The sequence below is a fragment of the Hydrogenophaga palleronii genome, assembly GCF_031457455.1.
GTDB lineage: Bacteria > Pseudomonadota > Gammaproteobacteria > Burkholderiales > Burkholderiaceae_C > Hydrogenophaga > Hydrogenophaga palleronii_A.
Genome location: NZ_JAVDWU010000013.1, coordinates 1 through 56,583 on the forward strand (window position 1 = coordinate 1; position 56,583 = coordinate 56,583).

The 56,583-nt window shown below is 64.0% G+C and carries 49 protein-coding genes (1 of these 49 only partly in view); 27 read left to right on the forward strand and 22 right to left on the reverse strand.

The genetic code is table 11. The annotated features are described in order from the left end of the window. The first annotated feature begins 183 nt into the window (after nt 1-183). Nucleotides 184-600, forward strand: a complete 417-nt coding sequence (locus J2W49_RS22980; protein WP_310321610.1) for a DUF4259 domain-containing protein — start codon at nt 184-186, stop codon at nt 598-600. 190 nt (nt 601-790) lie between these two features. Here the strand turns inward: J2W49_RS22980 and J2W49_RS22985 are convergent, their stop codons facing one another. Beyond that, nucleotides 791-1,720, reverse strand: coding sequence for a LysR family transcriptional regulator (locus J2W49_RS22985; protein WP_310321612.1), 930 nt, complete (start codon nt 1,718-1,720; stop codon nt 791-793). A gap of 101 nt (nt 1,721-1,821) precedes the next feature. Between J2W49_RS22985 and J2W49_RS22990 the strand changes: the two genes are divergently transcribed. From J2W49_RS22990 to J2W49_RS23010, 5 genes are all read left to right on the forward strand, one after another. Then, nucleotides 1,822-2,241, forward strand: a complete 420-nt coding sequence (locus J2W49_RS22990; protein ID WP_310321615.1) for a nuclear transport factor 2 family protein — start codon at nt 1,822-1,824, stop codon at nt 2,239-2,241. A gap of 228 nt (nt 2,242-2,469) precedes the next feature. After that, nucleotides 2,470-4,116 carry a hypothetical protein gene (locus tag J2W49_RS22995; protein ID WP_310321617.1) on the forward strand — a complete coding sequence of 549 codons (1,647 nt, stop codon included), beginning with the start codon at nt 2,470-2,472 and terminating at the stop codon, nt 4,114-4,116. Continuing rightward, on the forward strand, nt 4,103-4,594 hold the full coding sequence (locus tag J2W49_RS23000) for a VOC family protein (protein WP_310321620.1): 492 nt from the start codon (nt 4,103-4,105) through the stop codon (nt 4,592-4,594). Before J2W49_RS22995 ends, J2W49_RS23000 begins: the two co-directional genes overlap by 14 nt. 100 nt (nt 4,595-4,694) lie before the next feature. Beyond that, nucleotides 4,695-5,291, forward strand: a complete 597-nt coding sequence (locus tag J2W49_RS23005; RefSeq protein ID WP_310321624.1) for a DJ-1/PfpI family protein — start codon at nt 4,695-4,697, stop codon at nt 5,289-5,291. A gap of 70 nt (nt 5,292-5,361) precedes the next feature. Then, entirely contained in the window at nt 5,362-5,742 is a 381-nt protein-coding gene (locus J2W49_RS23010; protein ID WP_310321626.1) for a cupin domain-containing protein, read from the forward strand. A 542-nt stretch (nt 5,743-6,284) separates the two neighbouring features. Here J2W49_RS23010 and J2W49_RS23015 read toward each other — a convergent pair. After that, nucleotides 6,285-6,902: a YdeI/OmpD-associated family protein gene (locus tag J2W49_RS23015; RefSeq protein ID WP_310321628.1), complete on the reverse strand. Its 618-nt coding sequence runs from the start codon at nt 6,900-6,902 to the stop codon at nt 6,285-6,287. Nucleotides 6,903-7,028: 126 nt separating this feature from the next. Between J2W49_RS23015 and J2W49_RS23020 the strand changes: the two genes are divergently transcribed. The 9 genes from J2W49_RS23020 (at nt 7,029) to J2W49_RS23060 (ending at nt 15,452) form a co-directional block, all read left to right on the forward strand. Further along, nucleotides 7,029-7,391 carry a DUF1801 domain-containing protein gene (locus tag J2W49_RS23020; protein ID WP_310321630.1) on the forward strand — a complete coding sequence of 121 codons (363 nt, stop codon included), beginning with the start codon at nt 7,029-7,031 and terminating at the stop codon, nt 7,389-7,391. Between the two features lie 503 nt (nt 7,392-7,894). Continuing rightward, nucleotides 7,895-8,281, forward strand: coding sequence for a helix-turn-helix domain-containing protein (locus J2W49_RS23025; protein WP_310321632.1), 387 nt, complete (start codon nt 7,895-7,897; stop codon nt 8,279-8,281). Further along, nucleotides 8,278-9,618 (forward strand): type II toxin-antitoxin system HipA family toxin, encoded by a 1,341-nt coding sequence (locus tag J2W49_RS23030; protein ID WP_310321633.1) that lies wholly within the window; start codon nt 8,278-8,280, stop codon nt 9,616-9,618. Before J2W49_RS23025 ends, J2W49_RS23030 begins: the two co-directional genes overlap by 4 nt. A gap of 71 nt (nt 9,619-9,689) precedes the next feature. Next, the gene (locus J2W49_RS23035; RefSeq protein ID WP_310321635.1) at nt 9,690-10,316 is read left to right on the forward strand and encodes a LysE family translocator; all 627 of its coding nucleotides are present in this window, start codon (nt 9,690-9,692) and stop codon (nt 10,314-10,316) included. Nucleotides 10,317-10,824: 508 nt separating this feature from the next. Next, nucleotides 10,825-11,580, forward strand: coding sequence for a hypothetical protein (locus J2W49_RS23040; protein ID WP_310321636.1), 756 nt, complete (start codon nt 10,825-10,827; stop codon nt 11,578-11,580). A 444-nt stretch (nt 11,581-12,024) separates the two neighbouring features. After that, the gene (locus J2W49_RS23045) at nt 12,025-12,897 is read left to right on the forward strand and encodes a nucleoside triphosphate pyrophosphohydrolase family protein (RefSeq protein WP_310321638.1); all 873 of its coding nucleotides are present in this window, start codon (nt 12,025-12,027) and stop codon (nt 12,895-12,897) included. Next, a complete protein-coding gene (locus J2W49_RS23050) occupies nt 12,894-13,601 on the forward strand; it encodes a thymidylate synthase family protein (protein ID WP_310321640.1) in 708 nt (235 codons plus the stop codon). The genes J2W49_RS23045 and J2W49_RS23050 overlap by 4 nt, the downstream gene beginning before the upstream one ends. A 131-nt stretch (nt 13,602-13,732) precedes the next feature. Next, nucleotides 13,733-14,722 (forward strand): uracil-DNA glycosylase family protein, encoded by a 990-nt coding sequence (locus tag J2W49_RS23055; RefSeq protein WP_405001073.1) that lies wholly within the window; start codon nt 13,733-13,735, stop codon nt 14,720-14,722. A 25-nt stretch (nt 14,723-14,747) separates the two neighbouring features. Beyond that, the gene (locus tag J2W49_RS23060; protein ID WP_310321645.1) at nt 14,748-15,452 is read left to right on the forward strand and encodes a restriction endonuclease; all 705 of its coding nucleotides are present in this window, start codon (nt 14,748-14,750) and stop codon (nt 15,450-15,452) included. A gap of 351 nt (nt 15,453-15,803) precedes the next feature. Here J2W49_RS23060 and J2W49_RS23065 read toward each other — a convergent pair whose 3' ends face one another. Genes J2W49_RS23065 through J2W49_RS23085 form a run of 5 tightly spaced genes read right to left on the reverse strand, consistent with a single transcriptional unit; the run spans nt 15,804 to nt 30,670 of the window. Beyond that, nucleotides 15,804-17,906: a site-2 protease family protein gene (locus J2W49_RS23065; RefSeq protein WP_310321648.1), complete on the reverse strand. Its 2,103-nt coding sequence runs from the start codon at nt 17,904-17,906 to the stop codon at nt 15,804-15,806. Between the two features lie 14 nt (nt 17,907-17,920). After that, nucleotides 17,921-19,312 carry an efflux RND transporter periplasmic adaptor subunit gene (locus J2W49_RS23070; RefSeq protein ID WP_310321650.1) on the reverse strand — a complete coding sequence of 464 codons (1,392 nt, stop codon included), beginning with the start codon at nt 19,310-19,312 and terminating at the stop codon, nt 17,921-17,923. Further along, nucleotides 19,309-20,100 (reverse strand): efflux RND transporter periplasmic adaptor subunit, encoded by a 792-nt coding sequence (locus tag J2W49_RS23075; RefSeq protein WP_310321652.1) that lies wholly within the window; start codon nt 20,098-20,100, stop codon nt 19,309-19,311. Before J2W49_RS23075 ends, J2W49_RS23070 begins: the two co-directional genes overlap by 4 nt. Before the next feature lie 44 nt (nt 20,101-20,144). Next, nucleotides 20,145-22,013, reverse strand: coding sequence for a TolC family protein (locus tag J2W49_RS23080; protein ID WP_310321654.1), 1,869 nt, complete (start codon nt 22,011-22,013; stop codon nt 20,145-20,147). 47 nt (nt 22,014-22,060) lie between these two features. Beyond that, entirely contained in the window at nt 22,061-30,670 is an 8,610-nt protein-coding gene (locus J2W49_RS23085; RefSeq protein ID WP_310321656.1) for a DUF4347 domain-containing protein, read from the reverse strand. Between the two features lie 584 nt (nt 30,671-31,254). On the opposite strand from J2W49_RS23085, the gene J2W49_RS23090 reads away from it, so the two are divergent. The 6 genes from J2W49_RS23090 to J2W49_RS23115 all read left to right on the forward strand — a co-directional run bounded on the left by J2W49_RS23090 (nt 31,255) and on the right by J2W49_RS23115 (nt 35,450). Further along, nucleotides 31,255-32,037 (forward strand): helix-turn-helix transcriptional regulator, encoded by a 783-nt coding sequence (locus tag J2W49_RS23090; protein WP_310321659.1) that lies wholly within the window; start codon nt 31,255-31,257, stop codon nt 32,035-32,037. A 110-nt stretch (nt 32,038-32,147) separates the two neighbouring features. Continuing rightward, a complete protein-coding gene (locus J2W49_RS23095; protein WP_405001074.1) occupies nt 32,148-32,711 on the forward strand; it encodes a YbhB/YbcL family Raf kinase inhibitor-like protein in 564 nt (187 codons plus the stop codon). Nucleotides 32,712-32,811: 100 nt separating this feature from the next. Next, nucleotides 32,812-32,937, forward strand: coding sequence for a hypothetical protein (locus J2W49_RS23100; RefSeq protein WP_310321662.1), 126 nt, complete (start codon nt 32,812-32,814; stop codon nt 32,935-32,937). Nucleotides 32,938-33,054: 117 nt separating this feature from the next. Continuing rightward, the gene (locus J2W49_RS23105; RefSeq protein ID WP_310321664.1) at nt 33,055-33,456 is read left to right on the forward strand and encodes a GreA/GreB family elongation factor; all 402 of its coding nucleotides are present in this window, start codon (nt 33,055-33,057) and stop codon (nt 33,454-33,456) included. Nucleotides 33,457-33,654: 198 nt separating this feature from the next. Then, the gene (locus J2W49_RS23110; protein WP_310321667.1) at nt 33,655-34,656 is read left to right on the forward strand and encodes a diacylglycerol/lipid kinase family protein; all 1,002 of its coding nucleotides are present in this window, start codon (nt 33,655-33,657) and stop codon (nt 34,654-34,656) included. Next, nucleotides 34,653-35,450: a metallophosphoesterase family protein gene (locus tag J2W49_RS23115; RefSeq protein ID WP_310321670.1), complete on the forward strand. Its 798-nt coding sequence runs from the start codon at nt 34,653-34,655 to the stop codon at nt 35,448-35,450. Before J2W49_RS23110 ends, J2W49_RS23115 begins: the two co-directional genes overlap by 4 nt. Nucleotides 35,451-35,460: 10 nt before the next feature. Here J2W49_RS23115 and J2W49_RS23120 read toward each other — a convergent pair whose 3' ends face one another. From J2W49_RS23120 to J2W49_RS23135, 4 genes are all read right to left on the reverse strand, one after another. Beyond that, entirely contained in the window at nt 35,461-36,867 is a 1,407-nt protein-coding gene (locus tag J2W49_RS23120; protein ID WP_310321672.1) for an efflux transporter outer membrane subunit, read from the reverse strand. An 11-nt stretch (nt 36,868-36,878) separates the two neighbouring features. Further along, on the reverse strand, nt 36,879-40,100 hold the full coding sequence (locus J2W49_RS23125; RefSeq protein WP_310321673.1) for an efflux RND transporter permease subunit: 3,222 nt from the start codon (nt 40,098-40,100) through the stop codon (nt 36,879-36,881). A gap of 38 nt (nt 40,101-40,138) precedes the next feature. Continuing rightward, nucleotides 40,139-41,374 carry an efflux RND transporter periplasmic adaptor subunit gene (locus J2W49_RS23130; protein WP_310321675.1) on the reverse strand — a complete coding sequence of 412 codons (1,236 nt, stop codon included), beginning with the start codon at nt 41,372-41,374 and terminating at the stop codon, nt 40,139-40,141. Between the two features lie 91 nt (nt 41,375-41,465). Continuing rightward, nucleotides 41,466-42,284 (reverse strand): alpha/beta hydrolase, encoded by an 819-nt coding sequence (locus J2W49_RS23135; RefSeq protein ID WP_310321821.1) that lies wholly within the window; start codon nt 42,282-42,284, stop codon nt 41,466-41,468. Nucleotides 42,285-42,433: 149 nt separating this feature from the next. On the opposite strand from J2W49_RS23135, the gene J2W49_RS23140 reads away from it, so the two are divergent. Further along, complete coding sequence (locus J2W49_RS23140; protein ID WP_310321677.1) at nt 42,434-43,345, forward strand: LysR family transcriptional regulator; 912 nt, start codon at nt 42,434-42,436, stop codon at nt 43,343-43,345. A gap of 62 nt (nt 43,346-43,407) precedes the next feature. On the opposite strand, the gene J2W49_RS23145 is transcribed toward J2W49_RS23140, so the two are convergent. From J2W49_RS23145 to bufA2, 4 genes are all read right to left on the reverse strand, one after another. Then, nucleotides 43,408-43,962, reverse strand: a complete 555-nt coding sequence (locus J2W49_RS23145) for a hypothetical protein (RefSeq protein ID WP_310321679.1) — start codon at nt 43,960-43,962, stop codon at nt 43,408-43,410. Continuing rightward, entirely contained in the window at nt 43,959-44,201 is a 243-nt protein-coding gene (gene atpE / locus J2W49_RS23150) for a F0F1 ATP synthase subunit C (RefSeq protein WP_310321681.1), read from the reverse strand. Before atpE ends, J2W49_RS23145 begins: the two co-directional genes overlap by 4 nt. A gap of 78 nt (nt 44,202-44,279) precedes the next feature. Continuing rightward, complete coding sequence (bufB, locus tag J2W49_RS23155; protein WP_310321684.1) at nt 44,280-45,977, reverse strand: MNIO family bufferin maturase; 1,698 nt, start codon at nt 45,975-45,977, stop codon at nt 44,280-44,282. A 122-nt stretch (nt 45,978-46,099) separates the two neighbouring features. Further along, the gene (gene bufA2, locus J2W49_RS23160; RefSeq protein ID WP_310321687.1) at nt 46,100-46,387 is read right to left on the reverse strand and encodes a BufA2 family periplasmic bufferin-type metallophore; all 288 of its coding nucleotides are present in this window, start codon (nt 46,385-46,387) and stop codon (nt 46,100-46,102) included. Nucleotides 46,388-46,553: 166 nt separating this feature from the next. Between bufA2 and J2W49_RS23165 the strand changes: the two genes are divergently transcribed. Next, a complete protein-coding gene (locus J2W49_RS23165; protein WP_310321689.1) occupies nt 46,554-47,129 on the forward strand; it encodes a sigma-70 family RNA polymerase sigma factor in 576 nt (191 codons plus the stop codon). Further along, complete coding sequence (locus J2W49_RS23170) at nt 47,126-47,767, forward strand: NrsF family protein (protein WP_310321692.1); 642 nt, start codon at nt 47,126-47,128, stop codon at nt 47,765-47,767. Before J2W49_RS23165 ends, J2W49_RS23170 begins: the two co-directional genes overlap by 4 nt. 67 nt (nt 47,768-47,834) lie before the next feature. Here J2W49_RS23170 and J2W49_RS23175 read toward each other — a convergent pair whose 3' ends face one another. Beyond that, entirely contained in the window at nt 47,835-48,467 is a 633-nt protein-coding gene (locus J2W49_RS23175; protein WP_310321695.1) for an NAD(P)H-dependent oxidoreductase, read from the reverse strand. 76 nt (nt 48,468-48,543) lie between these two features. Here J2W49_RS23175 and J2W49_RS23180 point away from each other — a divergent pair, with 76 nt between their 5' ends. Continuing rightward, nucleotides 48,544-49,152 carry a TetR/AcrR family transcriptional regulator gene (locus J2W49_RS23180; RefSeq protein WP_310321824.1) on the forward strand — a complete coding sequence of 203 codons (609 nt, stop codon included), beginning with the start codon at nt 48,544-48,546 and terminating at the stop codon, nt 49,150-49,152. A gap of 441 nt (nt 49,153-49,593) precedes the next feature. Continuing rightward, complete coding sequence (locus J2W49_RS23185; RefSeq protein ID WP_310321698.1) at nt 49,594-49,911, forward strand: SHOCT domain-containing protein; 318 nt, start codon at nt 49,594-49,596, stop codon at nt 49,909-49,911. A 60-nt stretch (nt 49,912-49,971) separates the two neighbouring features. On the opposite strand, the gene J2W49_RS23190 is transcribed toward J2W49_RS23185, so the two are convergent. The 3 genes from J2W49_RS23190 to J2W49_RS23200 form a co-directional block, all read right to left on the reverse strand. Then, nucleotides 49,972-50,352 carry a hypothetical protein gene (locus tag J2W49_RS23190; protein ID WP_310321701.1) on the reverse strand — a complete coding sequence of 127 codons (381 nt, stop codon included), beginning with the start codon at nt 50,350-50,352 and terminating at the stop codon, nt 49,972-49,974. Nucleotides 50,353-50,621: 269 nt separating this feature from the next. Further along, nucleotides 50,622-51,485, reverse strand: a complete 864-nt coding sequence (locus tag J2W49_RS23195; protein WP_310321704.1) for an alpha/beta fold hydrolase — start codon at nt 51,483-51,485, stop codon at nt 50,622-50,624. Between the two features lie 45 nt (nt 51,486-51,530). After that, nucleotides 51,531-52,442, reverse strand: a complete 912-nt coding sequence (locus tag J2W49_RS23200) for a DMT family transporter (protein WP_310321706.1) — start codon at nt 52,440-52,442, stop codon at nt 51,531-51,533. 63 nt (nt 52,443-52,505) lie between these two features. Here J2W49_RS23200 and J2W49_RS23205 point away from each other — a divergent pair, with 63 nt between their 5' ends. Continuing rightward, on the forward strand, nt 52,506-53,408 hold the full coding sequence (locus J2W49_RS23205; RefSeq protein ID WP_310321709.1) for a LysR substrate-binding domain-containing protein: 903 nt from the start codon (nt 52,506-52,508) through the stop codon (nt 53,406-53,408). 55 nt (nt 53,409-53,463) lie between these two features. On the opposite strand, the gene J2W49_RS23210 is transcribed toward J2W49_RS23205, so the two are convergent. The 3 genes in view from J2W49_RS23210 to J2W49_RS23220 are tightly spaced (at most 35 nt apart) and all read right to left on the reverse strand, a layout consistent with a single transcriptional unit that may run on beyond the window. Then, entirely contained in the window at nt 53,464-54,390 is a 927-nt protein-coding gene (locus J2W49_RS23210) for a LysR family transcriptional regulator (protein ID WP_310321711.1), read from the reverse strand. A gap of 35 nt (nt 54,391-54,425) precedes the next feature. Next, a complete protein-coding gene (locus J2W49_RS23215; protein ID WP_310321713.1) occupies nt 54,426-55,265 on the reverse strand; it encodes an HpcH/HpaI aldolase/citrate lyase family protein in 840 nt (279 codons plus the stop codon). Further along, a protein-coding gene (locus J2W49_RS23220) for an MmgE/PrpD family protein (protein WP_310321716.1) crosses the window boundary here: on the reverse strand, nt 55,265-56,583 show its 3' portion. It continues 37 nt past the right edge of the window; only the last 1,319 of its 1,356 coding nucleotides appear in the window; its start codon lies beyond the right edge, outside the window; its stop codon occupies nt 55,265-55,267. The genes J2W49_RS23215 and J2W49_RS23220 overlap by 1 nt, the downstream gene beginning before the upstream one ends.

Below are 56,583 nucleotides of genomic sequence, written 5' to 3' on the forward strand. Positions count from 1 at the left end.
GACTCCTTTCGTTTGTTGAAGACCTGATCCCCACGCCAATGAAGACCAGAGCGCGAATTTCGCGCAAACAAACGGGGGAGTCCATCCCATCAATCGAGCGGATGCCGAGCCGGCTGCGCCGTCTGGCCACCGCTCATGTCAAACGCTTGGCACACCTCACTTCGTCTACCTTTGGAGCATTAAATGGGAACATGGTCACACGAACCGTTTGGCAACGATGATGCAAATGATTGGGCCTACGATCTCGAAGAAGTACAAGATTTGTCGCTTGTTGAGCAGGCTCTCGATCAGGCTCTGGATGCCGAGGAGTATTTGGAAGCTCCCGAGGGATCAAATGCCGTAGCAGCAGTTGAAGTTTTGGCGAAGTTGCTCGGCCAAGGTACGCAATCGGATGCTTACACCGAAAAAGTTGATGAATGGGTTAAATCTGCGGGCGTCAAACCAAGCACGGAGTTGCTCGAGAAGGCAAAGCGTGCGCTCGTCCGCGTTGCTGGTGAAAATTCCGAGTTGCAAGAGCTTTGGGCAGAAGCAGGGTCGGATGAGTGGATCGCTTCCATCAAGGCTCTGCAGGTGGCGATCAGTGCCCCACAATTCCGTTGAGAGGGACGGTTTGCATGCTGCGCTTGCAAATCCCCTCCGCAGCTTCGCGCCACCGGCCGCCTCTCACGTCAAACGTTGAACGACTGCTGCACATCTCGGGCGATGCCCGCTCCTGGCCGATCGCTGCCCAACGGCCGCGAAGGCCCCATGCCGGCCCATGGCAGAGATTCGTCAGTCCTGCCGGCTCGGCCTAAACCTGTCGCTCGGCCGCATCCCGCATTTGCTCTGGGACACCGGCGATCAAAGCCGCCTGTTGCCTCAACAAGGCGAACACGGGCGCAAGGACCCGACGCGACCGCATCGGCGTGAACAGATGCATCTCGTAGCGCGGAAAGGCCTCCCGAAGACGCAGGGGAACGACCTGGCCCTTCGGCGCGGCGTCCAGCAGGACTGGGTGAGGGAGAACGCCAAGCAAGTCACTGTGGGCCAGTAGATGGATCAGGCTGGCGTAGTCGGGACACGATGCGACCATGCGTGGCGGCCTCATTCGCCTAACGGCAAAGGCTTCACGCAGCACGTCCACGGGCCCACTCACGCTGGGGCCGACGCTGGCCCAGGACGCCCCCTGCAACTCCACCAGCGATTGCGCCTTGGCCAGTGGGTGGGCGCGGCGGGCGTAAGCGAGCGGTGTGATCTGGTACAGCGACTCGCAGACCAAGCCCGGCGCGCGGTAGCCGCGAGGCCGCGGTGAGATCACCAGATCGAGTTCACCGCCTTGCAAACTGGCCAACATGCGACCCTCGTCAGCGCTCGACATGTGGAGGCGTCGGCGAGAATGGCCTTGGCACCAAGCGGCGAGCAAGACCGGGCCGAAGACCAAGGCGGCGGAAGGCGTGACGCCGGCGCACAGCGTGTCGCCATGGGTCGGGGTGGCGCCGGTCGCCGTGAGCGCGTCCATCTGCTCGGCAAGACCCGTGCTCTTCAATGCCGCATGCAGCGCTGCCTCGGTGGGCAGCAGCTTGCGCCCCGAGCGAACGAACAGCGGTGTGTCGAACAGTTTCTGGAGCTGCCTCATGCCATGGCTGATCGCCGGCTGAGACACCCCGCCTGCGCTCGCCGCTGCAGCAAAGCTGCCGTGCTCGATCACCAGCCTGAGGTATTGCAGGTAGCGCAGATTCATAAACATCTCTAATGTATTTGCACTCCCCATGTCTTGTCGAACAGATCGGCTTCTGGAACGATTCAACCCGTGAATACACAGGAATCCAAAGGAAGCCAGACATGAGCCAACTTCAACTGGACACGGTGCGCGCCTACCTCCGGCACCTGCACGCGAGCGATACGGCAGGGCTGATCGCCACCTTCGAGGACGACGGCGTGGTGCACTCCCCGTTTCTGGGCACCATGAAGGCGCGCGACTTTTTTCCCAAGCTTGCGCAGGCCTCAACACAGAGCGTGATCACGCTGATCGACTTGTTCGCGTCCGTGCAACCTGCGGACGACACCGTGCGCGTGGCGGCCTACTTTCGCTACGACTGGACGCTCAATGACGGAAGGCTGGTCGACTTCACTTGCGTAGACGTGTTCGGCTTCCGGCCGGGCAGCGCCCGCATCGACAGCATGCACATCGTTTACGACACGCACCCACTGCGCGAGAGAGTGGGTGACAAGTACGCGCCAAATCCTGTGCCCAACGCCTGAGAGGCTGAGAGTCTTTTGCCATTGGCAAACGCCTCTGCGTGCAGGCCCCCATCCCAGCCTTCCCCCAGCGGGGGAAGGAGTCGAATCACATCCCTTATCATCACCGTCGCGTGCAAGACGCACCCGGGCCCGCGGGAAGGGTTGAACCCACTTGCCTTCATCTGCCTATCCACGCCTTTTGTGCAGCCGACGTTGCGGGTCTTCGGCATCTGATGCACGGAGGTGTCCATGAAGCGCATTCCCCCTCGGCCCGATCTGGGCCAATTGAAGAAGCAAGCCAAGGAGCTGCTGGCTCTCTATCGGCAAGGCGATCCCGCTGCGATGCAGCGATTTCGCGAATCCCTACCCGCCACCCACTGCAAGCCCGACGAGGCCTTGGCCTCACTGGCCCTGCGCCTGCACGACGCGCAGTCGTGCCTGGCACGCGAATACGGCTTTGCCTCCTGGTCTGAACTGCAGTTGTTCGTGCATGCGCGCCGCGCGCTGGCCGATGACCCGGCACAAGCCCAGCGTCGCTGGTTGCTCATGGTCTACGCGGGCGACGTGGCCGGCGGCAACCACAACCACCGGCCCGCCGTGGCCGCCCGGGTACTCGAAGAAAACAACACGCTGCCAGGCGACGACCCCTACCTGGCCTGCGCCATTGGCGATGAAGACGCGCTGCGGCGCGCCACCGCGCGCGACCCGGCGTGGGTTCACCGCGAAGGTGGCCCGTTGCGCCTGCCGCCCCTGGTAGCTGTGACGCATTCCGGGTTGGCGAAACTGCCGGGGTTTCGCGAGCGGCTGCGTGAATGCGCGAAGTTCCTGCTGGCTGCGGGCGCATCGCCGAACCAGTCCATCGGCAGCCGCTGGCCTCCCTCCACGCTGGCGGCGCCGTCTGCCACCGAGCGGCTGAGCGCCCTCTATGGCGCGGCGGGCAAGGCCTTTGACCCGGAACTGACGCGGCTGCTGCTGGACGCGGGCGCCGACCCCAACGACGGTGAATCGCTTTACCACTCACTAGAGGCGCCGGCCTGCGCCCAACTGCTGTTGAACGCCGGTGCACGGATCGACGGAACGAACGCGATGTACCGCGCGCTCGACCTCGAAGACGCTGGCGTGCTGCAGATGCTGCTGGACCACGGCGGTGATCCGAACGAGCCTCCGCTGGGGCCGCCCACTTCCGAGTGGGGTTCGCCCTTGTTGTGGGCCATTCGCCGCCGCCGTTCGCTCGCACACATCCAGGTGCTGCTGGCGGCCGGCGCCAGGGCGGACGCCTGCACACAGGACGGCGTGCAGGCCCGCACAATGGCGCTTCGCTTCGGGCGGCCCGAGGTTGCAGCATTACTGGGGCAGGCAAGCACGGCCGGTGAGCCGCTAGCAGCGGAAGAAGCTTTTGTGGTGGCGTGCGCGCGCGGTGATCTTGAATCGGCACGTGCGATCCAGCGAGACCACCCGGGCGTGATCGATGCGCTGGACGATGCTCGGCTGCGACTGTTGCCCGAACTCGCAGAGCAGGGCTGTAGGGACGCGGTCAAGACCATGGTGACCTGCGGCTGGTCATTGGAGATTCGTGGTGGTGACATCGACGCCACCGCCCTCAACCATGCGATCTTCCGTGGCGACGCGGACCTCACCCGCTTTCTGATGGTGCACGGCGCGGATTGGCAAACGCTGCACGGCTTCGGCGACAACGCCTGCGGCAGCTTGTCCTGGGCCTCGCTCAATGAGCCTGTGAACGGCGGTGACTGGGCCGGATGCGCCCTGGCTTTGCGCGACCACGGCCTGCCACCGGTTCGGCCCGACCCGAACGGCGCGGACATTGTGCGGATTGGCGAACGTCGCTACCAGTTCGCCGACGACGTGACCGACGTGCTGCTGGGTGTCGACCAGTGATTTGCTGGGTCAGATCAAAGCCAGAACACGCCAGAATCCTTCACCGCAAAGCTTTTTAACTTCACTTCCGGAGGTCAGATTGTCGATTTCAAAAAATGCCGGTGCCGTGGTTTTTGCCAAAGACATCGTTCGCGTGGCCAAGTTCTACGAAGAGCTGTTCTCCATCCCGGCGGTTCATTCAGAGCGAGATCACATCGTTCTTGAGTCGTCCCAATGCCAGTTGGTCCTTCACGCCATCCCAAAGAAGATCGCCGATTCAATTGAAATTACCACCCCACCAGCGCGGCGCACAGAAACACCGATCAAGCTTTTTTTCTTCGTGCCAAGCCTTGCCGAAGCCAGGGCAAAAGCCATCGCACTCGGTGGCGAACTGAATCCAGAGAAAAGTGAGTGGGAAGCACGCGGTTTTCGAGGTTGTGACGGACACGATCCGGAAGGCAATGTCGTGCAGATCCGAGAGGTTGTTAGTCCCTCCTGAGGGCGACCACCCTTTACCGACCGACCGCAGCGCCTGCGGCTTGCCAGCTCAGCCTTGAAGTGGCACCAGCGGCAACCCAGCTGCCGCGTAAAGTCGTGCAATGCACACAGCCATCCTCACATTTGACGGATTCAACGAACTGGATTCGCTGGTCGCCCTCGGCATACTGAGCCGCATCAAAAGCCCAGGCTGGCGCGTGACCCTGTGTTGCCCGACCCCGACGGTCACCTCGATGAATGGCGTCACCTTGCATGCCCAGTCCACGTTGGAGGAAGCAAACGACGCCGACGTGGTGCTCTTCGGCAGCGGAATGAAAACCCGTGAGATTGCAAACAACGAAGGCGTGATGGAGCGGTTGAAGCTGGACGCTTCCCGACAATTCATCGGCGCCCAGTGCTCAGGCACCTTGATGCTGGCCAAACTCGGTTTGCTGAACGGCGTGCCTGCATGCACCGATTTGCTCACCAAACCCTGGGTGCAGGAAGCTGGCGTTGAAGTGCTGAATCAACCGTTCTACGCCGAAGGCAACGTCGCGACTGCTGGCGGATGCTTGGCTTCGCAGTACCTGGCGGCATGGGTCATCGCCAGATTCGAAGGGCTGGAAGCGGCCAAGTCAGCCTTGCACTACGTGGCCCCGGTTGGAGAAAAGGAACCCTACGTCGATCGAGCGGTAGCAAACATCAGCCCTTACCTGTGAGCTCACGCGAAGGCTTCAAGTAAATTCAAGTCTCGTCTGCGGATTCAAGATCTACCCCCACGCACCACCCATGAAAAAGTCGCTCGACCAGATTCTTTCCACCTTGACGTATCTCCCAGACCGAAAACCGGAAATGGCCTTCACAGGTGGTGCAGAGGCAGCATTCGCAGAAGTCGCCCCGTTCCGAGATGGCGCCGTCTATGTGGGCCACTACTCAGGCAACAGTGAGTGGGAGCGCCATGCCGCAGGTGATGAGCTTGTCATGGCCCTGGAGGGAAGCACGACGGTGGTGCTTCGAATTGACTCAAAAGACGAGCGCGTGTCTTTGGGTCAACATGAGCTTGTTGTCGTTCCCGCTGGGGTCTGGCATCGCTTTGAGAACTCCCAGAATCTGAAAGTGCTCACTGTCACGCCCCAGCCAACCGACCACCAGCTGGCGCTGGATGCATAGCCTCTTGCTGGGGCACGATCACCGGCACCCCGGGGGGCGGCCGCCTTGCGCCAATCGCCAAGATGACGCGCCTCGGCGCAGCGGCGGAAACATCGCCAGATGGTTGAGGTCGATTAAAAGCGGATGGGCTTCGCGTTGATGGCCGCCACGGCCGCCGCGGGTTCTCCGTTCATGACCAGTTGCTTCGCGCGGTGCAAGCGAACCTATGGCGCGGCGCAGCCAGGCTTGCCCAACTCCACCCGTCCTCCATCACCCCTCTTTGACAGTGCTAGGCGTCACCGCCGCGAACCTTGCGGTCGACGTCGGCAATGGGCCGTTCGCCTCGCTGCGATCTGGGATCCATTCGACCCTGTTGCCCTTGCTGCGCAGGCGGTTTTGAGTTTGCCGACCGCTTGTCTTGCGGGTTTTTTTCCAGCTTGGGCGTCAGACGGTTTTGCCATGAGGTCCTCCTGATGAACTGTGACGGGTGAAGACCTGAACAAGGCGGCAAATGGCGTGCCCAGCGCTCTGTGGTAAGCGCCTGATCCGCATGAACCTCGCGGTCACGCCTTGGCACGGGGCTTGGAGGGGTGGAGGGTCTCGCCGCGCGCGAGCATCTCTACCAGTTGGGCGATGCGCTTGGCACGCGTCTCGGCCTTCACGGCCGCTTGTATGCGCCAGAGCACCGCATAGCGATTGGCCGCGTTGATCGTTGCGAAGAAGGCCTTCGCCCTCGGCTCGGCTTCCAGCGCCGCCAACAGGTCCTCCGGCACTGCGGACGTGCGCGCTCCGTCGTAGGCCCGCGCCCAGCGTCCGTCGGCCTTGGCGGCCTCGATCTGTGCGTAGCCCGGCACCTGCATGCGCCCCGCCTCGATGAGCGCCGCGACCTTGTCGACGTTGATCTTCGACCAAACGCTGCGCGCGCGCCGCGGCGTGAAGCGCTGGAGAAAGTGCTGGTCGTCAAGGCCCTTCTTCTGGCCGTCGATCCAGCCCCAGCAGAGCGCGATCTCCACCGCCTCTGGGTAGGTGACGCTGGGTTCATTCGCGCCCCGCTTGGCGATCTTGAGCCAGAGGCCGTCAGAGATGGCGTGATTCTTCTTCAGCCAGGTCTCGAAAGCCTTGGCACTGTTGAACAAGGCCAAGGTGGGGGCGGGTTGGATGGCGGATTCGGGGGTGGGCATCGTAGGGAGTGTGCCGCAAGAGCGCCAGTGCAACGCCATGTCGACCTTGAGCACGCACCCGGTCAACAATGGCTGACGATCTCTGCTTTTTTCCGCTTTCTTTAAATCCAGGTGAGGTTCCAAATCATGGCTACAAAATCCGTTCAAGCACTGCTGGATGACATTCGGCTTCTGGGTGGCGAGCAACATTCGCTGGTTGAGTCCGTTCGCACGCTCGTCAAGAAGACCGTCTCCCCCATCTCTGAGGAAGTCAAATATGGCGGCATCCTCTTTACTTCAGGCGTGCAATTCTGCGGTGTGTTTGCCTACAAGCAGCACGTCTCTGTAGAGTTTGGCCATGGCGCACTGATCGCTGACACCCTCGGTCATCTTGAAGGCGGTGGCAAAGGTCGGCGGCACATCAAACTTCATTCCGCAGAAGACATTCAGGCCAAAAATTTGGCCCACTATCTTCCCCTTGCACTGGAGGCAGCGAAAAAGGGGGCCTGACAGTGCACCCAGGCCAGCGCCGCTTCGCGGCTCGGCTGGCTTCACGCATGGTGGTGGAACGCCTGAACCTGCTGGCACAAGCCAAGAGCACGGTGGAGCTGGCGCAGTTCGCTGAAGGAGACCGCGCGCACTTCACCCCCAGCGACGGGCAAGTCAGGCACGGTATTGTGCTGCGCCTGAACAGAAAGACCGCCAGTGTGCGCACCGACGCAATACGCGCACACAAGGCGCGCTCACGGAGCGGACATGGAAGAAGTTTGGTTGTGGAGAGGGCCCGAGCATCAGGGGGAAAATTGACGGTTAGCCCTGCCGGCGGAAAAGTAGCCGCACGCTGCAACTCTCCGCAACCCTCACTGGCGAGCAGACGTACAACGCGCCACCAAACGGTCAGAATCATCCGCATAGTTTAATATCTCTTTAAACAAAAAAGAATAGTTAACTATTTAATATATACAGGATAGTTTAGTATTGCTTTAATCAGTAAAGCATGGTTAACTATCCTCATGAAAACCCTCGCTGAACTTGCACAGGTGCTTGAGAGTGCCCGCAAGCGCCAGAAGCTGTCCTACAAGGCGCTGGCCGCCCGCGTGGGCCTCACGCCGCTGGCGGTGAGGCAGGCGCTCAGTGGCAAGAGCGCCCTTCGCGCGCACAACCTGATGGCACTGGCCGACGAGCTGGGCTTGGAGCTGATGCTGCTGCCCAAGGGCGTGGCAAGGTCATTCCAGCCGGGTGGCGCCGCCGCAGACAGCGCCGGCCTGGACATGGGAAGCGCGTCGCCTGCGTACGTGAGCCAACTCGATCGGCTCCTGAAAACGCTGGCCACAGACAGTCCCGCACCCGAGGCGACACCGAGCCTGCCCCCCACTGACAGCCCGGAGAAAGACAGATGAGGTTTCGCACCTTGCGCATCTACATTGGCAAGCGCTATTGCGGGGACCTGTTTCAGTACGGCCAGGGGCACACAGCGATCACACGGTTCACGCCTCACCGGGAATTTTGGCTGGATCCAGCGGCGCCAGTGCTGGGCTGGGCTGGGCGCCAAGGCACCGACCGCGAGCGCCAGCTGTTTCTGGCCGACGCGGCCATGCAGCCTTTTTTCAATGGGAGCGGCGAGCGCCTGCCCGCCTTTTTCCAGAACCTTCTGCCCGAAGGCCCGCTGCGCAAGCACCTTGAGCAACTGCGCAAGTGCCCGCCAGACGATCACATGGAGATCCTGGCGATGTGCGGCGATGACCTTCCAGGCAACGTTTATGCCAAACCCGGCCCCGAAGACCGCACAGCCATGGAAGCCGTGGTCACGCAGGGGCACGATGCGCTGGAAATGACCGTCATCGAGGCCCCGCTGGCTGGCGCCACCTCGCTCTCTGGCATCCAGCCCAAACTGGGTCTGGTGGAAAAGGGAGGCCGGTATGTGGCTCGCACCAGGCTCGGCAAAGGTGGCAAACACATCATCGCCAAGCTGCCCACGGCTGAGTACGCACTGCTGCCGGAGGTGGAGGAGCTGTCGCTGCGGCTGGCACGAGCCGCAGGCGTCACCACTTGCGAGGCGGCCCTTCGCCCTGTGGACACCATCGCCCCGGAAAACCAGCCCTACACGCTGGCAGCGGGCCGCCAATTTTTGGCCGTCACCCGTTTCGACCGCTCGCCCACGGGGCACATCCACTGCGAAGACTTCGCCCAGGTGCTTGATGTGGACCCCAGCGAGAAGTACCGGGACGCGCACGAGCGCGCCAGCTATGCGGCCATGCTGCTGGTCATTGACCGCGCCATGGGCCTGGGGGAGCGCGCGCAGTTTGAAATCATGCGCCGCCTCATGGTCAATGAAATGCTGGGCAACCTGGACGCGCACCTGAAGAACTTTGGCGTGATCTACGCCGATGGCGTCACCCCGGCGTTGTCGCCTGCGTACGACGTGGTGGCGTACGCGGCCTACATGAAACTCAAGGGCCATGCCCTGAGCTTTTACCGCGGCGCGCCGCAAAGAGCGGAGATCACCCCAGCCCTCGTTCGCGGCCTGTGCAACGCTGTGGGCATGTCGGAACCCAAGGTGCGCGCCGAACTGGCCGGCACGGTAACGCTCGCCCGAGAGAAGTGGCCGCAGATGATCGAGGACAGCGCACTGATGCCCGAGCACAAAACCAGGCTGATGGAACATTTTGAGTCGGTCCCGGCCGTGCAGGCACAGGCCAGACGAACCGGCATTCGGGCTGCGCGGGGGAAGGGTTGAAACGAAGCAAGCCGACGCCGATTCGCGGCGCGGTTTAATTCATGCCTCAGCCACCTTCAGGAACACCGCCCATGTCCATCGAACTCTGGTTTGCCTTCGTCGCCGCTTCCGCGGTCTTGCTCATCATCCCCGGCCCCACCATCCTCACCGTCATCAGCTACTCCATGGCTCACGGTCGGCGGGCCAACCTGCCACTCGTGGCCGCCGTTGCGCTGGGCGACTCCACGGCGTTGGTCGTCTCGCTTCTGGGGCTGGGTGCTTTGCTGGCCACATCAGCCTTCTGGTTCACCGTCGTGAAGTGGGCGGGTGGCATGTACCTGCTTTATCTCGGCATCAAGCTGTTGCGGGCAGGCATTTCGTCAACCGAGCTGACCACTCCTGCCGCGCCGGGCTCGCGCTGGAAGTTGTTCGCGAATACCTACCTCGTCACGGCACTCAATCCGAAAGGCATCGTGTTCTTCGTGGCCTTCTTGCCCCAGTTCATCAACCCGAGTGCGGCGGTCACCCAGCAGCTATGGGTGCTTGCCATCACGTTTGTGGCCATGGCCACGCTCAATGCAACGCTGTATGCCGTGTTTGCCGGCTCGGCCCGGAAGCTGCTGTCCTCGCCCAGAGCGCAGCGGCGGTTCAATCTGGCCGGTGGTTCACTCCTGTCCGTCGCCGGGGTCTGGGCGCTGTTGGCCAAGCGGGCAGCGTGAAGGCAGATTGAGGGAATGTGAACGGCTATTGAGCGTGGCTTACTTTGGCTCGCTCCAGAAGCGCGCCTTCCGATGCCGAGAGATCGGTATGCAGCGGGTGCGGTCGGTGAGCGCAGCCAGTCGTGCTCACGCTGATTACCTTGGAGCGGCCTTTTGGCATGACGACCGGAGCTGGTTTCTGAAATGGCGAGATCGACCGGGTGAAAATGGGAGCAATGGTCTTCACCGTGCCAATGCTCACTGCCTTTGCATTGTGAATACGGTATCACTGCTGCAGCGGACTACGGCCCTCCCTAAAACGTTCATTACTGTGGTAAACCTGAATAAATATCCAGAAACTGTGAATTTCATCACACCATGACCCTGTTAAACCTGACAGGGTTTTCGCTTTGCATGCACGCATTTCACGAAAAATCGCTTACAGGTACAGGTGTAGAAACTACATTGTCAAAATAGGCATCCACGCAATAGGCCAAGCAAGTATTGCCAGCAATAATCCGTTACTTTCATGCTGAAACTCTTTATGTCCCATCGCTACCTCCAGTTGTTCGCCGTTTTTCTCATTTCGACCTTGATGGCTTCTTGCGCATCAACAGGACCTCGCGCTCTAAATCCTCGTGGCCCCGCGGATCCCAGCCTCGTCAAGCATGGGGTTGTGGCCATGTCTCTGGACATGATTAATGAATTCAATCCGAAATGGGGGCCTTGGAAACTCGGTGGCTATTTTTCTGGCTCGATTGTGGAGTCCGAAAAATACGAAAAGGATACATTCGAGGGAGGTATGACATATTTCCCCGGGCCTGGCGTCGGCATGGGAGACGGAATCAAGAAAGGTCGGACAGATATGCCTGCAATAGCCATCCTGCCTGCTGGAACGTACAGATTGACAGGCATTGTTGGCTCATCCATGCCGGGAATTATCGGGGCAGGTATTCACTTCCCTATCTCAAGCGAGACATTCAAAGTCGAGGCCGGTAAAGGTGTCTACATTGGACACATTAGCATCCGAGCAAAAGAAAAAACCTCGTCCGATTACTGGTCTCTTGACCAGCTGGTTGGCCAGCACCCCAACTTGGGGCATACAACGATTGTTGGCCAGGCTCCCGCCAAATTCAGCAAGACCACCCCAGTACTAAACTTCTCCAACCGATACGAGGAGTCAATCATGGAGTTAAAGTTAGACTATCCATACTTGGTGGATGTTAAGTTTGACAACCTTCCACTCAAAATTTATGCCGAAGGCAGTGAGAAAAAATCCGATTGAGTAGAAAGCTTTGCCATGCAGAGCGGAATCAAATCTGATGTGCAAAGCACTGAGTTAACTCCACCCAGAAAGAATCAGACCAAAGTGCATGAATCTATTGATTCCCCTCAAAATTGGGCGGACTGCTTCTGGCCGGGAACGGACCCCGACGGTGACCGTAACGAGCTGGCTTAGGCCAGCCCCGTTTTCCCACCGCAGGTCAGCTTTCCGACTTCGCATCGTATTGCACTCGCGGCCAAGAGCGGGAGCTCGTCTACTTGTAAGCTAAAAACTTTCTTCATCGCGCGCTTGAGGCCCAGTTGAGCGGCCCCTCGATGTCGTACGTCACCAATAGCTACGCGTGAGCGCGCTTCACGACGAGCTAAACAGGGAGGAAAAATGGCCACTAGAGCGTCAGCACGGAGCGCGAAGGCAGACCGGCCAACGGCTACTGGTCCGAGTGCTATGTCGCGTTTTGCCGAGTATCAAGCAATGGTGGAACGCACAGACGAGCGGCGTACCCGTGCAGTTTCCCTGATGGGTCTTGTTGGTGAGGTTGGTGACCTTCACAGCATGATGAAAAAGCTCCTTCTTCAGAAGGACAACCCTGCCTTCCGCACAGAGCTGCGGGAGGAGTTTGGAGATCTGCTTTGGTACCTGACAAGTTTGGCGTCCCTGTACGAGATTCCGTTGGAGGAAATCGCCAAGGCGAACGCGGAGAAGGCGGAGTCGCTCTACACAAAGGGCGGAGTCAACGTCTTCGACGGCAAGTTCCCGGCTGACGAACGACTGCCACGCCGCTTTGTCGTGAACTTCTATGAAAAGCCGCTTGAGCGCAGTCTCTATGTCAAGGTTTCCGTGAACGATGTGGTCATTGGCGACGCACTGACAGACAACTCGCATGAAGATGACGGCTACCGCTACCACGACGTGTTTCACCTCGCATACGCAGCGGTCCTCGGTTGGTCCCCGGTATGTCGAGCGATGCTGAAGTGCAAACGCAAGTCAAACGTCAAGATCGATGAGGTGGAAGATGGCGCTCGCGCGGCCATCATTGAGGAGGCGATATCCATTCTCATCTTCAACCAGGCGGAGGAGCGCGGTTGGTATGGCGATCGAAGTTCTATCGACATCGGTCTTCTGAAGACCATTCGCCGCATGGGTATGGGATTGGAAGTGCGAGCCTGCACCGCTAAACAGTGGCAAGAGGCGATTTCGCAGGGATATGCTGCTTTCCGGGAACTCAAGAAGAATGGTGGAGGCGATGTCACCGTGGATCTTGACAAGCAGCGAATTGCCTATCGAGCGCCAAGTACCATTAAAGGACGCCGAGCATGAGCATCCAAGTTATCGAAGGTGACACACCACTTGAAGCTTGGCGCTCAGGTTGCGCTCTCCTGTTGAATTCGAGGGGCGAGATCAGCAACTTGGTGACCACTATCAACCAGCCTTGTGCAGCAGACGATCAGTGGCTGGCTCAGCATTCACCGGCGCGATTCAAGGCTGGGGCGGATGACGCGCGGGATGTCGCGAACACGCTCTTTCCTCAGAGAACTTATGAGCGAGTAGCCAGTAGGGCAGACCTGTACTCCCAGTACCTGAAGGCACACGACCGCGCACACAGATGGCAGAGGGGGCGCCATGCCTGGGGTACGTACTTTGAGCGGCTTGTCCGATTCCCGCCGGAAGGGGTCAATCAGCTTGAGCGCGCGATCGAGAAGCTGAATACGTGGCCCCAGCGGAACACGACAGGGTTGGTGTTCCACCTGTCGTCGCCGGCGGTCGACTCCCCAAGAACTCGTGGAGGTCCGTGCTGGCAGTTCGCCGAGTTCCTCTGGAACGCCGATGACTCGTTGGATCTTGTCGTCGTGTACCGGAATCACGACTTCTTCAACAAGGTTCTCGGGAACTTCGTGGGGCTCGGGCGCTTGCTGCACTTCATTTGTAGCTCGACAAACAAGCGACCAGGGAAGTTGGTCTGCCACTCCGTTCACGCTTACTTCGACTGCTCGCAACAGCAGCTTCGCAACCTAATCCAATGAAACACGAAGACGCCAAAGAAGCCAAGTTCCTCAACTTGGTTGATCGAGTGAGCGCATGCGAGAAGTGCCCGAGGATGAAGGGGAGCGCTAGAGTGCTTGGGCCAGGGTGCGGTCCCTTGGATGCACCGCTCATGTTCGTTGGCGAGGCACCGGGCCGCCTTGGTGCGGACGGGTCTCACTTGCCATTCCATGGTGACAAGTCCGGCCATAACTTCGAGAAGCTGATCGAGCAAGTCGGTGTCAGTCGGTACGAGGTGTTTGTCACAAATGCCGTACTGTGCAACCCCAAGGACGAGAAGGGGAACAACGCGACACCCACATCTAGCGAGATATCCAACTGTGCACCCTTCCTACGCGAGACCATTGACATACTAGATCCGGCCATCGTGGTCACACTCGGCGCGGTAGCACTGAAGGCGTGCGGCGCAATTGAGACGCATGCCGTCTCGCTCCGTGAGCACGTGCGGACGAGCCGCACATGGATGCGACGAACGCTGATTCCCGTGTATCACCCCGGTCAGCGAGCTATGGTCCATCGCAGTTTTGCGAACCAGTTGAGCGACTACCAGTTCGTGGCTGAGACCTTGCGACGCTTTAAGAAGCCTCATAAGAAGGCGAGTAGCGCCAAACCGAGATCGGAAGCCGCCAAGCTCGGTTTGGTCGCCCGGAGGGCATTGCGGGGCAGAGCAAACGGGCTGAGCTACTTCGCTCTTCACAAGCTGTGCTTCCTCGCTGAGATCGCCTCGCTGGAGTCCAGCGGCGAACGTCTCACGAATGCATACGTCGTTCGTCAGAAGGATGGGCCTTACTTCGTCGACCTCCACTTGGCCAAGCTTCCACAGTTGATCCCCGGTATCCAGACCTGGTCGGAGCGAGGCAAAGTCATGCTACGGCTAGCCCCCCAACTTGGCTTCTTGGAAGCCGACGATCAGCCCGCGCTCGGCAAATCAGACGAAGAAGCCATAGAGAAGGTGCTCGCGAAGTACGGTCGCATGCCGGACGCGGAGCTGAAGCGCGTCGTCTATTTGAGTAGGTACATGCGCGCCTTGCTCAGAAAAGAGAAGTCGGCGGGAGCGAACCTGTACAACGCGGCAGTACTGCCGTACTTGCCTCAAACTTAGTTGTTCGACGTCCGAGTACCAATTGATGGCAGCGAATTGGAGGGAATACCAAGAGGAGGCGGCAGCGTTCTTTCGGTCGCTTGGACTGGACGCCACGGCCGATGTACACGTCCAAGGCGTGCGCACAGTTCACAACGTGGACGTACTCGTTAAGTCACGGCATGCAGGGTTTGAGGTCACATGGATCGTGGAGTGCAAATTCTGGAGTGCTCGTGTGAGCAAGCTCCACGTTCTCGCGCTTCGTGAAATCACGTCTGACACGGGTGCGGATCGTGGAATTTTGCTGTCGGAGAGCGGGTTTCAAAGTGGGGCAGCCGAAGCTGCAGCCTTAACCAATGTGCATCTCACGACGCTCGAACATCTGCGACGGGAGGCGAGTGACGGTGTCTGCCGCATGCGTCTGACGGAACTCTATGACCGAGTCGAAGCATGTCGCGAGCTGTATTGGTCCCTACCGAAGGGAAGAAGAATCGAGCATGGTCTGAGGCCGGACGTAGCTGAGGGCGGGTACTCTGGTGCGGCGGTCATCTCATTCGCCGAGGATTTGCTTCGCAAGGGCCTCCGAGGCGTCTATCCGTTCGAGACCGACTACATGTGGCGCCACGCAAACCGTGTTGAACACGAGACCGTGACTTCGCCGGTGGCCCTCGTCGAGATTTTGGAGCCGCAGGTCGCTGAATTGGAGGCGCGCCTTACTTCATGTGTGACGGCTACGAAGGAGCATGAATGAGCGACCGCTTCCGGGCATCGATTTCGTCACCACCGAAGACCGCAACGGGTCGTGAAGAACCGGTCGTCTTGGCGGGTAGGAGTCGCTCGGCATCTCGTCTGGCCCAACGCTGTTGAGTGGCCGCTGCTGGAGGTGCAACGGTCGGTCGCCCGGCAGAAGGGGAGCGGCAGGTTCCGCTGACGGATGTGATTGGGCTCTGAAAATATGACCGGCTGCAGTCAGCCTTCAACAGACACCCATACCTCCCGACTAGACCCCTCTTGCCAGCCAACGCACGATCAAGGTCGGCGTTTGAAGCGTGTGCTGCTCACCGACCCGAAGAGTGGGTGCATCGGAATCAGGCACTCACCCTCAAAAACTGAACTCCCGAATCACCACAATCAAAGCCGGCTTCAGCCAGCTCCCCAGCAAGCTGCGCCGCTCACCCTCCATGCGCACACTGCCCGTGGTGGGCGCAGTCAGCGCATCCCCATGCAAGCGAATCTTCACCCGGTACAGCGCATCGCGCGGGCTCAGCTCTTCGGCGCGTGTGGGATTGTGGATGGCGATGGGGCCGCCGTGGGAGGAGGCCAGCATGGCGTGGGGCAGTTGGGTGGTGCGGGTGCGGGCGATTTCGATGACGGTGCCTGGGATGGCCTGGTCTGGGCGGTGCACGGGGTAGAACGTGGCTTCGCCGTTGGGTGAGAGGCGCTCCACGTCGGCTTGTTGAACGAAGGCTTCAACGATCCAGCCGCCCTCGCCCACCAAGGCGGCCAGCGGTTGTTTCGGGCTGACCCAGGTGCCTGGCATGAGCTCGGGGTCGAGGTCAACCAAGGTGCCGGTGAAGGGGGCGTTCAGTACCAGGCGGTCGCGCTCGGTGAGTTCGGCTTGCAGTTCCTGCTGGCGCAGGGCCACGTTGCTTCTGGCCAGGGGTACGCGTTCCATTTCTTCCTGCTGGGCCTGCAGGCTGCGCAGAGCATCTTGGCTGGCGCTGGCCACAGCTTCTGCGCGTGCGCCGCGGTGGCCCAGTTCGGGTTGGTCCAGGTGCAGCACGGGCTGGCCGGCCTGGAAGCGTTTGCCGGCTTCGGGCAGGTGCAGCACCTGGGCCGGCAGTGGGCTGTGGAACACGTGGAACTGTTCGGGCAACGTCCAGCCTGCAGCGCTGACCTGGCCTTGCCATGGCAGCAGCAACACGGCAGCGCCGGCCAGCAGCACGGCGCCCAGCACCCAGCGGCGCGGGCGGGACACGTCCTTGCGCTGGGCGAACCAGTGCTGTGTTTCTCTAATGACAGGGCGCATGATGAACCACCAGATTTCGACCACGAACAACAGAATGCCCAGCACCTTGAAGAAGAACAGGTACACGGCCACGGCAATGCCGATGAACACCACCAGGCGGTAGATCCAGGTGATCCAGGCGAAGACCACCAGGAAGCGCTTCATGGGGGGTGAGAAGGGCTCGGGGTCTGGCTCTTTGAGGCCCAGAAGGCCCCGGCGGATGGCGGCCTTGGCCATGCCGGTGGCGCGCTCGTGCAGGTTGGGCACGTCGACCGCGTCTGACAGCACGAAGTAGCCGTCAAAGCGCATGAAGGGGCTGAGGTTGATGGTGAGCGAGACGATCCAGGCGGTGGTGGCCAGGAAGAACAGCGCATCGCGCAGCGGGCCATCAGCCACGAGGTTCCAGGCCAGGGTGGCGGCACCGGCCAGTGCCAGTTCACCAATGACGCCGGCAGACGCGATGGCCAGCCGCTGGCGCCGGCGTGAGAGGCGCCACGACTCGGTGGTGTCTGTGTAGAGCATGGGCCACATCACCAGGAAGGCGACACCCATGTGGGCCACGCGCACGCCGTAGCGGGTGGCGGTGAGCGCATGGCCCAGTTCGTGCACGCTCTTGGCCACGGCCATGGCCAGCAGGTAATACAGCGCACCGTCCCATGAGAGCGACTGGGCGAAGGCAGCCGTGAAGCTGTCCCACTGCCGGCTGGTGAGAAGCAGGCCCAGCACACCGGTGAGCAGCACCAGCCAGCCGGTGGTGGGCCGGTACACCCAGGCCAGCCAGGGCAGCAGCGCGCGCAGAAAACCGGCGGGCTGCACCAACGGCACCCGGAAGAACAGGTAGTGGTGCAGCGCCCACTTGAATCGGCTCATGCGGCTGCCCTGGTGCTGCTTGTGCAACACCTTGTAGTGGCCGGGGGCGTGGGCTTCCAGCAGGTGGTGTTGCTTCAGGAATTCGGTCAGGGCTTCCAGCTCTTCCTTGGTGGGTTCCAGCAAGGTCTCTGCCGCCGTGCTCTGCAGCACCAGGGTCGGCACACGCAGGTGCCAGCGTGAGAGCAGTTCAAATTCCAGCCAGCCCAGGCGAAAGAACTGGTTGGTGACCGGGTCCTGGATCACCCAGGCGGGCGAACCGTCTGCGTGGGCGGCGGCGGGGCGCAGTTGCAGCTCGCCGCGCAAAGGCGGCAAAGCATCTGGCGCCACTCGCAGCCCATTGCTCACAGGCCCACCCACTGCCGCAGGGCACCCAGGGGGCGGCGCAGCAACCAGTAGGCGATGGGTTGCCACTCACCATAAACCTTGGCCACGCCGCGCAGCCCAATGTGCGCCCGGCCCTCGTCGTCCAGCCGGCCCCTGACGCGGTAGGCCATGACACCGTCTGGCGACAGGGCGGCCTGGTAGCTGGTCTGTTCCAGCTGGGCAGAGAGTGCGTTGAGCGGCTGCACCTGCAGGTAAACCTTCATGTCTGCCCCGGGTTCCAGGTTGATGGCGTCGGGCACCGGCAACCACACCAGCACACCCAGTTCGCCGGGTGCGGCCAGTTGCCCGATGCGCTCACCGGTGGCCACGGGGCGGCCCAGCCAGTCGTTGGGGTCTGAATACACAAAGATGCCGTCTTGTGATGCCACCACGTCCAGGCGCTGCAGGGCGTCGCGCAGCAGGGTGAGTTCGGCTTCGCGTTCGCGCACGCGGCCCAGCGACACGGCCAGTTCAGCCCGGCCTTCGGCCTGGTCGATGGCGCGCTGCTGGGCGCTGAGGGCGTCGGTCTTGGCCACGGCCAGGGCCTGCTCGGCCACCTGCACGCGGTTGCTCAGGGTGCTGTCGTCCAGGGAGAACAGCCGGTCACCGGCCCTGACCTCGCGGTTGGGGGGCACGTGGAAGGTTTTGACGATGCCTTCAGCAGGCGAAGACACGGCAGAGGCTTGCAAAGCAACGATTTCAGCGGGGGCAAGCACCGACGTGCGCACCGGCACCGCAGCCAATGCCGCCAGCGCCACCGCCACCAGCCAGCGACGCGAAGGTTGCGCGAACGATGCCAGGCGGCGAGCCAATGGGGTGCGCGCAGGGCGCAATGACTGCAGGCAGTAGGCGTACTGCGTGTGCATCAGCGTGAGCAACTGGATGTCTTGCGGCTGCCAGGGTTCTGCGCGCGTGTAAATGACCGAACCCACTTTCATACCTTGCGGCGTCACCAGCGGCACGCGCAGCGCGTGGGCGGGCCACCACTCTGCCCATGAAGGGGCGAGTGATTCGGGCAGGTCGCTGGCGGTGAAGGCGCGGGCGCCGGAGGGCGGCTCTGCGCCGGCTTCGGGTGCCTGCACGGCCGGTTCGGTGCTGGCCAGGTGCTTTTCAACCGCCAGCAGCCATTGGGTGAAGGGTGTGCTCTCCACCACGCTCACCAGGCCGGAGACGGCGCTCAGCTTCGACCGCTGAAAGCTGTCGAGCCGGAACAGCACCGCCTGCTGGTACGGCACCAAGTGCCAGGTTTCGTTGGCGATCAGAAAGCCCAGTTCGGCTTCGTCAGCACACTCCAGGCTGCGGCGCTGCAAGCCCACATAGCGGGGCCAGGACGTGCCGCCGGCCGTCCCCGCTTTGGTGGTTGCGCTCATTGCTCAGGCGCGTCGAAGAAGGCGTTGCCGCTCATGCCGGCGAGCAGTTCGGCGGGGCGCGTGGCGAGCTGGCCTTCGATCTCGATGGTCTGGCTCACGGGATCGACGCGGGCGTTGATGGCGTGCACCCGGGCCTGGTAGCGCTTGCCGGTTTCTTCAATGGCCACATCAAAGGGCGCGCCCTTCTTGAGCCATTTCAGCCACAGACTGGGCACGTTCATGCGAATCTTCAAAGGGCCATCACCCACCAGATCCATCAGCGGCTGGCCGGCGACCACGCCCTGAAAGGGACGCACGTGCAGCTTCACCACCCGGCCGGAGAAGGGGGCGGCCACGCTGCAGTGGTCCAACTGGGCCTTGTAGACACCAGACTGCGCACGCGCACGGTCCACCTGGCTGGCGGCCAGGGCCACCTCGGTGTCGGTGGCCTGCTTCATGCCTTGCAGGCGCAGCTTGACTTCCATGCTTTGTTCGGCGCCGGCAAGTTCGGCGTCACCCATCTTGAGACGGGCCAGCTGTTCTTCACAGTCAAAGCGCACCACCTCGCGGCCCTTGACCACGTTGCTGCCCAGGGTGGCGTTGAGCACCGTGAGGCGCCCGGGCATCTGGCTCAACAAGGTGGTCTCCACGGATGGGGCCAGCACCACACGCACAGGCGCCAGTTGGGCCACCGGTGCGGGCGTGGGTGCCGGCGCCTGCGTGGAGGCCGTGCCCGACTTGGCGGTGGCAGGCAGGGCCAGCAGCAGGCCGGCAAACAAAGCCGTTGCGCAGAGGGCGTGTCGACTCATGACTTGTTTCGTGAACCGTTTCGTGAATGGCTTCGTCACGTGCTTCATGGGGTCATCTTGTGCAGCCAGCCGGAGATCGAAGCCAGGTTGGCCACGGCAGCGGCTTCGGCGAAGGCGATCAGGGCGCGGGGGTTGGACTGGTTGGGCAAGGTGCTGGCGTAGGTGCTGGTGCCCACTTCGGTGCCTTTGGCGTCCACCATGCGCATGACGGCGGTCACACGACGAGGGCCATTGGCCGCGGGGGCCATGTCCACGCGCATGCTCAGTGCGGCGCCGGCGGGTTTGCCTGCTTCGTCCAGCGACACCTGGTTGCGCGCCAGGGCCTGGCGCACGGAAGCCTGGGCCGCAGCGGCGTTGGGCGTGCCGGCCGGCAGTTCCACATTCACGCTGACGCGCGGCAGTGTCTTGACGGGCGCGTCCGGCAGCGGCGGAAATGTATCGTTCAGCGTGGTGGTGAGGAAACCGTCCAGGCGCTGCGTGAGTTCGGGCAGCGAGAGGTCTTGCAGGTTGTCGGGCAGCACATTGACACCCAGGGTGTTGAACATGCGGCCAAACGCGGTCTGCGCGGCGGCGTAGGCCAGGTGGCGCTGGTAGTCGGAGTTCAGTGCCCGCACTTCGGCCCGCACCAGATCCAGTTCAGATTCCGTGCGGGCCACCAGGTTGGCTTGCGAGAAGTTCAGCAGGCGCTGGTCCACGGCGCTGGACTCGCGCGCCACCTGCAGGTCTTGCACGGCCATGTTGTAGCGCTCCACGGACACGCGCACCTGCGTGATGATGGCCATGGCCAGCGCGCGACGGCGTGCGTCAGACAGCGCGACCTGGGCGTCCTGCGTCTTGTTGATGGACGGGATGGCCAGCAGGCGCAACAGGTTCACGCTCATCTGCGCGCCGGAATCTGCCCACTGGTTGTTGAACAGGAAACGGTTGGAGTCGTGCTGTGCGGCGACAGTGAAGTTCAGGTTGGGCAGCAGGGCCAGGATCTGGCGCTTGCGCTCGTTCTCGGTGATGCGCTTTTCGTAGTCTTGCTCGCGCAGCTCGCTGCGCTGCAGCAGCGCCATTTCTTCGAGTTGCGTCACGTTGGCGGGCACAGACACCAGCGGCGGCTCCACGTCGGCCACCAGTTCGAACGGGGTGTTCGGTGGCACGTTCATCAGCGCGGCGAGTTCGCGCTTGGCGTAGTTGAGTTCCTGGCGACGGTTGGCCAGCACGTCCAGTGCATCCAGCATCTGACGCTGGTAGTTCAGGGCGGCGCTGGGTGGCATCACGCCTTCGCGCTCGGCCTGTTTGGAACGCTCCAGCCCGGCGCGGGTGCGTTCGATCAACTGCTCGGTCTGCTTCTGCAGGCGCTGGGCACCAACGGCGCGCCAGTAGGCGGAACGCACGTCCTGGGCAATCATCTGCGTGACGCGGCGGCGGCGCTCTTCGGCGATCAGCACCTGGTCGGCCTGCTGGTTGGCGCGGTAGTAGCTCAGGCCAAAGTCGAGCACGTTCCACGAGAACTCGATGCCGGCCGTGCGGCGCTCGCGTTCCTGCGAGCTGGTGGGGTCGCCGGGGATGTCCAGGCCGGTGATCACGTTGTAGCTGGTGGTGCCCGCGCTGTTGTTGCGCCGGGTGTAGCCGGCAGAGGCCAGCAGCGAGGGCATCATGTCGTAGCGGCTCACGTCGGCCAGGCCGCGCGCCACGGCGCTTTCCATGAGCTTGAGGCGATAGTCCAGGTTGTATTTGAGTGCGCGGGCCAGGGCTTCGTTGAAGTCGATGGGCTTGGTGGGCACCTCCTGGTTCTTGTAAATGGCTTCGTTGTCCTGGGCCACGCGGCCCTGAACGTCTGCCTGGCTGAGGGGCTTGGGTGTGATGGCACAACCGGTCAGCACGAGCAGGACGACGGGCGCGAGGGCGAAAGTTTTGATGGGCATGTGTGGTCTCTGATGAAGGTTGAAAAAACGATCGGTCGGATGGTTGGTCAGGCTTGCGGCGCGTCCGCGACCTGAGGGGAAGGGGCCGCTTCGGCAGAAGCTGGAGCTGGCGGTGCATCAAAAAGCAGATCCAGCGCCGCAGCGCGCTGACGGATGCTGTGGGCGCCCGCCCACTGGCGAACCTGCTGGGTGAACTCGACGCGAGCCACGGGGGCGGGTGCGCTGGTGTCGGCATCGGCGGTACTCAGCGAGGGCACGGGCGCATCGGCTGAAGGGGTAGGCTTGTCTGCCGGTGCCGCTGCGGGGCGCTCGGCTTCCGCTGCCCGGGGCTCGGCCTCTGCGTTGTCCTTCCACTCGATGACCACACCATCGTCGTCGGTGTCGCTGTCGTTGAAGCGGTCGATCGCAGGCTGTGCGGCGTCGCGCGCAACTCGGCTCGCGGCTTCCACGGTGGGCAGCACGTAGAGCGACGGGTCCATGATGTCGGCAATGTGCTCGATGTCGATGCCCTTGCCTTCCACCAGCTCTCGCGCTTCCTGCACCGCAGGCAGCACATACAACCTCGGCTGCAGGCGGTCGGCGATCTGGTTGACGTCCAGGCGCTGGTAGCGGATCTGATTGCGCGGGAGCTCCAGCTGACCCTTGCCACTGATGGGGCGCTCCGGGGTCGGGGCTGGTGGCAGCTCCGTTGGCGGCGCGCTCGGCGGCGTGGGCTGGGCCGGTGTGTCGCTCACGCCCCGGATGGTGATGGTCAGCGTGGTGGTGCTGGCATTGCCATCGGAATCCATGATGGTGTAGCGGAACACCTCGGTCAGGGTCTGGCCGTTGTTCAGGTTCTGCACTGCCGGGTGGCGGTTGTTCAGCGTGTAGGTGTAGGTTCCGTCGGCGTTGAGCACGATGCTGCCGTAGGTGCCCGCGAACGGGGTGCCCAGGTTGCCGCTGAGATGGCCGGTGCTGTTGCCGGCGCCGATGCCCACGACCTCGGTCGGGTCGGCGCCCAGCTGGTCTTCCACATCACCGGCGCTGGCGCCGCCCGGCCCGAACACGTTGCCGCTGGTGCTGGTGGGCGTGGTGCCCACGCCTTCGGCCACGGTGTTGGTGTCGGGCAAGGCCACGGGTGCGGTGTCGGTGACCACGATGACCAGGTCTCGTGGTGTCGAGGTGTTGCCGTTGACGTCGATCACCTCGAAGGTGAACGTGTCGAACACACTCTCCGGACCACCGCTGTGGTCCTTGGTCATGCCGTGTTGCTGGTAGCTGTAGGTGACTTCACCGGAAGTGGGGTCGAAACCGGTCAGCGTGAGCGTGCCCTCCGGGCCAGTGATGACGACCGGCGTGGTCGCCAGGTCGTTCAGTTCGGCGCGGGTGATGGTGGTGGTCGTGCCCCCCACCGTCACGGTGGTAACGTCGATGAACGCTTCACCTTCCGGATGGACGATGGTGACGGTTCCGGTGACGGGCGTGGTGGCGTTCTCGGGGATCGAATGGTGGCCCGGCTCGCCGCCGTTCACGTCCGGGATGGTGAGCACCGGATGATCGCTGCGGCCGTTGATGGTGATCGTGAGCTGCGCCTGGTCGACCGATGTGCCGTCCGACAAGGTGTAGGTGAACACGTCGGCCAGCGTCTCGCCCGTGAGCAGGTTGTTGACGTCGGGGTTGGTGTCGTCCAGCACATAGGAATAGCTGCCATCAGGGTTGATGGTCAGCGTGCCGTACTGGCCCGTGATGACCGTGCCACCACCCACCGGGGACATGCCGCCGCCACTCGCCTCGGTGCCGGTGCGAATCTCGGTGATGGTCAGGTCGCCAATCGGTGTGTCGGGATCGCTGTCGGGCGTGGAGTCGGGCGTGCCGACGCCGGTGATCACGTTGCCCGTGGCGGGTGTGCCCGAGTCTTCGGTGACGACGTTCGTGTCGTCCACGGCCACCGGTGGGTCGTTGTGCTCGGCCAGGGTGATGGTGCCGTTGATCGTGGGTGCGGACAACGCGTCGGGGCCGCCAGCGTCGCCGCCGGCCTGGTCGTTGTTGCCGTCGCTCAGCACCACGGTGTAGGAACGGGTGAGGTCGGTCCCGAACACGGTGGGGTTGTCGGTGCTGTGGCTGAACTGGATCGCGGCCAGGATGGCTTCGACCTCTTCCACCGTCGCGTCACTGTTGAGCGTGATCACCAGCGGTGTGTTGCCCGCGCCGCCCGTCACGCCGGCGATGCCGGCTGTGACGGTGGGGTTGACCAGCAACTGGTCGCCGGTGATGCCGTCGGTCAGCGTGACGGTGATGGTGCCAGCGCCAAAGGTGCTGCCGTCCAGCCCTGGGGTGGATGTGAGGTCGACGTCGCTGATGGTGCCGGGATTGAGCAGGTTCACCGGCGGCACGCCCGTTCCGTCCGTGTTTTCGTTGGCAGTCGGGTTGGTCGGTGTGTGCGTCGCGGTGGGTGCGTCGTTGACCGGGTTGACCGTGACGTTGAAGACGCGGGTGGTCACCAGGTGGTTGCTGGTGCCGTCGGCATAGGCGTAGTCGCCGGGGTTGCTGCCCGGCGCATCGGTATCGCCCACCAGGCTACCCGGGCGTGTGCCGGTGTTGCCCCGGTCGTCGTAGACCACGGTCACGTCGAAGCTGCCGTTCCAGTCGGCGTTGCCGGCGGGGCCTGCACCGTCGGGGTCAGGGAAGGTCACGGTCAGCGCCTGCAGGCGGGAGTTGATCTGCGCCTCGGTGGCACCGGTGATGGTGATGGTGCTGGTGCCGATGCCGGCAACGGCGCCACCCGCACCGCCCACGGCCGTGATCGTGCCGGTTCCCACCGTCACCGTGACCTGCATGGTGGTGGCGCCGTTGTCGTCCGGGTCGGCCAGCACGATGTTGGCGTTGCTGGTGTCGAGCACCAGGGTGGCCGAGCCTTCGCTGATGACCACGTCGTTGGCCGTGATCTGGCCGGGGTCGTTGATGGACGAGATGAACACGTCACGGGTGTTGCTGGTGACGTTGTAGATGTTGTAACCAGCCACCGTGGTGCCGTAGGCATCGAAGGTGTCGGTGCCGGGCACGGCGGGCAGGCCACCTTGCTGGTTGTTCTCGCCGCCGTTGGCCACGGGGTCGCCTGGATCGGTGAGCGCGCCGGTGCCGGCATCGCGCAAGCGGTCGTCGGCCACCACTTCCACGGCGTAGGTGGTGTCGAGGTTGGAGTCACCGATGTTGGCGAAGGTGACTTGCAGACCGGCGAGGTAGGCGTTGATTTCGGACAGCGTACCGCGCACTTCCAGCGCGGAGGTGCTGCCATTGAGCGTGGCGTCCACCGTGACGCCGGAGCCGGCGACGGTGCTGTTGAGCGTCACGCCCAGGGTGGTGTAGTCGGCCTGTGTCAGCGGCACGCCGCTGTCGTCGAGCAGGCGCACCGTGACCTGGATGACGCCGTCGGTTTCACCATCGGTGTAGCCGTCCAGACTGTCGACGTCCGTTACCTGGAAGCCCGTCACTGCGGTGGGTGTGCTGTCGCTGACGGCGATCGGTGCGCCGCCGTTCACGACGACGGGTGCGTCGTTGATGGCGGTGATGGCCACGGCGGTGGTGATGTCGGCCGGGTTGTTGGCCACGCTGCCATCGCCCACGTCATCACCGATGGTGGAGCCGGCGTCGTTGAAGCTGAGCGTGAGCGTCACGTCGCCATCTGCACCGCCATTGACATCGCCGTTGGCGTGCAGCGCCGATGTGAAGAAGAGACCACCGTTGGGATCGTCAGCCGTATCGGCGGCGTTGCGGCCGTTGAGCAGGGCTTCAATGTCGACGGCGCGGCCTGTGAGGGTGACAGTAGCGGTGTTGTCGCCGGTGACCGTCACCGCCTGACCGCCTGCGGGTGTGATGCTGCCCTGCGCGCCTGAGGTGCCCACGCCCAGCGTACCGGTGCCCGGGGGCACAGAGATGGTGACCGAGACCGGCGTGCCAAACGCCTCCGACTCCGGGTCTTCCACCACGAAGCCATCGATCTGCGTGCGCACGTCTTCGTTGACGATCACGCTGGGCGGGCCGGTGAGCACGGCCGGCTCGTTCACGAGCGAGGCACGAAGAAGGACCGTGTCGGACGTGATGTTGGGGTCGTCCGCGGGCAGCGTGGCTTGATCCGCCCAGTCGTACACGGTGCCTGGTACGGCAGTGGGAGCACCCGATGGATCGGCAGGCTCGTTGAGCTCGCCGCCGTTGGCGTCGGCGCCAGACGCATCAAGTGCGCCGGTTCCGTCACGCAAACGGTCGTCGACAATCACCTGCAACTGGAACTCGGCGTTCAGATCGGTGGCAAAGGTCACGGAGAGGCTGGCCAAGGCCTCATTGACTTGCGCCCTCGTGCCCTGGATCTGCAGGATGTTGTTGTTGCCGTCCTCCGTCATCAGCCAGAGACCATTGGTGTCACCAGGCAGGTCGATGCTGATTTCCACGCCGCCAGTGCCAGGGCCATTGACGTTGCTGTAGTCGGTCACCGGATTGCCATCGGCATCCAGCAGGCGCACGGTGACCTGAACGAAGTCGGCCTCGACGCCGATCAGCCCGTCGGCAAGGTCCGGATCGCCCACGGACACGCCGGGGATCTGGTTGTTGGCCGCATCCGTGCTGTCGATGTTCAGCGGGCCGGCGGGCATGGTCACGGTCGGCTTGTCGTTGGTGGACGTGAGGGTGATCAGGAAGACGTTGTTGTCGGCACCGTTGCCCGAGTCTTCCAGCACACCGTCGTTGACCACGAAGTGGAACTTGTCGTGGTACTGCGCGCCAAAGCCGTCAATGAGGGCACCCACTTCGTCGCCGCTGTGACGGTAGCTCACCCGGCCTGCGTCGATGTCGGCCTGGGTGAAGGTGGAGCCCACGCCGAGCGCGGTGCCATTGAGCAGCAGCGTGCCTTCGGTGGGTGCGTCGGTGATGCGGAACTGACGCTGCACCGTGGTGTTGTCGGAGTCCACCGCCGTGAGGTGGGCGCTGGTGATGACCACCGTGGTGCCTTCGGCCACGTTGGCCAGGATTTCATTGGCACCCGTGAGGGCGCCGCCGTCGGTGATGGTGGCATCGATGGCCGGGTCTGCGGACCCCGGTGTGTCGGCGATCTGGGGCGCGTTGTTAACCGGGATGATGTTGATCACCGCGTCAACTGGCGCGCTCTGGTTGGACGCGACGCTGCCGTCGGCCAGCGGCGGCGTGCTTCCGTTGGTGGCAAAAGCGTCGCCCGGATCGGCCAGGTCGTCACGGACGACATAGGTGAAGTCCACGCGGGGACCGCCCACGTAGGTCAGCGGCTCCGAACCGTCGTGCACATAACGCAGGCCTGAGGTGCCACTATCGGCCGAGGCGGTCAGCAGGGTGCTGGGCAGCCAGGTGTCCGTGGTCACGGCCACCCAGGCGCTGCCGTTCCAACGCTGCAGCTCACCGTGGTCCGGGAGGTCGGTGACCTGGAACCACAGGAAGTCTTCCGCGCCTTCACCCACCTGTTTCAGGGGATCATCGCTGAGGTCGATGTCGTTCAGGCCGACCACATCCTCGCCCAGGCGCACGGCGTTGCCGTCGCCCTCGATCACCTGTGCCGTGCCTCCGTCGCCGGTGGGCCGGTCGTTGGTGGGCGTGACGTCGATGACGAACTGGCTGGTGATGGCGTTCTCTGTGCCGTCGCTCACCCGATAGTCAAAAGCCGCCGTGTGGTCTTCGCTGCCATCGTGCACGAAGCGGATGTTGCCGCTGTTGATGTCGGCCTGCGTGAACTGGCCGTTGACCGGCACACTTGTCCACGCCCCGTCGACGAAATGTTCGATCACGCCGTTCGAGGGCTGGTTCTCTAACGTGTAGACCGTCTCATTCGCCGGCACCTCGAAGGTCTGGCCACCGGGGCCAGGTTCGGTGCGCGTGATCCGGTACTCCAGCATGGCCGGCGTGATCAGGTAGTCGGTGTTGGCTTCTTCCCATACCGTGCCGCCGTTGGACGACAGACCCAGGGAGTCGAAGTCGTAGTCCAGGGCAGCCGGGGTGCGCGGACCGAAACCATCGTCACCAGGAACGTCAAGGATGTTGAAGTAGAAGTTCTGGACCGCGATCGGACCTGCGGGGTCTGACGGGTCGCGCACGCCACCCTCGAACCCGCTGACGGGGTTCTGGGGATCGGTGATCACGTCGAAACCGAAGGCCGAATCCCGTGCCGTGAAAGTGAAGCCGTCCAGCGTGTCGGCGGTGATCGACGTCGTCTGCAGATAGCGCACTTCGCCAGCGTCCAGTTGGGCCTGCGTGAAACGGCCACCCGGGCCCAGAACCACCCAGCCATTTCCATCCGGACCGGCGCCGCCACCCAGGAAGATCTGCAATTCCCCTTGGGCAGGGGGTGTTTGAATGGTGTAGACCAGTTGCTGAGTTGGCGTGGTCTGGCTCGGGTCGGAAGGGTCGCGGTCGACGTCGGTGAGCTGCAACATGCCTGGCGTGAGAACGATGGCCGTGTGCTCGGTCACATCGAGTGCGGTGCCGGGGGTGTCGTGCGCGTTGTTCAGCTCGGGGTCGTCGTTGTTCGGCTCGACCTCGATGACGACGGTTTGAACGGTCGTGGCTGCTGCGTCAATGCCCTCGCCGCCGCCCGAGTCGGTCACCGTGATCTGGTAAGACGGCGTGATGGCGCCCGGCGCGTTCGGCTCGGTGCCGTTGTGCGCGAACTTCAGCAGCGACAGGTTGGCCTTCTGCTCTTCGGTGAGCACGGTGGTGCCGGTGATTTCTTCGCCCGCGTCCACGATGCCGTCGTCGTTGGCGTCAAAAAACAGAACGCCCTGGCCGCCGGTGACCACGTTGTCGATCACGACGATCGCATTGGCCAGTGAATCGGCGGCATCACCCAGGTCGATGGTGGGCGCCACCACGCCGACCTGACCTTCAATCAGCGTGACGTCGCTTTCGATGGTCGGCGCGACGTTCACCGGCTCGATGGTGATGTTCATGGTGCCGGCGGTCACGGCGCCGCCGCCGTCGCTCACGTTGACGCCGAAGCTGTCGCTGGCGGCGGTGGTCAGGTCGGTGCCGTTGTGGGTGTAGAGCAGTTGCCCCAGGTTGGTCACGGGCACCACAGTGCCCACCACCACCACGCCACCCTGGTAGGTCAGCGTGCCCTGGCTGGGCAGGGAGGTGATCTGCACCATCTGCTGGTCGACCACCTGCTGGCCGGTGCCGATGTCGGCGTCCAGCGCTTCGCCGCTGGTGGCCAGCTGGGCCAGCGAGAAGGAAGCGGCGCCTCCTTCCGACACCACCAGGTCGACCTGGGTGCTGAGGTCGGGCGCATCGTTGACGGCAGTGACGGCGATGTTGTCGACCACCACGCTGCCGGCGCCACCGGCGGTGACGTTGAACGTGATCGACGGTGTGAAGCCGGCGGTGGAGCTGTTCTGGTTGGACTCGGGCGTGTAGGTGAGCGAGCCCAGTGCGGCGTTCACGTTGGCGATGGTGCCGGTGACCGAGAAGCTGCCGGAACCGTTGGCGCCGGTGAAGCTCAGTCCTGTGGCCACACCGAACGACGACGTACCGCCGCTGGTCACCACGCTGAGCGTGATGACGTCGGAGGGCGAATCGCCGTTGACCTGCACGCCGGTGATGGCCAGCGGCGTGTCTTCCGTGGTGGTGCGGGTACCGGCTGCATTGCTGTCGACCACGGCCGTGGCGGCCAGCAGGCCCACATAGCCATCGGTGGCTGCCGCACTCAGGACCACACCGGCTTGAATCGTGCCGATCTGCGCCTCCAGCACCCAGTTGCCGCCCTGATCCGACGAACCTGTGGCGTCGGTGGAAGCGGCGATGTCTGCACCGGTGATGTGGCTCAGTTCCTGGAGGAAGTTCTGGCCTTCGCTGCCGGCGGCGATGTCGCAGCCGTAGAGCAGGATGTCGGCGTCTTCGGTGAGGTACTGGGCCCAGCCCTGTAGGGTCTCGGAATGCCCGGACAGGTTGTCGCTGCCCACGGTGTCGCGGCCCAGCGTGAAAGAACCGCTGGTGCCGTGGCTGATGATGTGAATGGCACCAAAGGGCTGGCTGGAGGATGCCAGCTGGTTGCTGATGGCTTCCAGCCCGTCATCGTCTGCGCCCACCACGATCACCGTGACGTTCGAGGGCATGTCGACCAGCAGGTTCTCGTGGTTCTCCACCCGGGCGTCGACCACCACCAGTTCGTTGATCGTCGCGGTGGTGGCCAGGCCGTCCACATCTTCGGCTTCGGCTTCGTTGTCTTCCGAGGTCAGCGCCAGCGGATCGGCGGAATCGTCCGCCTCTGCCAGGGTGGTATCGGTGGTGTCCGTTGCGTCTGTTGCGTCTGTATCGCTGCCCGCTTCTTCCAGATCCGATGCACCCTCGTCTGCGGCTTCGGTGTCTGCGTCTGTGTTGTCTTCGGCACTCTCTGTCTCGGCCAGCAAGTCGGCATCGGCGTCTGCGGCGTCCTGTTCGGTGGTCGCCACGGTGGGCGTTTCACTGGCGGAGGGCTCCTCTGCCAGCAGGGCGTCCTCGGCCAATCGGTCCGGCTCGGCGGCCGGCGCTTCAGCTGGCGGTAGGGGTTCTGCACTGTCGGCCAACACCACACCTTCGGCCAGCGCGGCGCCGTCGAACAGCATGCGGGGTTCCAGCTTGAGAAGGCGCAAACGCGAAGCCAGGGCGGAAGAGGGGAGTTTCTGTTTCATGCGATGTTGATGCCAGGCTGAAATGGAACGAAGGGGCGGCGGTGGCCGCAAGGCGTGCGGATCACCCGCTGCAGGGCAGCGGGAAATCGGCCGCTTTGGGGGCTGGGCCGGAGAACTGCGTGAGGGGCTCTGAGGTCACTCTGAACGAGGGTCGGACCTCAAATTGCTGCTCTTCTTCAAGCGCAAACACACGCAGGCCGCGAATATATCGGGTAAGCAATCGTGTTGATCTAAGTCAATATGTGTATGCCAAACAACTGATAGCAGTTACGTGAAATTTGTCGAAACACGGGCGTCATGTGTTGGCCGGGGACAACATGAAAATTTTGTAAGACTTCAGAAAGGAAGCAATTCATGGTGTTTCCATCAATGGCGCTGCCTTGGGAGCAATATCTGATGTACGTACCTCATACTTTCGTCAACCACCTCAAAGCTGGCCCAGGTGCACACAAGCTTTCGGCGCTCTCCGCGGTCACCAAGGCACCCGGCTCTATTGAGGTACAAAGCGTGTCTGTTACCTTCACACGGCATTGCCCTCTACTGCCCCATGGCCCGCGCCATGGGCGGCGCCGCGCCAACTTCAGATGACATCCCTCCCTTGCGTCGTCGCTCAGTACGCCTACACCCGTGTCACGCACACCATTCGCACCGTCACGCTGCGCGACGATCTGGTGGGCTGGGTGGTCACGGGAAAGAAGCGCCTGTCCACGCCCCAGGGCGAGATTCGCTTTGCGCCGGGTCAGGTGTTCTTGCTGCCCAGGTCCACGCGGTGGGATGTGGTCAACGAAGCGCCCCCCGGCGGACACTACGAAGCCCGCCTGATCAGCTTCGCGCCGAAGCTGGTGGAGGCCTTCCATGCGCGCTTCGGCCAGTTCGCCGCCGTGCCCCCCGTTCAGCACAGCGCCGGTACCCTGGCAGACGATGCGTTTGTCGCGACCTTTGAACACACTGTGTCGGCGCTGCGCGAACCTGAAACCTCCGAAGCGATGCGCGAACACCGGGCCATGGAAGTCCTGTTGCTGCTGGCTGAGCGAGGCCTGGTGTTTGCCCCTGTGAGCGAGCTCAGCTGGACCGACCGGGTGCATCGGCTGGTGCGGCAGCGGCTTCATGCCCACTGGAGCGTGGACGATGTGGCCAGGAGTTTCCAGATGAGCGCCAGCACACTGCAACGCAGGCTCGCCGAAGAAGACACCACCGTGAGCCGCTGCGTGCGCGAGGTGCGCCTCGAATCGGGCATGGCGCTGCTGCAGGGAACGAGCCTGCAGGTGTCAGAAATTTCGGCGCGTTGTGGATACGACTCCCACAGCCGGTTCACGGCCGCTTTTCGCAAACGCTTCGGCTACGCCCCCTCGTTTCTCAGGCCATGACGCCAGGCGCACGCGGCTCCTGCACGATCGCGCACAGCAGTTGACGCTTCCGGGCGAGCGACGCAAGCGAAGACGTTTCATCATCTGGCCTTCCCTTATTTGGAGCTCTCATGAAACGCCACATCCTTCTTGCCTCCCTGCTCGCTGCCTCGTCCACCTTCCTCCATGCCGCCGACTTCACTCTCAGCAGCCCGGATTTCAAAGCCGGCGACATGCTGGCGCAGCGCTTTGAGTTCAACGGCTTTGGTTGCTCGGGCGAAAACAAATCCCCCGCCCTGCAGTGGAGCGGCGCACCGGCGGGCACCCAGAGTTTTGCCGTCACGGTCTACGACCCGGACGCCCCCACCGGCTCCGGCTGGTGGCACTGGTCCGTGATCAACCTGCCGGCCAGTGTGACCTCGCTGCCGGCCGACGCAGGCGCCGTGGGCGATGCAAAGTTGCCCGCTGGCGCGCGGCACGTGCGCATCGACTACGGCGTGGCCGCCTGGGGTGGCACCTGCCCGCCACCGGGCGACAAGCCGCACCGCTACATCTTCACCGTGCATGCGCTGAAGACGCCCACGCTGGACATTCCGGCAGACGCCACTGCGGCGCTGGCGGGCTACATGATCAACGCGAATGCCATCGGCAAGGCCACGCTCGTGGCGACGTACGGCAGGTCCAAAAAGGACTGACCGTCTGCGGGCATCGGGCATTGCCTCCGGTTCCCCTTGCCATCCACTGGCATCCGGAACAGGGACTGCCCGGATTCGCAGAGCGGCCTACAATCCCGCCATGGCTTTCCTCCCCACCCTCACTGCCCTCACGGCAATTCGCCTGGCCTTCGCGGCCGGCGACGCCGTGGCCGGCCGCAAGCAGATGGGCTCAGTGGGACTTCGCCAGCCCGCCGCAGATTCCTGAGCCCGGCGATACCCCTTCCTCCTTTTTGCGCAATCCATCTATCGCCGGGCCACAAGCCAAGCGCGATCGCGGGCGTTGCCTTTGTATGTGGCACGTCTGCACCCGTTGGAGTGCCACATGCACAAATCCCAAGTGGGTGAGCGGCTGCTCACCGAGATCGATTTCGCACGCCTGAACAACCTGCAGGGCCACCAGCTCACGCCCGAGCTGGCCGAGGCACTGGATGCCCTGGACCTTGTCCCCTCGCGCGAGATCCCGCCCGACATCGTCACGATGTACTCGCAGGTGATCGTCGAAGACGTGGCCTCAGGCAAGCGGCAGAAGCTCACGCTGTGCTACCCCAGCGACGCCGAGCCGCACCTGGGTTTCATCTCCGTGCTCTCGCCGGTGGGCGCCAGCCTGATCGGCCAGCGCGTGGGCGCCATCGCCCGTTGGCGAACGCCCAATGGTGACGAGTGCGCGGCCGAGATCGCCACGCTGCTGTTCCAGCCCGAAGCCAGCGGCGACTACACCACCTGACGGTTTCGTTTCGTCGTGGTGCGGGACACCGGTGTGCGCCGGGTGATGGCCACGTTACGTCAAGGCACAGGGAAAACAGGCTATCGAACACAGGGGCGGGCTTCGGCTGCACACTGCAGGGTCCCCGCCCTCCCCTGACACCCATGCCACACGCCCACCCTTTGAAGCACGCCCGTTCTGTTCTCCCGCCGTCGCGCCATGGCTGAGCGGCCTGAGATCGACACCGGTTCACCGCTCCAGTTCGTCATCAACGCGGCGGCCGGCAGCGGCGAGGCGGACACGGTGCGCGAAGCAATTGAAGACGCACTGACGGCTGCGGGCCGGCGCGGCGACCTGCTGTTCTGCAACGGCGGGGATCTGGCCCGCGTGGCGCAGAAGGCCGCCCAACAGGCCTTGGCCACCCGCACCGCGGTGGTGGCCGTGGGCGGCGATGGCACGATCAACACCGTGGCGCAGGCCGCGCATGCGGTGGGCTGTGCCATGGGCGTGGTGCCGCGTGGCACCTTCAACTACTTCGCCCGCGCGCAGGGCATTCCCGACGACACGGGCGAGGCCGCCCGGTGTCTGCTGGACTGGGCGCCACAGCCGGTGCAGGTGGCGGCCGTGAACGACCGCGTGTTCCTGGTCAACGCCAGCCTGGGCATGTACCCGGACCTGCTGGAAGACCGCGAGGCCTACAAGGCACGCTTCGGGCGCAGTCGCTGGGTGGCGTTCTGGGCCGCCACCGTGACACTGTTGCGCGCACAGCGCAAGCTGCGCCTGCAGATCGAACAGGGTGGATCGGCTCGCCAGGTCCGCGCCTTGACCCTGTTCGTGGGCAACAACCGGCTTCAGCTGGAGCAGCTGGGTCTGCTGCCGGAGCCGCAGGCGGCGGGCAGCCCCGTGCACGCGCCGGAGCAAGGCAGTCTCACGGCAGTGATGCTGCGCCCGATCGGCACGCTGGAAATGATCGGGCTGATGATGCGCGGCGCCCTGGGGGCGCTTGGTGAGGCACAGAGCGTGGAGCACTTTGCGTTCGAGCGCATGGTGGTGAAGCCAGCCCGCATGCCCGGCTTGCGCCGCGTGAAGGTGGCGTTCGACGGCGAGATCGCGCGCATGCGCACGCCACTGGAATTTCGCGTGCTCGACAAGCCGCTGTACCTGCTGAGGCCACCGCCAGATGCCATGAGCAAGACCGGCAGCGAAGAGGCCGGCCGATGAGTGTGCTGCTTCAGATTTCGGACCTGCACTTCGGCACCGAACAGGCGCCGGTCATGGAGGCGCTGGTGGCGCTGGCCCGGCAGCAGCGGCCTGAGCTGGTCGTGCTCTCGGGCGACATCACGCAGCGCGCGCGCACCGTACAGTTCCAGGCGGCGCGCGCCTTCGTGGACCGCCTGGGCGCGCCGGTGCTGGCGATTCCGGGCAACCACGACATCCCGCTGTTCAACCTGTGGGCGCGCCTGCACCACCCCTATGCGCAGCACACGGCCGCGTTCGGTGCCGAGCTTGAACCCGTGCATGCCACGCCCGACCTGCTGGTGGTGGGCGTCAACACCACGCGGGCCTGGCGGCACAAACACGGCGAGGTGTCGCGGCAACAGATCGACCGCGTGGCACGACTTCTTGAAGGCGCTTCAACCGATCAACTGCGCGTCGTGGTGGTGCACCAGCCCGTGGCCGTGACGCGCGCCGAAGACGTTCAGAACCTGCTGCGAGGACACGAAGCTGCCCTGCGGCAATGGGCCGCTGCCGGTGCTGACATGGTCATGGGCGGCCACATCCACCTGCCCTACGTGATGCCATTGCACGATCTGGAGCGGCCGGTGTGGGCGGTGCAGGCCGGCACCGCGGTGTCTTCGCGGGTGCGCAACGGCCTGCCCAACTCGATCCATCTGCTGCGCTGGGGAGCGGCTTCAACCGATGGCGAATGCCGGATCGAACAATGGGACTACGCGTCGGCTGAGCAGGCGTTTGTTCAGGTCAGGTGCACCGCCGTGCGGCCCGCCAGGCGCTGATTCCCCATGGCTACACGGCATCCCAGCCGCCTCCAATGGCGCGCACCAGCCGCACCGTGGCCTGCTGCTGCGCCGCTTCCACGCGCTGCGCCTGACGCCGGTTGAGCAGTTCGTTGCGGCGCGCATCAAGCAGTTCGAGCTGGCTCACCAGGCCATTGCGGTAGCGGGTTTCAGAGATGGCGCTGGCGCGCTGGGCGGCACTGACCGCCCTGCCCTGCGCCTGCGACTGCTCGTGCAGCAGGCGCAGCGCGGAGAGTTGGTCTTCCACCTCGCGCAACGCGCCCAGCACCTGGCCGCGGTACTGGGCCGCAGCGGCGTCGAACTGGGCCTGTGCGCCCTGCACCCCGGCCTCGCGTCGGCCGCCGTCAAAGATCGGCAGCGACATCAGCGCGCCCACGCCCCAGGCACGTGCCGACCATTGGAATAGGTCGCTAAGTTCGGGTGAGGCGTAGCCGGCCGCGCCGGTGAGCGACACGCTGGGGAACCACGCGGCCTGTGCCACACCCACGCGAGCCTGCGCGGCCAGCAGCGAAGCTTGCGCGGCGGCCACATCCGGGCGGCGCGCGAGCACGGTGGCCGGCACGCCAGGCGGGATCACGGGCAGCGTGCGCGCCGTGGTGTCGGGCGTGAGCGCAAAGCCGGACACGGGCTCGCCCAGCAACACGGCCAGGGCGTGTTCGAGTTCGGCGCGCGCGCGATCCAACGCAAACACCTCGGCCTCGGTCGCGGCCAGCTCGGTCTGGATGCGGATGACGTCGAGCTCGGCCACATCGCCCGCGTCGAAGCGCCGCTGGGTGAGGCGCAGCGTGTCGGCATAGGCCGCGGCGGTGTCGTTCACCAGTGCACGTTCGGTGTCGGTGGCGCGCAAGGCGAGGTAGGTCTGCGCCACCTCGGCCTGCACCATCAGGCGCGTGCTTTGCAGCAGGGCTTCGCGCGCATCGGCATCGAGCGCGGCCGCGTCCTGCGTGCGCGAGAGGCGGCCAAACAGATCCACCTCGTAAGAGAGGTTCACACCGGCCTGCAGCAGCGTGCCCGGCGCGGAGCCATTGGCAGTGCTGGTGCCGGTGCCTCGGTCGGCGGCCGCTCCCAGGCCGACCTGCGGCGTGCGATCGGCGCGCGCGCCACGCACCAGAGCACGTGCCTGGGCCAGCCGCGCGGCGGCTTCCTGTATGCCGGTGTTGCCGGCGTCCGCGCGATCGACCAGTGCGTCAAGCACCGGGTCGTTGAACGCCTTCCACCAGGTGCCCCGGCTCTGGGCTTCGGCGGGTTGGGCAATGGTCCAGTGTTCGTTCTGGCGCGGCTGTTCCTTGAACTGGGGTGGTGGGTCCACCGCTGGTGGCAGCGAAGGCAGCGCAGTGGCGCAGCCCGCCAGCACCAGGGCGGCGACCAGCGGCAGCAGGCGATTGAGGGTTTTCATGTCATTGGCTTTCATTTCAACGGGGCGGCTAGCACGGGGCGGGCATTGCCGCCACCGGTGGCGAAGCCTTCAAAGTGCGGGATCTCGCCGTGCTGGCGCAGCGGGCGGTTGCCCGTGAGCTGGCGCAACAGCACGTAGAACACCGGTGTGAGGAACAGGCCGAAGGCGGTCACGCCGATCATGCCGGCGAACACGGCCACGCCCATGGCCGAGCGCATCTCGGCGCCTGCGCCGGTGGCCAGCACCAGCGGCAGCACGCCCATCACGAAGGCCAGTGAGGTCATGAGGATGGGTCGCAGGCGCAGGCGGCTGGCCTCGATGGCAGCCTGCACCGGTGTGCGCCCTGCAAACTCCAACTCGCGCGCGAACTCCACGATCAGGATCGCGTTCTTCGCCGACAGGCCCACCAGCACGATCAGCCCGATCTGCGTGAACACGTTGTTGTCGCCGCCATCGAGCCACACACCGGTCATGGCCGCGAGCAGGCCCATGGGCACGATCATGATGATGGACAGCGGCAGCGTGAGGCTCTCGTACTGCGCGGCCAGCACCAGGAACACCAGCAGGATGGCCAGCGGGAACACCCAGACCGCCGAGTTACCGGCCAGGATCTCCTGGTAGGTGAGCTCGGTCCATTCGAAGCCGATGCCGGCGGGCAACGTTTCAGCGGCGATGCGCTCGACCGCGTCCTGCGCCTGGCCCGACGAAAAGCCCGGCGCTGGGCCGCCGTTGATGTCGGCCGAGAGGTAGCCGTTGTAGCGCATGGCGCGTTCGGGGCCGAAGGTGGCGTCCACCTTCATCAGTGCCGACAGGGGAATCATTTCACCGGTGGTCGAACGCACCTTGAGCAGGCCGATGTCTTCGGCGCGCGCGCGGTAAGGCGCGTCGGCCTGTGCGCGCACGCTGTAGGTGCGGCCGAACTGGTTGAAATCGTTCACGTACAGACTGCCCAGGTAGATCTGCATGGTGTCGAAGATGTCCGTCACCGGCACGCCGAGCTGGCGCGCCTTGGTGCGGTCGATGTCGGCATAAAGTTGCGGCACGTTGACCTGCCAGCTGGTGAACATGCCGGCGAGTTCAGGCGTCTGGTAGGCCTTGGTCATGAAGGCTTTCACCGCCGCGTCCATGGCCTCGTAGCCGAGCGAGCCTTTGTCTTCCAGCTGCAATTTGAAGCCGCCCGTGGTGCCCAGGCCCGCCACCGGTGGCGGCGGGAACATCACTACGAAGGCGTCCTGGATTTCGCCGTAGGCCTGGTTCAACTGGCCCGCCACTGCGCCCCCGCTCTGGTCGTCGCGCTTGCGCTCGGCAAAGGGCTTGAGCGTGGCAAACACGATGCCGGCGTTGGAGCTGTTGGTGAAGCCGTTGATCGACAGGCCAGGGAAGGCGATGGCGTCTTCCACGTTCGGGTTCTGCTTGGTGATCTCGCCCATGCGCTGGATCACTTCTTCGGTGCGGTCCAGCGTGGCGCCGTCGGGCAGCTGCGCAAAGCCGATCAGGTACTGCTTGTCCTGAGCCGGCACAAAGCCGCTGGGCACGGCCTTGAACAGGCCGAAGGTCACGCCCACCAGCGCGAGGTAGATCAGCATCATCAGCGCCTTGCGCGAGATGACGCGCCGCACGCCGCCGCTGTAGGCCTCGGAGCCGCGGTGGAAGAAGCGGTTGAAGCCGCGAAACACGCCGCCGAAGACGCGATCCATGCCGCGCGTGAGCGCGTCTTTCGGTGCATCGTGGCTGCGCAGCAGCAGGGCAGAGAGCGCGGGCGAGAGCGTGAGCGAGTTGATCGCCGAGATTACGGTGGAGATGGCGATGGTGACCGCGAACTGCTTGTAGAACTGGCCAGTGAGGCCGCTGATGAAGGCCAGCGGCACGAACACCGCCACCAGCACCAGGGCGATGGCGATGATGGGGCCCGACACTTCCTTCATGGCGCGGTAGGTGGCCTCGCGCGGGCTCAGGCCGGCCTCGATGTTGCGTTCCACGTTCTCCACCACCACGATGGCATCGTCCACCACGATGCCGATGGCCAGCACCAGGCCGAACAGCGACAGCGCGTTGATGGAGAAGCCCAGCAGGTGCAGCACCGCGAAGGTACCCACCACCGACACCGGCACCGCGAGAAGCGGAATGATGGAGGCGCGCCAGGTCTGCAGGAACAGGATCACCACCAGCACCACGAGCGCGATGGCTTCGAGCAAGGTGACGATCACCGAGTCGATGGAGGCGCGCACGAACTGGGTGGGGTCGTAGGCGATGCGGTACTCCACGCCTTCGGGCATGAACTGCTGCAGCTCGGCCATGGTCGCCCGCACCTGGGAAGAGATGTCGAGCGCGTTGGAACCCGGCGCCTGGAACACCCCCATGCCCACCGCGGGCTGGTTGTTCAGCAGCGAGCGCAGTGAGTAGTCGGCCGCGCCCAGCTCCATACGGGCCACGTCACGCAGGCGTGTCACGGCACCGTCTGTGCCGGACTTGATGATGATGTCGCCGAATTCTTCTTCGGTCTGCAAACGGCCTTGCGTGTTCACCGAGAGTTGCAGATCCACCCCTGGCAAGCCCGGTGAGGCCCCCACCACACCGGCGGCGGCCTGCACGTTCTGGCCACGGATGGCGGCCACCACGTCGCTGGCCGAGAGGCCGCGCTGCGCGACCTTCTGCGGGTCCAGCCAGACGCGCATGGAATAGTCACCGCCACCAAAGACCTGCACCTGGCCCACGCCCTCGATGCGCGCGAGGCGGTCCTTCACATTCAGCACCGCGTAGTTGCGCAGGTAGTTGATGTCGTAGCGGTCGTTGGGCGAAACCAGGTGCACCACCATCGTGATGTCGGGCGAACTCTTGACCGTGGTCACGCCCAGGCGACGCACCTCTTCGGGCAGGCGCGGCTCGGCCTGCGAGACGCGGTTCTGCACCAGCTGCTGGGCCTTGTCGGGGTCGGTGCCGAGTTTGAAGGTGACGGTGAGTGTCATCACACCGTCGGTGGTGGCCTGGCTGCCCATGTAGAGCATGTCTTCCACGCCGTTGATGGCTTCTTCCAGCGGCGTGGCCACGGTTTCGGCAATCACCTTGGGGTTGGCGCCCGGATACTGGGCACGCACCACCACCGAGGGCGGAGCGACATCGGGGTACTCGGAGATGGGCAGGCCGCGCAACGCGACCAGGCCGGCGATCAGGATCAGCAGCGAGAGCACGCCCGCGAAGATCGGCCGGTCGATGAAGAATTTGGAGAGGTTCATGTTGTTCTTTGCATTCGCGATGCGTTGAAGGGCGCGAATCAGGAGCCGGCGATGGCCACCGGGCTGGCCAGCGTGGCCGCGCGGGCATTCATGGGCACGGTCTGCGGCTGCACCAGGTCACCCGGGCGCACGCGCTGCAGGCCGTTGACGACGATGCGCTCACCCGCCTGGAGCCCGCTGGTGACGCTGCGCAGCCCGTCCACCGGCGCGCCCAGCTTGACTTCGCGGTACGCGGTCTTGTTGCCTTCGCCCACCACCAGCACGTATTTCTTGTCCTGGTCGGTGCCCAGGGCGCGTTCGCTCACCAACAGGGAGCGTGTGCTCTGCGGCTGGCCCATGCGGATGCGCGCGAACTGGCCGGGCATGAGCGCGCCGTCGGCGTTCTCAAAGATGGCGCGCACGCGCACCGTGCCGCTGCGGGGGTCGACCTGGTTGTCGATGAGCTGCAGCTTGCCTGTGAAAGGCGTGTCGGCGCCGTCGGCCGTGCCCATCTGCACCGGAATGCGCTCGATCGCCTGGCGCGCGCTGGCGCCACCACTTTGCAAGCCGTGCAGCGCCCGCGCCACGGTGCGTTCGTCGGCGTCGAAGCTGGCGTAGATGGGACTCACCGACACCAGGGTGGTGAGCACCGGCGCGCCCGGGCCGGCGGCGATCAGGTTGCCCGCCGTCACCTCCAGCCGGCCAATGCGACCGGCCACCGGCGCCCGCACCTGGGTATAGCCCAGGCTCAGGCGCGCGGTCTGCACCTGCGCCTTCGCTGCCAGCAGGTTGGCCTCGGCTTCGCGCAGCGCGTTCTGCCGGTCGTCCAGCTCGCGCTGGGCGATGGCCTTGTCTTCCCACAGGCGCTGTGCACGAACGTACTCGCCGCTGGCGTGTTGCACGCGCGCCTGGGCAGCGCTGGCCTGCGCTTCGGCGCGGGCCACTTCGGCTGCGTAGGGCGCGGGGTCGATGGAAAGCAGCAGATCGCCTTTTTTTACCAGCGCGCCTTCCCGGAAGTGCGTGGCCATCACCACTCCGGCCACGCGCGAGCGGATCTCCACGCGCTCCACCGCTTCGAGGCGACCGGAGAACTCGTCCCAGGTGGTGGTGTCGCTTTCAACGACTGTGGCCACGGAGACCGGCATGGGCGGTGGGGCTTCGGTGGGTGTGCTGGCCTGGGCGGTGCCGGCCTGCTGCACGATCACGACGCCAGTGGCGGAGATGGCGGCCAGGACGGCCACGGGCAGCAAGGCGCGGCCCAGACGGAGAGGAGAGAAAACAGACAGGCGAGACATGGTGGATCCTTTTTGAGGGCGAGCGGGACCGTCCCCGGCGTGTGGCCGGGGTTGGCGATTCAGAGAAAGGGGAAAGGGAGCGGGTCGTCCGTCAGGACGGCGGGGGGATGGCGGCCGGCATGGCAGCGGCCTGGAAGAAGGCGCGCAGGTGTTCGCGCACTTCCGCCGCGCAGGGGCAGGCCTCGGTGGGCGGCTCTGTCAACGAGTCCGGCCACCCGGTGGCGGGTCGCATCACGGCAGATGTGACCGCAATGCTGGCCCCGCGCAAGCGTTCGGCATAGGCCATGGCTTCATCGCGCATCGGGTCGTCACCGCCGGTGAGGATCAGCGTGGGAGGCAGACCGGCGAGACGCTGCGCGTGGCAGGGCACGGCGTAGGGATGCTCGGCGTCCATGGGGCCGCGCAGGTAGTGCTGCCAGCCTTCCATCCATTTGCAGGCGGTGGCCTTGCCCATGGTCTGGCGCAGCGAGGCGGTGGCGTTGCACGGATCGAGCATGGGCGCGACCAGAACCTGCCCGGCCAGCGGCGGGTGGGCGCGGTCGCGCACCATCAGGGCCACGGCAGCGGCGATGTTGCCGCCGGCTTCTTCGCCCGCCACGAACAAGGGCGCGTCTTTGCCGGCCAGGCGGCTGCGCTGCTTGTACAGCCACTCCAGCGCCGCGTAGCCGGCCTCCACCGCATCCGGAAAACGGTGTTCGGGCGCCAGCGGGTAGGCCAGTGAAGCCACCACCGCGCCTGAGCTGGCCAGCAGTTCGGCCAGGCAGGCGCCACTGTCCAGGTCGCCAGAGACAAAGGCGCCACCGTGGAAGTGCAGCACCAGCGGCAAAGTGCCGCCGCGTGGCTTATGGCCCCAGACGCGCAGTTCCCGTGGGGGCGTGCCAGGCACCCACAGAGTTTGAGCCGGGGCCATCGGAACGAAGGTGGAGGTAGTTGAAACCATGGGCTGAACTATAGGCATACCTTTCATGCGGATAAAGCCACCTGTGGCCAGTTGTCTGTTTCCAATGCATGAACAATCCGGCCACAAAGCAACAAAACAGCGAAAGCAGGAGTGAGGGCATGGATCAGATCCAATCGATACGGGTGTTTGCAAGGGTGGTGGAAGCCGGCACCTTCACCAAGGCAGCGGAGTCGCTGAACCTGCCCAAGGGCACGGTGACCAAACTGGTGCAGCACCTGGAGTCGCGCCTGAAGGTCAAGCTGCTCAACCGCACCACGCGGCGCGTGACGGTGACGCCCGATGGGGCGGCGTACTATGAGCGCACGATCAGGGTGCTCAATGATCTGGACGACATCGAGGCCAGCATGACCAACGCGCAGGCCAAGCCCAGCGGGCGACTGCGTGTGGACGTGGGCACCTCCGTGGCACGCGAAATCATCATTCCCGCACTGCACGGGTTCTTCGAGCGCTACCCGGACATCCAGCTCGACCTCGGCGTGACCGACCGCTCTGTGGACCTGCTGGTCGACAACGTGGACTGCGTGATCCGCGGCGGTGAACTGGTGGACCAGTCGCTGGTGGCGCGGCGCGTGGCCAATGTGCCGCTGATGACGGTGGCGTCGCCCGCCTACCTGAAGGCGCATGGCACGCCCACGCACCCTGAGCAGCTGGAGAACGAACACCACATGGTGAACCACTTCTCCACCCGCAACGGGCAGCCATTCACGAATGAATTCACGAAGGACGGCGAGTTGCTGGAGATCTCCGGGCGCTACAAGCTGTCGGTGAACGAAAGCAATGCGCTCACGGCGGCGGTGCTGGCGGGTCTGGGCGTTGCACAGATCGCCACCTTGACGGCCCTGCCCCTGATCGAGCGCGGCGAGCTGGTGCAGGTGCTCGGCGACTGGAAGTGCTACACCGTGCCCCTGTATGTGGTGTACCCACCGAACCGGCACCTGAGCGCCAAGGTGCGGGCCTTTGTGGAGTGGGTGGTCGAACTGTTTGCGCAGCATCCGCAGATGTCGCGCTGAAGTCTGTTTTCCGGCCGTCACTTCGACGCCTTTCAGGCGACTGACCAGACGACACCCGTTGTTCAGCGCCGGGAAACGCGTGAAGTGGGCCGCTGGCGCAACGAGGCGGTCACCTGCTGCATGGTGTTGACCACGGTGCCGATCATCCAGGCGGCCAGCCGCTCGGGCCAGGAGCCGATGTGGCGGTTGATCACAGCGCCCGGCCGATGTTCCACCCACTGCTCGAACGCCAGCGCATGAAGCCGCTGGCGCTCGTGCGCGTTCAGCCTCGACCCATCGGCCAGCAACACCTCCAGGGTGCGCACTCCCCGCTCGCGCAGGGCTGCGGCCAGCGGCACCAGGTCGGCGCGCGAGGGTTGCCAGAACACGGCCTCGCGTGCGCGCCGCAGCGCCCCCAGCTGGACGACGGCATGATCGGCCGGTGGCAGTGATGCGGCCCATGCATGGCCTGGCGCCACCACGGCCCAACGCGTCTGGCGCGGCATGCCCTCCAGGCTGCGTGTCGTGAGGACCGTGAACGCGTCCTGCGGCCCACAGCTGCGAACCGCATGCAACAAAGCCCCCCCGGTCCCGGCCACCAGGACACGCCGCATCGGTGTTCCGGGCACGGTCTTCATCCGGCGAACGGATTGGCCAGGGCGAACCACACGCCCAGTGCGACCGAGATGATGAAGGCGCCGTCCAGCAGACCCGCCAGGAGAAAGACCTTGGGTTGCATGGCCTCCATCATTTCGGGCTGCCGCGACGAGGCCTCCAGGTACTTGCTGGCCATGATGCCGATGCCGATGCATGACCCGAGGGCGCCGAGGCCGATCATGTGGCCGACGGCGAGGGGAAGGCTGCTGAGGTCTGACATGTGAAGCTCCTTTTCTGCTTTCTGTTGTGATGGCTTCACTGTGGCAGGGTCGCTGCAGAAGATCCATGACCTCAGAGGTCATGCCGCCGGAGAGCGCAGCCAGCCCTGGCCCAGCGCGTCCTGTATCCACCCGCTGAGTCTTTGCGCCGTCAGTTGGGGCAGTTGCGCCTGAATCTGCTCCGTGGCCCGCGCCAGACTGCTGTCTTCTGACAGCGCCGACATGAACGCCATCTGTTCCTTGTCGATGCTTTGAAAGCTCGGCTGGTGATCGCTGCGCCAGACCACCAATCCCGCTGCCTGCTCAAGCGGATGCGCGGCGGGCACCGCTTCGTCTGCCTGCAACGCTTTCCAGATGGCAAGCACATTGGTCTGCACCGTGCGCAGCAATACCGTCGGGTGCAGGGGTTCGCTCATGTTCAACCAGTGCTCGGCAGACAGGGCCGCAGCGTCTGCGGCATACAGCGCCGGCACATCCTGCATGTCAAATCGGCTTCGAAGATCCCAGTCCAGCTGGGCCAGTTCATGCAGTTCGGCGTTGTGGGGGAAACGCGCCCTGAGGAAGTCGGCGAAGACATCGCCGTAGCGGTTCAGCGAGGTGCAGGTGGGTGGGTGGGTGGTGGCGAAATCGCGGGCCCATTGTGCAAACGCGTCGGTGCCGACATAGTGTGCGGTGCGCGAGAATGTGTCGGCCAGGGCTTCAACCAGTCGGGCCCGGTAGGCGTGGTGGTAGATCTCAAGCCGCGGCCCCGCCTGCACAGCGTCTGATGGCCTGATGAGAGCGTGCGCCAATGGGTCGGATGGCGTCGGACCCAGGATGTAGCGGGTGAGCGTCTCCTGTGTCGAATGCAGCGAGGGCCGCTCGTGCAAGGGCTCTTGTTGGGCGGGGGCTGTGCCGGAAGCCGCGTCCACCCGACCTGCGCCGACAAACGCATCGCGGCGGATCTGGCGAGCGATGTCCAGTTCCCCCAGCAGTTCACCCAGCGCAGGAATATTGTCGTCACGTTCGATCATCGTGGCCACCGGCCCGAACAGGGCGCATGCCTGGGCATAGAGCTGCCACACCTCCGGGCACACGGGTTGATCGTGGGTGTCGACCAGGCAATGGGGATGCCTGGTGTGGCCTGCGAGGTGGATCTGTTGCACCCGCCCGGCGGGCAGCGCCTGCAAGTAGGTCAGCGGATCGAAGCCGTGATTCGTGCCACTGACGTAGATGTTGTTCACGTCCACCAGCAGCAGGCAGTCGGCCTGCTGCGACACGTGCCGCAGGAATTCCCACTCGGTGCTGGCCGAGGCTTCGTAGTCGATGTAGCTGGAGACGTTCTCCATCACCAGGCGCCGCCCGAGCACGTCCTGAACCTGCCCGATTCGGTCGATCAGATGGCGGGCCGCCTCTTCGGTGTACGGCAACGGGTAGAGATCGTGCAAGCGGTGGTGGTAGTGGCCAGACCAGCACAAGTGGTCAGAGATCCACAAGGGATCGATCCGATCTGCCAGGGCCTTGACCTTGCGCAGGTATTCCCTGTTGAGGGGATCGGTGCCGCCAATGGACATGGCCACGCCGTGCATGGCCACGGGATAGTCCCGCCGTATCTGATCAAGCACAGCAAGCGGCTTTCCGCCATCGACCAGAAAGTTGTCACTGATGATCTCCAGCCAGTCCACCGGCTGCTTTTCACGCAGAAAGTCGGCGTAGTGAACGGTGCGCAGGCCCAGACCAAAGCCTGTTTGCTGCGTGTTGCGCGAGGGGTCTTCCGCCGTGTGGCTGTCTGCTCTCATACCAGGGTGGTGTTCGCATCGCTTGGCAGGCGCCATGCGCGCAGCGTTGGGAAGACGAGGGCGTGCTCAGGCAAGCACGCCCGCGATTCGTCAACCGGTGTGTGAACCGGGACGATCAGCGATCACAGGTCAGCGATCGTGCCGCCAGCCTTCAGGCAGGACTCGGCAGTCTGTGCCTTGAAGCCGTGACCTTTGCAGGCGTTCTGGCCCTTGCAGGCATGTTCGGCGGTCTTGCAATCGCTCATGCCCTTGCAGCTGTGCACGTTGTAGCAGTGCACCTTGTCGCCGGCGGCGATGGCTTTGCCGGTGGATCCGGCTGGCGCGTCTGCGGCGAACGAGGCGGAAGACAAGGCCAGCAGGGCGGCGGTCAGGGCGAGGCTGGAGGTGGACTTGATGTCTTGAGCGTTCATGGATGACTCCTCATGAGGTTGGAAAAAGGACAGGGACAAAGAAAACTGGCCCTGAAATCTCGGGCCAGTGGTCCCTAGTTCGTAAGAAGTTCGCCCCTGGTTACGACGAACGCGGAAATTTGTTTTTTATTTCTGTAACCCGTTGACCCAGGTGAGCGAACTACACATGACGATTGACCCAGAACGGTTGCAACGCAGTCAGGAACGCGAACGTGAGCTCAAGGCAATGATGGTGGCCGCTTTAGATGGTGACGAAGCTGCCTATCGACAGTGCCTTCAGGGCCTGAGCAAGCACCTTCGCGCCTTTCTGTCCCGCCGGCTCACCCGTGACGCCGCAGAGGTGGAAGACCTGGTGCAAGAGACGCTGCTCGCAATTCACTGCCAGCGCCACACCTTTGCCGCAGATCGACCGCTGACCGCCTGGGTGCAGGCCATCGCGAGCTACAAACTGGCAGACTGGTTTCGTGGGCATGGCGGGCGCCTTGGGCGTCTGGATCCGCTGGATGACCACGAGAATCTGTTTGCAGACGACCATGGGCTGGCCGGCGAGGCCACGCGGGATGTGCGCCAGCTCCTGCAGGACCTGCCGCAGCGATGGCGCGTTCCCATCGAGCTGACCAAGCTTGGCGGCTACTCGGTCAATGAAGCGGCGCTGGCTTCGGGCATGAGTGCATCGGCCATCAAGGTGGGCGTGCACCGGGGAATGAAGGCGCTGGCCCAACTCGCAAGGAAACAGATATGAAAACGCAGGATTTGATCAACGAACTCGCCACTGGTGTGGCACCCGTGCGCCCCGGCGCCATCCATCGCCAGTTGGGATCGGCCCTTGCCATCGGCACCGCTGCGACCGTGACCATCGTGGCCTCCACCTATGGCGTTCGCAGTGACCTCAGCGCAGCCCTGCTTGAACCGGTCATGTGGTTCAAGCTAGCGTATCCCTTGCTGCTGACCCTGGTCGCGGCATCGCTTGTCTGGCGCCTGGCTGTGCCGGGGCGCCAGACAAGAGGGCTCGACTGGACCTGGCTCACACCGGCTCTTGCCGTGTTGGCGATCGGTCTTTTTTTGCTTTGGCAGGCCGATCCTTCCCAACGCCTGCCGCTCCTGCTGGGTCAGACATGGCGCTCCTGTGCACTGAGCATCGCGCTGGTGTCTGCGCCCGTGCTGGTCGGGGTACTGCATGCGCTGCGCCGACTGGGACCAACCCGGCTCACGCAGACCGGGGCGATCGCAGGCCTGCTCGCCGGCTCCGTGGGCGCGGTGGCCTATGCCCTGCACTGCCCGGAGATGAGCGTTCCATTCATTGCCATGTGGAACACCCTCGGCATCGCACTCATGACAGGCCTGGGCATGTGGCTGGGGCCTCGTGTGTTGCGCTGGTAGGCGGTCTGTGGAAGGTGGCTTCGGAGAGCAGAACCATGGGCACCTGCACAACCACGCCTCGATCGCCTCAGCCTGGCTGTTCGGCTTCGACCCGTTCGCCGCTGGCTGACACGGCCCTTGCGAACACATTGCCGCCGAGGGTCCGGGCAGTGACGATGTGGGGCGGCGCAGCTGTCCCATTCACATCGAGCAGAAACTCCGAGGCCACCACCCGCGCGCCGCAGAAGTCGAAGATGCCGTGGTCGATCTGTGTGCGCATCGCCTTCTCGTAGCCGTGGCGCGCATAGGTGCCGCCGTCTGCGCCGCCGATGCCGATGAGGTGAACGGCGAGGCGGCCGAGCCGTTTTCCGAGCGTGCCATCGGGCGCCTCGTCGTAAGCCCATCCATTGGAGAACACGCGATCGATCCAGCCCTTGAGCTGGCCAGGAAATGACCACCAGTAGATGGGGTAGACCAGCACGAGTGCGTCGGCCCGGTCGATGCGCTCCTGCTCACGCAGGATGTCCGACGGCAAAGGCTTCTGCAGAAAATAGGCGCTGCGGTCTGCCTGATTGAAAGCCGGGTCAAAGCCTTCCGCAGCGATGTCGGCGATCTCGGTGGTGTGCTCGCCAGACGCTGCAACGCCCTCGGCAAACGAGCGTGCAACGGCGTGCGTGAGGGACTGTGGATCGGGATGACTGACAACAATGAGAGCATGCATGGTGGTTCCTTCGGTGGGTGGGTGTAAACTACCTTTAGTAATCTACTTTTTGTAGGTTACCTTTAGTAGGTTAATGATGTCAAGCAAACCATCGAATCCAACGGTTCAAGCCGAGGCGAAGAAACGCCTGCCCAGAGAGGACCGCAACCGGCAGCTCATGGCCATGGCGTGGTCCATCGTGAGGAGCGAAGGAACGGACGCGCTCACCCTCGGCTATCTGGCGGAGCGCGCAGGCGTGACGAAACCCGTCGTGTACGACCATTTCGGCACACGAACGGGCCTGCTCGCCCTCCTCTACGGTGAATACGACAGCCGCCAGCACGCGCTGATGGACGAGGCCCTGCGCGCGTCGGGGAAGTCGCTCCCGGCCGTGGCAAGGGTGATCGCCAAGGCCTATGTGAACTGCGTCATGGAGATGGGACGCGAGATGCCTGGTGTCAGCGCTGCGCTGGCGGGGTCGCCGGAGCTCGACGCCGTGAAGAAGAAGCACGAGGCAGCATTCCTGGCGAAGTGTCGGGCGGTGCTGCAGCCGTTTTCGAAACAGCCGATCGGGCCCGCGGGCATGCGCGCGATGATCGGTACGGCGGAGGCTGTGTCGTTTGCGGCGGCTGCAGGCGAACTCGATCCGGTGGATGCAGAGAACGAGATCTACGACGCCATTGTGCGGATCGCGCGGAGGACGTGAAGCACGCCCACTGTGAGCGACAAGGCCTTCGCCATGTCAACTGCTGATGTCGTGAGTTAGAAGCTCGTTGCTCCCAAATGGCCTGCATCCCCCGTGCGTATTTCGGGCTTCCTGGACACCAAGTTCGACACCGTTGACACAGTGTTCGGCACCTCAGTCAACGAACTTCACCGGCCACCCTGCAGAAGAACTCCAAGAGGCCCACCGATTGTTTGAAAAGACTGGCGATCCCATCTTGATGGGTAGCTGACCCACAGCTCCAAGGCTAGACTTCAGGAATCGGCCAGTTGCGGACTCTCGAAGGGACAATTTCCGGGCCACTCAAACGGCGCATACCAAGTCTTCATGCGTGTGAAAATGTGGCCCAGACAGGCCGAGGTTCGGCCTATGGGGAGAACCATGGATCGAGCTAAAACTCAAGTGCGCCGACGGGGCAGGCTCATGTTTACTTTGACCCTCGCTTTCGTCATTTTGGTAGCAAGTCAATCACTCATCCCCCGCACGTTGTTTGTTGTGCTTCTGGCGGCGCTGTTCATGGGGTGGGTTGTCATGTTGACATGGGCTGCGTTCGTGATCCCGCCTGCTGCAATCAAAGGCTTTTTCGAAGCGAACTACCATCCTGATACCAATGTACGTGCGCTTCAGAGAGGTGAGATCACGATTGAGGAGTACGTCCGCCGAAAAGGGGATACCGCATCAACCAGCAATGCACTGCCAACGTCTTCGCGACATACGTCAGATGCACAGCGTAAAGCTTGAGCCAATAGCCATTGCCACCTTCTGCTTTAGGCCCGAAGTTGACCTTTCAACTCAACGTAGCTACCTACCCTCTTTCTGTGGAAGTTGGGCCTTGAGCAACGGAAGAAGTGCCTCAAGTTGCTGCACCAGACCTGCCCGTGACTCAATGTCCTTGAAGCCAAGGCCGACGCGAAATGCGCCGAGGTATCCCGCCTCACTGGCAATTTTTTCGACTCGCACGAACTCGGGGGAACTTTCATCCCACAGCAAGGTGGCTTCGTCCCCAGAGGGGAGCTTGACGAACGCCATGAGTCCACTTGGAACCAGTCGGTCCTGCAACACCCCAAACTGCCAGTCACCAAACCGGGCCTCTGGCAAAAGGCGACCATCGGCATGGTGTCCTGTCTCAACCAATGGGTCGTCGTCCTTGGTCAGAGGTGCACCCAGCAAGGGCGGCGACATGTCAGGCGGAAGGCATGGGCTATAGAGTGTCCAACGATTGGTAGTCATATCATCGTGTGTCCGCATCTGGCCGATTGCTGAAGTCTAGCTGGCCTCGCACCCGCCCGACCAACCTACATGGCAACTGGGCGCCGCAGAATCGATGCCTACCGGCAGCAAATTGCTGGTGTTCAAGAGAGCCGATCCGGGCGTCCTGGTCCCACCGTTCCCGCTGTCCACGAGAAACTGAACTGAGTGTCCAGAAGCGACCGAAATACGCACCCCGTCTCTCAGGACGGATTGAAGTACTTCACCAGAACGTCCGCAAGCAGCTGAGGGGCATCTTCTTGCACCAGGTGGCCCGCCGCTGGCAGGGGGACCAGCCGTGACCCAGGGATCATCCTGTTCAGCGCATGTCCTTTCTCGATCGGCACCCAGGTGTCTTCTTCTCCCCAGACGAGCAATGGCTTGCAAGTGATGGCCCCATACAGCGGTTCGATCTCATCCGTGTACTGCTGGTCCGCCTGAGAAATCTGACGGTAGAACGCTGCCTGCCCTTCTTCGCTCAACCAGGGACGAAGAATGCCTGCAAGCGCCTCGGGTTGGGGCGTCTGGTGCATGGCGCCCCGCACATACGCCTCCACCATCGCAGCATGAATGTATGAAGGCACACCTGAAAAGGCAGCTTCATGGACTTTCACGTGCTTGAAGAATGGCGAACCCCAGGGCCCTACCGCCACCGGATCCACCAGCGCCATCTTTGCGTATTCGATGCCTTCGAGCAGGTGACTTCGGAGCACGGTGGTCCCTCCAAAGTCATGACCCACAACCATCGGACGCACGAGTCCCCAGTGTTCGATCAGCCGGGCCAGCAGCCTTCCCTGAATACGAAGTGAAACGTCTTGCCCGGCGCTTTTCTGGGATTGGCCAAAACCGAGCAGGTCATAGAAGTAGACGGTGTGATGTCGAGCCAGTGCGGCGATGATCTTGCGCCAGTTGAACGACGACCAAGGAGTGCCGTGAACCAGAACCACCGCAGGACCATTGCCGCGAACGTCGTAGGCAACGTGCTGGGCTTCAAACGCAAATGAGCGCGAGAGATGCCATTGCGCCGGATCAGCCATCGCGCTTTTGGATTCAGACAATTTTTTCATGCCGGGTTCTCCTCAAATGGTGGGCAATAGATGGGCAGGGCAGGCCTATGCTGTCGCACGCTTTGGCTTCGGAAGCATTGACGTTTGCCCTCGCATGTTCACCAGCAGCACGCCCGCCAGCACGCAGGCGCCCCCCAGTGCGGTGCTCCACCCAGCCACTTCGCGCGACAGAAGCCAGGACAAGCCCATGGCCAGCGGCGCAATGAGATAAAGAAAATTACCCGCCCTGGCAGCACCGTATTGACCGATGGCGTAGGTCCAGCAGAACTGGCCAATGAGCGTAGGAAACAGCCCGAGGAACAGGACCCACAGCCAGACCTCGCCAGAGGCAGCGCGTAACTCGACCGCTCCCTGAGGCAGCCAGGCCAGCAAGGCCACGGCCGCAGAGATGAGCATGATGGCCGACACCTGCAGGGCCCCATAGCGTTGGACCAGGCGGCGCTGCAAGACAAATCCGGTGGCCGAACACAAGGCCGCGGCGAGCACAAATGGCGCGCCCGAGCCCCATGCAATGCCGCCCGGTTGTCCGTAGGCAATCACACCCACGCCGGCGAACCCGATGGCGGTTCCCACCCAGGCCCATCGGTTGAAGGCCTCCTTGAGAAACACAACACCGAACATCGCCATCCATATGCTCTCGGTCTTGACCAGGAAGCTGGCTGCGCCTGGAGAAACAGAAGTCTGGCCCATGTTCAGCAGCACGCTGTACCCCGCAGCACCCACCCATCCGCAAAGCACACAGACAAGCAGATCAGCCAGAGGCATGCGCACGGGGCGCCGATAGCCCAACCAGGCCAGGGCAAACGCGGCCGCGATGGCAAAGCGTATGGACGCGAGGCCCAGTGGCGACATTTCTGTCAACGCGACACCGATGGCTGGGAACGCGGTGGCCCAGACGATGATGGTGGTGGCAACCGCCAGCGCGGGCAGTACGTGGGGTGTGTTGGGTGTGTTCATGGCTTGTTTATAGGCCGCCCCAGCGGTTTGACATAGATCACCATTCGATGGTGAACTGTGCGCATGAATCACAGCTCATCTCACGCCCCCGCATTGCCGCCCATCGATGCCCTGCTGGCTGTTCTGGCCGCCTACCGCTGTGGATCCTTCACGGGTGCGGCCGATGAACTCAACATCACCCATGGGGCCGTGAGCCGCCGTATCGGTGCAGTGGAGCAATGGGTGGGCGCTCCGGTGTTTGAGCGTCATGGCCGGGGCGTGAGGCTGACCCTGGAAGGGCAGCGATGTGTGAGTGTCTTCACCCAGACGCTGGAGACCCTGGAGACAGCCAGACTGGCCTCCGGGGGCCCCCAGGCGCTGGAAGTTGTGCGCATCAGCGTGGTCCCGTCGTTCGCTCGTTTGTGGCTGCTGCCCCGGCTGTCGGCCGTGGAGGGCGTACCGCCCGTGTTTCGGCTCGCGATCGACGTGGAGCAACGCTTTGCGGATCTGGATGAGGTCGATCTCGCCGTGCGCTACGGGCGTGGCAACTGGCCGGACGGCCTCACCATTCCACTGTTTCAGGAAACGCTGGTGCCGGCGGCATCACCCGCCTTGGCCCATCTGATGGGCCAGTCGCCTTCCCCCTCCGAGATGCTGCGACACGTGCTGGTTCACGACTCGGACCCGGGGCCATGGCGCCATTGGCTGCGCAGCCAGGGTACGGGCTATTCGCTCCGCCCCCAGGACCGCCAGTTTCCAGACTACGACCTGGCGCTGCAGGCCGCCGCCGGTGGACACGGGATCGTCCTGCTTCGCAGACCTTATGCAGACGCGTACCTGACAGACGGCCGGTTGCTCACGCTCTCCGACGTTGAGCAGCCCAATCCTCAGCGTTTTCACCTGCTGGCCAGAAAGGGCCCCATGCGGCGACCCGTCAAATTGCTGATCGACCGGTTGGTGAGCCAATCCGCCGCGAGCATCGTTTGACGCCCCCTGGATCGGGAGAACGCTGCTTCTGATCTGGCGTCTGGCTGTGCGAGGTTCACACCGCCTGCTCGTCGACGTTGCCAGCCTGGCGCGCATCTTCCACCAGCAGGTCCACCAGTTCGCGAGCGAACTGAGGCAAGGCATCCAGGCTGCGCACGCAGATCTGCATCGCCCGCAACGACCAGGCATCGCTCAGGGGCACGATGCGCAGGTCCATTTTTTGTGCATGCCGGTTCGCAGCTGATTCAGGCAGGATGCCGATGCCCACGCCGGTCTCGATCATGCGGCAGGCGCCCTCAAAACCACTCACCTGGATGCGCAGCTTGAGGGAGCGGTTCAGGCGGTCGCAGGCCTGACGCAAAAAGGCATGGATGGCGCTGGACTCGTGCAGGCCCACGTGGTCGTAGTCCAGTGTGTCGACAAAGGCCACATGCTCGCTGGATGCCAGCGGGTGGCCCGGGTGCACCACCAGCACCAGGCGATCGCTGCGGTAGGGCACGGTCTCCAGGTTCTCTGTCCGGACCGAGCCGGCAACGATGCCGATGTCGGTCTGGCCTTCGGTGACGGCGCGGATGATGTCATTGGACAAGCGCTCGCGCAGATCGATGTTCACGTCGGGATGGGTACTGAGGTAGGTGCGCAGCACCGGCGGAAGGAACTCACTGAGCGCAGTGGTGTTGGCGTACACCCGTAGGTGGCCCTTGATGCCGCGGGCGTATTCCTGCAGGTCGCCGCGCAGGTGCTCGAGCTGACCCAGCACCAGACGCGCGTGGTGCACAAAGGCCTGTCCGGGCGGCGTGAGCGTGACGCCCTGGCTGTTGCGGTAGAACAGCTTGGTGCCAATGCTTTCTTCCAGGTGCTTGATGCGTGTGCTGGCGGCTGGCAGCGAGATGTGTGAAGCCTCGGCGCCCTTGGTCAGGCTGTTGGCCTCGGCCACGCGCACCATGAGGCGCAGGTCGACCAGATCGAAGTGCATGGACATGGCGGCCATTCTGCCACCCAGCCCTGTGAACGCATTCAAGACAGAAGTACCTGCCGTGCCCGCGCCAACACCGGCGCATCCACCATGCGGCCTTCGAACTGGAACACCGCACCTTGTGCCATTTGATTGGCCGCCAGCACGCGCTGCGCCCACTCGCGCTCGGCAGCGCTGGGGGCGAAGGCGGCGTGCACCAGCGCCACCTGGCTGGGGTGGATGCATAGCTTGCCACCAAAGCCCAGCCGCAGGGCGCGTCGGGTGTCGGTGTCGCAGGCCACCGGGTTGCCCACGTCGGGTGTGACACCGTCCACCGGCGGCGCCAGGCCGGCGCGCCGGGAAGCGGCCACCAGCGCGAGGCGCACCGGCATCAGCTCGGTCTGGGCCTCGTCGGCGGCCATGCCCATGTCGAGCTGGAAATCCAGATGACCAAAAACGAGCCGCAGCACGCCGGGCGCGCGGGCCAGCGCGTCGGCCTGCTCCCAGCCTTCGGCGCTTTCAATCAGCGGCAACAGTGCCACGCCAGAGCCGGCAGCCGCTGCCACGGCAGCGAGGTTGTTCGCATCGCTGGCCTTGGGCAGCACCACGCCCCCCGGCGGGTGGTCGCGTAGCGAACGCAGCGCCTGCAGATCACCGGTGTGTTCGGGCGAGTCCACCGGGTTAATGCGCACCAGCAGGCGGGCGCGCTGTGTCGGCCCGGCCTGTTGAACAAAGGACCGCATGTGTTCCCGCGCAGCGGCCTTGTCCTGCGGCGCCACTGCGTCTTCCAGGTCCAGGATGACGCCGCCTGCGTCAGTGGCCAGCGCCTTCCCGAACCGTTCCGGGCGGTGACCAGGCACGAACAGCAGGCTGCGCGCACCTCCGAGCGCGGATGTGTTCATCACGCGCCCAGCAGCGTGCCCACGCGCGGCCATTGAGCCACCTGCCACAGCGCGTCCACGGCGGCCTGCATCCGGGCGGGTGTGGCGCCGCCGCTGTGGTCCGCCAGGCGCAGTGCCTTGGCGGTGATCTCTTCGCGGCTGAGCGTGTTGCCCGGGTCGCCCTTGGGTTCGTCGATGCGCCCGTGCAGCGTGCGCCCGTCGGTGGTCTGCACGGTTACCTTGCCGATCCAGCGTGCGGGGTAGGCGCGGTCGACCTCGTCGTCTAGCGCCATGCGCACACGGTCACGCAGCGTCTTTGTGGTGTCGCTTAGAAAATGCTGATCGAACTCGGCCAGGCCAGCATGGCCAAACTGCGCCACCAGGGCCAGCACCGTGCCCATGGAAAACTTGCTCTGGTGCACGGTGGATGGATTGACCACCGGGCCCAGCACGTCAATCGCACCCTGGTGCACGTGGGTAGTGACCTGGGCGATATCGGTCGGCAGAAGCTGATTCGCCTGCATGACCTGCAACAACGCGTCGGCCGCCGGGTGGGTGTGGCGGCAGCTGGCGTGGTACTTGAAAGAAGTTTCGGTGGTGGCCCAGCGCGAGCCCAGGCGATCGGTGAGGCGGGCCACGTCGGCATCGCGGGACATACCGGCGGCCATGCCCTGCGGGCCTTCAAGCACCTGAGCCGCACCGGTGAATCCGTCTTGCGCCAAGTAGGCGGCCATCAGGCCGGCGCCGGCGGCGTGGGCGGTGTGCAATTGCTTGCTGTCTGCGGCGGTGCGCAGGAATTCCCACAGGCCGGCGGCGGTGGTGCCGGCCGAACCCATGGCGTGCTGCATCTGCTGCGGTGTGAGCTTGAGCAAGTGGCCCACCGCCACGGCAGCGGCCACGGTGCCGGCGGTGCCGGTGGTGTGGAACACCTTGTAGTGCGAGCGCCCCAGAAACTCACCAATGCGAATGCCCACCTCGTAGCCGACCACCGAGGCGGTCAGCAGGTCCTTTCCGCTGGCACCCACGGCCTGCGCCACCGCCAGCGCGGGCGGAAAGACCACCGTGGCCGGGTGGAACACCGAACCGTTGTGCACGTCGTCCTGCTCGGCCACATGCGAGGCCGCGGCATTGGCCATGGCGGCGGCGTAGGGGCTGGATCGGCGGCGTTCGTTGATCACTTCGCTCGGCCCGTCGGCCGGCCCCATGGCAAGTGCAAAACGCGCAATGCTCTGCACCGGGCGCGATCCGAACCCGGCCACAGCGGAGCCAAACCAGTCCACCAGCAGGTCTTCGGTCTTGCGGACCACGGCATCCGGGATGTCGGTGAACTGCAGTTGTG

Excerpts from the sequence above, each read along its gene's own strand:
- J2W49_RS22980 (WP_310321610.1), top strand. The coding sequence starts at position 184 with ATGGGAACATGGTCACACGAACCGTTTGGCAACGATGATGCAAATGAT.
- J2W49_RS22985 (WP_310321612.1), bottom strand. The coding sequence starts at position 1,720 with ATGAATCTGCGCTACCTGCAATACCTCAGGCTGGTGATCGAGCACGGC.
- J2W49_RS22990 (WP_310321615.1), top strand. The coding sequence starts at position 1,822 with ATGAGCCAACTTCAACTGGACACGGTGCGCGCCTACCTCCGGCACCTG.
- J2W49_RS22995 (WP_310321617.1), top strand. The coding sequence starts at position 2,470 with ATGAAGCGCATTCCCCCTCGGCCCGATCTGGGCCAATTGAAGAAGCAA.
- J2W49_RS23005 (WP_310321624.1), top strand. The coding sequence starts at position 4,695 with ATGCACACAGCCATCCTCACATTTGACGGATTCAACGAACTGGATTCG.
- J2W49_RS23010 (WP_310321626.1), top strand. The coding sequence starts at position 5,362 with ATGAAAAAGTCGCTCGACCAGATTCTTTCCACCTTGACGTATCTCCCA.
- J2W49_RS23015 (WP_310321628.1), bottom strand. The coding sequence starts at position 6,902 with ATGCCCACCCCCGAATCCGCCATCCAACCCGCCCCCACCTTGGCCTTG.
- J2W49_RS23020 (WP_310321630.1), top strand. The coding sequence starts at position 7,029 with ATGGCTACAAAATCCGTTCAAGCACTGCTGGATGACATTCGGCTTCTG.
- J2W49_RS23025 (WP_310321632.1), top strand. The coding sequence starts at position 7,895 with ATGAAAACCCTCGCTGAACTTGCACAGGTGCTTGAGAGTGCCCGCAAG.
- J2W49_RS23030 (WP_310321633.1), top strand. The coding sequence starts at position 8,278 with ATGAGGTTTCGCACCTTGCGCATCTACATTGGCAAGCGCTATTGCGGG.
- J2W49_RS23035 (WP_310321635.1), top strand. The coding sequence starts at position 9,690 with ATGTCCATCGAACTCTGGTTTGCCTTCGTCGCCGCTTCCGCGGTCTTG.
- J2W49_RS23040 (WP_310321636.1), top strand. The coding sequence starts at position 10,825 with ATGCTGAAACTCTTTATGTCCCATCGCTACCTCCAGTTGTTCGCCGTT.
- J2W49_RS23045 (WP_310321638.1), top strand. The coding sequence starts at position 12,025 with ATGTCGCGTTTTGCCGAGTATCAAGCAATGGTGGAACGCACAGACGAG.
- J2W49_RS23050 (WP_310321640.1), top strand. The coding sequence starts at position 12,894 with ATGAGCATCCAAGTTATCGAAGGTGACACACCACTTGAAGCTTGGCGC.
- J2W49_RS23055 (WP_405001073.1), top strand. The coding sequence starts at position 13,733 with ATGTTCGTTGGCGAGGCACCGGGCCGCCTTGGTGCGGACGGGTCTCAC.
- J2W49_RS23060 (WP_310321645.1), top strand. The coding sequence starts at position 14,748 with ATGGCAGCGAATTGGAGGGAATACCAAGAGGAGGCGGCAGCGTTCTTT.
- J2W49_RS23070 (WP_310321650.1), bottom strand. The coding sequence starts at position 19,312 with ATGAGCGCAACCACCAAAGCGGGGACGGCCGGCGGCACGTCCTGGCCC.
- J2W49_RS23075 (WP_310321652.1), bottom strand. The coding sequence starts at position 20,100 with ATGAGTCGACACGCCCTCTGCGCAACGGCTTTGTTTGCCGGCCTGCTG.
- J2W49_RS23080 (WP_310321654.1), bottom strand. The coding sequence starts at position 22,013 with ATGCCCATCAAAACTTTCGCCCTCGCGCCCGTCGTCCTGCTCGTGCTG.
- J2W49_RS23085 (WP_310321656.1), bottom strand. The coding sequence starts at position 30,670 with ATGAAACAGAAACTCCCCTCTTCCGCCCTGGCTTCGCGTTTGCGCCTT.
- J2W49_RS23090 (WP_310321659.1), top strand. The coding sequence starts at position 31,255 with ATGACATCCCTCCCTTGCGTCGTCGCTCAGTACGCCTACACCCGTGTC.
- J2W49_RS23095 (WP_405001074.1), top strand. The coding sequence starts at position 32,148 with ATGAAACGCCACATCCTTCTTGCCTCCCTGCTCGCTGCCTCGTCCACC.
- J2W49_RS23100 (WP_310321662.1), top strand. The coding sequence starts at position 32,812 with ATGGCTTTCCTCCCCACCCTCACTGCCCTCACGGCAATTCGCCTGGCC.
- J2W49_RS23105 (WP_310321664.1), top strand. The coding sequence starts at position 33,055 with ATGCACAAATCCCAAGTGGGTGAGCGGCTGCTCACCGAGATCGATTTC.
- J2W49_RS23110 (WP_310321667.1), top strand. The coding sequence starts at position 33,655 with ATGGCTGAGCGGCCTGAGATCGACACCGGTTCACCGCTCCAGTTCGTC.
- J2W49_RS23115 (WP_310321670.1), top strand. The coding sequence starts at position 34,653 with ATGAGTGTGCTGCTTCAGATTTCGGACCTGCACTTCGGCACCGAACAG.
- J2W49_RS23120 (WP_310321672.1), bottom strand. The coding sequence starts at position 36,867 with ATGAAAACCCTCAATCGCCTGCTGCCGCTGGTCGCCGCCCTGGTGCTG.
- J2W49_RS23125 (WP_310321673.1), bottom strand. The coding sequence starts at position 40,100 with ATGAACCTCTCCAAATTCTTCATCGACCGGCCGATCTTCGCGGGCGTG.
- J2W49_RS23130 (WP_310321675.1), bottom strand. The coding sequence starts at position 41,374 with ATGTCTCGCCTGTCTGTTTTCTCTCCTCTCCGTCTGGGCCGCGCCTTG.
- J2W49_RS23135 (WP_310321821.1), bottom strand. The coding sequence starts at position 42,284 with ATGGCCCCGGCTCAAACTCTGTGGGTGCCTGGCACGCCCCCACGGGAA.
- J2W49_RS23140 (WP_310321677.1), top strand. The coding sequence starts at position 42,434 with ATGGATCAGATCCAATCGATACGGGTGTTTGCAAGGGTGGTGGAAGCC.
- J2W49_RS23145 (WP_310321679.1), bottom strand. The coding sequence starts at position 43,962 with ATGAAGACCGTGCCCGGAACACCGATGCGGCGTGTCCTGGTGGCCGGG.
- atpE (WP_310321681.1), bottom strand. The coding sequence starts at position 44,201 with ATGTCAGACCTCAGCAGCCTTCCCCTCGCCGTCGGCCACATGATCGGC.
- bufB (WP_310321684.1), bottom strand. The coding sequence starts at position 45,977 with ATGAGAGCAGACAGCCACACGGCGGAAGACCCCTCGCGCAACACGCAG.
- bufA2 (WP_310321687.1), bottom strand. The coding sequence starts at position 46,387 with ATGAACGCTCAAGACATCAAGTCCACCTCCAGCCTCGCCCTGACCGCC.
- J2W49_RS23165 (WP_310321689.1), top strand. The coding sequence starts at position 46,554 with ATGACGATTGACCCAGAACGGTTGCAACGCAGTCAGGAACGCGAACGT.
- J2W49_RS23170 (WP_310321692.1), top strand. The coding sequence starts at position 47,126 with ATGAAAACGCAGGATTTGATCAACGAACTCGCCACTGGTGTGGCACCC.
- J2W49_RS23175 (WP_310321695.1), bottom strand. The coding sequence starts at position 48,467 with ATGCATGCTCTCATTGTTGTCAGTCATCCCGATCCACAGTCCCTCACG.
- J2W49_RS23180 (WP_310321824.1), top strand. The coding sequence starts at position 48,544 with ATGTCAAGCAAACCATCGAATCCAACGGTTCAAGCCGAGGCGAAGAAA.
- J2W49_RS23185 (WP_310321698.1), top strand. The coding sequence starts at position 49,594 with ATGTTTACTTTGACCCTCGCTTTCGTCATTTTGGTAGCAAGTCAATCA.
- J2W49_RS23190 (WP_310321701.1), bottom strand. The coding sequence starts at position 50,352 with ATGTCGCCGCCCTTGCTGGGTGCACCTCTGACCAAGGACGACGACCCA.
- J2W49_RS23195 (WP_310321704.1), bottom strand. The coding sequence starts at position 51,485 with ATGAAAAAATTGTCTGAATCCAAAAGCGCGATGGCTGATCCGGCGCAA.
- J2W49_RS23200 (WP_310321706.1), bottom strand. The coding sequence starts at position 52,442 with ATGAACACACCCAACACACCCCACGTACTGCCCGCGCTGGCGGTTGCC.
- J2W49_RS23205 (WP_310321709.1), top strand. The coding sequence starts at position 52,506 with ATGAATCACAGCTCATCTCACGCCCCCGCATTGCCGCCCATCGATGCC.
- J2W49_RS23210 (WP_310321711.1), bottom strand. The coding sequence starts at position 54,390 with ATGTCCATGCACTTCGATCTGGTCGACCTGCGCCTCATGGTGCGCGTG.
- J2W49_RS23215 (WP_310321713.1), bottom strand. The coding sequence starts at position 55,265 with ATGAACACATCCGCGCTCGGAGGTGCGCGCAGCCTGCTGTTCGTGCCT.